The organism is Paradesulfitobacterium aromaticivorans (assembly GCF_054657415.1).
In genome coordinates this window covers 1,148,916-1,204,584 of the sequence record NZ_BAAHYT010000011.1, presented here as the reverse complement: position 1 = coordinate 1,204,584, position 55,669 = coordinate 1,148,916, and the positions used below count along the sequence as shown (strand labels likewise).

The 55,669-nt window shown below is 48.1% G+C and carries 61 protein-coding genes, 1 tRNA gene, 1 pseudogene and 1 riboswitch (2 of these 64 only partly in view); of the genes and pseudogenes, 47 read left to right on the top strand and 16 right to left on the bottom strand.

The annotated features are described in order from the left end of the window. The 15 genes from rimO to ACYQ2N_RS22610 all read left to right on the top strand — a co-directional run. Positions 1-269, top strand: partial view of a 30S ribosomal protein S12 methylthiotransferase RimO gene (rimO, locus tag ACYQ2N_RS22680; protein WP_460001707.1) — the 3' portion only. Its footprint begins 1,057 nt before the window's first position; only the last 269 of its 1,326 coding nucleotides appear in the window; the start codon falls outside the window, past its left edge; its stop codon occupies positions 267-269. Beyond that, positions 266-823 (top strand): CDP-diacylglycerol--glycerol-3-phosphate 3-phosphatidyltransferase, encoded by a 558-nt coding sequence (pgsA, locus tag ACYQ2N_RS22675; RefSeq protein ID WP_460001706.1) that lies wholly within the window; start codon positions 266-268, stop codon positions 821-823. Before rimO ends, pgsA begins: the two co-directional genes overlap by 4 nt. Positions 824-1,047: 224 nt before the next feature. Continuing rightward, positions 1,048-1,566: a hypothetical protein gene (locus ACYQ2N_RS22670; protein ID WP_460001705.1), complete on the top strand. Its 519-nt coding sequence runs from the start codon at positions 1,048-1,050 to the stop codon at positions 1,564-1,566. Positions 1,567-1,643: 77 nt separating this feature from the next. Next, positions 1,644-3,059: an AAA family ATPase gene (locus ACYQ2N_RS22665; RefSeq protein ID WP_460001786.1), complete on the top strand. Its 1,416-nt coding sequence runs from the start codon at positions 1,644-1,646 to the stop codon at positions 3,057-3,059. 197 nt (positions 3,060-3,256) lie between these two features. Continuing rightward, positions 3,257-4,516 (top strand): competence/damage-inducible protein A, encoded by a 1,260-nt coding sequence (locus tag ACYQ2N_RS22660; protein ID WP_460001704.1) that lies wholly within the window; start codon positions 3,257-3,259, stop codon positions 4,514-4,516. Continuing rightward, positions 4,513-6,108, top strand: a complete 1,596-nt coding sequence (locus ACYQ2N_RS22655; RefSeq protein ID WP_460001703.1) for a DEAD/DEAH box helicase — start codon at positions 4,513-4,515, stop codon at positions 6,106-6,108. Before ACYQ2N_RS22660 ends, ACYQ2N_RS22655 begins: the two co-directional genes overlap by 4 nt. A 99-nt stretch (positions 6,109-6,207) precedes the next feature. Then, entirely contained in the window at positions 6,208-7,251 is a 1,044-nt protein-coding gene (gene recA / locus ACYQ2N_RS22650; RefSeq protein WP_460001702.1) for a recombinase RecA, read from the top strand. 55 nt (positions 7,252-7,306) lie between these two features. Next, on the top strand, positions 7,307-7,834 hold the full coding sequence (locus ACYQ2N_RS22645) for a regulatory protein RecX (protein ID WP_460001701.1): 528 nt from the start codon (positions 7,307-7,309) through the stop codon (positions 7,832-7,834). Positions 7,835-8,218: 384 nt separating this feature from the next. After that, a complete protein-coding gene (gene rny / locus ACYQ2N_RS22640; protein WP_460001785.1) occupies positions 8,219-9,760 on the top strand; it encodes a ribonuclease Y in 1,542 nt (513 codons plus the stop codon). 224 nt (positions 9,761-9,984) lie between these two features. Continuing rightward, positions 9,985-10,497: a hypothetical protein gene (locus ACYQ2N_RS22635; RefSeq protein ID WP_460001700.1), complete on the top strand. Its 513-nt coding sequence runs from the start codon at positions 9,985-9,987 to the stop codon at positions 10,495-10,497. Between the two features lie 127 nt (positions 10,498-10,624). Further along, positions 10,625-11,404, top strand: a complete 780-nt coding sequence (locus ACYQ2N_RS22630) for a TIGR00282 family metallophosphoesterase (RefSeq protein WP_460001699.1) — start codon at positions 10,625-10,627, stop codon at positions 11,402-11,404. Positions 11,405-11,571: 167 nt separating this feature from the next. Next, complete coding sequence (locus ACYQ2N_RS22625) at positions 11,572-11,832, top strand: stage V sporulation protein S (protein WP_206811872.1); 261 nt, start codon at positions 11,572-11,574, stop codon at positions 11,830-11,832. A gap of 226 nt (positions 11,833-12,058) precedes the next feature. After that, positions 12,059-13,012, top strand: a complete 954-nt coding sequence (locus tag ACYQ2N_RS22620) for a dipeptidase (protein ID WP_460001698.1) — start codon at positions 12,059-12,061, stop codon at positions 13,010-13,012. A gap of 81 nt (positions 13,013-13,093) precedes the next feature. Beyond that, positions 13,094-13,954: a PHP domain-containing protein gene (locus ACYQ2N_RS22615; RefSeq protein WP_460001697.1), complete on the top strand. Its 861-nt coding sequence runs from the start codon at positions 13,094-13,096 to the stop codon at positions 13,952-13,954. Positions 13,955-14,001: 47 nt separating this feature from the next. Continuing rightward, positions 14,002-14,268, top strand: a complete 267-nt coding sequence (locus tag ACYQ2N_RS22610; protein WP_460001696.1) for a translation initiation factor 2 — start codon at positions 14,002-14,004, stop codon at positions 14,266-14,268. An 85-nt stretch (positions 14,269-14,353) separates the two neighbouring features. Here the strand turns inward: ACYQ2N_RS22610 and ACYQ2N_RS22605 are convergent, their stop codons facing one another. Further along, on the bottom strand, positions 14,354-14,920 hold the full coding sequence (locus ACYQ2N_RS22605) for an HD domain-containing protein (protein ID WP_460001695.1): 567 nt from the start codon (positions 14,918-14,920) through the stop codon (positions 14,354-14,356). Positions 14,921-15,050: 130 nt separating this feature from the next. On the opposite strand from ACYQ2N_RS22605, the gene ACYQ2N_RS22600 reads away from it, so the two are divergent. The 9 genes from ACYQ2N_RS22600 (at position 15,051) to ACYQ2N_RS22560 (ending at position 22,221) form a co-directional block, all read left to right on the top strand. Next, a complete protein-coding gene (locus ACYQ2N_RS22600) occupies positions 15,051-15,296 on the top strand; it encodes a helix-turn-helix domain-containing protein (protein ID WP_460001694.1) in 246 nt (81 codons plus the stop codon). Between the two features lie 278 nt (positions 15,297-15,574). Beyond that, positions 15,575-17,029: an IMP dehydrogenase gene (guaB, locus tag ACYQ2N_RS22595; protein WP_460001693.1), complete on the top strand. Its 1,455-nt coding sequence runs from the start codon at positions 15,575-15,577 to the stop codon at positions 17,027-17,029. Positions 17,030-17,283: 254 nt separating this feature from the next. After that, positions 17,284-17,865 (top strand): TetR/AcrR family transcriptional regulator, encoded by a 582-nt coding sequence (locus ACYQ2N_RS22590; RefSeq protein WP_460001692.1) that lies wholly within the window; start codon positions 17,284-17,286, stop codon positions 17,863-17,865. Between the two features lie 113 nt (positions 17,866-17,978). Further along, entirely contained in the window at positions 17,979-18,761 is a 783-nt protein-coding gene (gene uppP / locus ACYQ2N_RS22585) for an undecaprenyl-diphosphatase UppP (RefSeq protein WP_460001691.1), read from the top strand. A gap of 104 nt (positions 18,762-18,865) precedes the next feature. Next, on the top strand, positions 18,866-19,612 hold the full coding sequence (locus ACYQ2N_RS22580; protein ID WP_460001690.1) for a hypothetical protein: 747 nt from the start codon (positions 18,866-18,868) through the stop codon (positions 19,610-19,612). Positions 19,613-19,705: 93 nt separating this feature from the next. Next, on the top strand, positions 19,706-20,779 hold the full coding sequence (locus ACYQ2N_RS22575; RefSeq protein WP_460001689.1) for a DmpA family aminopeptidase: 1,074 nt from the start codon (positions 19,706-19,708) through the stop codon (positions 20,777-20,779). A 77-nt stretch (positions 20,780-20,856) separates the two neighbouring features. Continuing rightward, the gene (locus ACYQ2N_RS22570) at positions 20,857-21,471 is read left to right on the top strand and encodes a YeeE/YedE thiosulfate transporter family protein (RefSeq protein WP_460001688.1); all 615 of its coding nucleotides are present in this window, start codon (positions 20,857-20,859) and stop codon (positions 21,469-21,471) included. Positions 21,472-21,484: 13 nt separating this feature from the next. Then, a complete protein-coding gene (locus tag ACYQ2N_RS22565) occupies positions 21,485-21,715 on the top strand; it encodes a sulfurtransferase TusA family protein (RefSeq protein ID WP_460001687.1) in 231 nt (76 codons plus the stop codon). A 14-nt stretch (positions 21,716-21,729) separates the two neighbouring features. Continuing rightward, complete coding sequence (locus ACYQ2N_RS22560) at positions 21,730-22,221, top strand: YeeE/YedE thiosulfate transporter family protein (protein ID WP_460001686.1); 492 nt, start codon at positions 21,730-21,732, stop codon at positions 22,219-22,221. Between the two features lie 152 nt (positions 22,222-22,373). Here the strand turns inward: ACYQ2N_RS22560 and ACYQ2N_RS22555 are convergent, their stop codons facing one another. Then, positions 22,374-23,276, bottom strand: a complete 903-nt coding sequence (locus ACYQ2N_RS22555) for a selenium metabolism-associated LysR family transcriptional regulator (protein ID WP_460001685.1) — start codon at positions 23,274-23,276, stop codon at positions 22,374-22,376. A 302-nt stretch (positions 23,277-23,578) separates the two neighbouring features. Between ACYQ2N_RS22555 and ACYQ2N_RS22550 the strand changes: the two genes are divergently transcribed. From ACYQ2N_RS22550 to ACYQ2N_RS22530, 5 genes are all read left to right on the top strand, one after another. Next, positions 23,579-25,828, top strand: coding sequence for a molybdopterin-dependent oxidoreductase (locus ACYQ2N_RS22550; RefSeq protein WP_460001684.1), 2,250 nt, complete (start codon positions 23,579-23,581; stop codon positions 25,826-25,828). Between the two features lie 53 nt (positions 25,829-25,881). Beyond that, complete coding sequence (locus tag ACYQ2N_RS22545) at positions 25,882-26,448, top strand: TorD/DmsD family molecular chaperone (RefSeq protein ID WP_460001683.1); 567 nt, start codon at positions 25,882-25,884, stop codon at positions 26,446-26,448. A gap of 5 nt (positions 26,449-26,453) precedes the next feature. Next, a complete protein-coding gene (locus ACYQ2N_RS22540) occupies positions 26,454-27,014 on the top strand; it encodes a 4Fe-4S dicluster domain-containing protein (RefSeq protein ID WP_460001682.1) in 561 nt (186 codons plus the stop codon). A gap of 2 nt (positions 27,015-27,016) precedes the next feature. Beyond that, positions 27,017-27,934, top strand: coding sequence for an NrfD/PsrC family molybdoenzyme membrane anchor subunit (gene nrfD, locus ACYQ2N_RS22535; protein ID WP_460001681.1), 918 nt, complete (start codon positions 27,017-27,019; stop codon positions 27,932-27,934). 139 nt (positions 27,935-28,073) lie between these two features. Continuing rightward, positions 28,074-29,318, top strand: coding sequence for a hypothetical protein (locus ACYQ2N_RS22530; RefSeq protein ID WP_460001679.1), 1,245 nt, complete (start codon positions 28,074-28,076; stop codon positions 29,316-29,318). On the opposite strand, the gene ACYQ2N_RS22525 is transcribed toward ACYQ2N_RS22530, so the two are convergent. Beyond that, positions 29,296-30,555, bottom strand: coding sequence for a two-component system sensor histidine kinase NtrB (locus ACYQ2N_RS22525; protein ID WP_460001678.1), 1,260 nt, complete (start codon positions 30,553-30,555; stop codon positions 29,296-29,298). The genes ACYQ2N_RS22530 and ACYQ2N_RS22525 overlap by 23 nt on opposite strands. Before the next feature lie 233 nt (positions 30,556-30,788). On the opposite strand from ACYQ2N_RS22525, the gene ACYQ2N_RS22520 reads away from it, so the two are divergent. From ACYQ2N_RS22520 to ACYQ2N_RS22510, 3 genes are all read left to right on the top strand, one after another. Then, positions 30,789-31,244 (top strand): N-acetyltransferase, encoded by a 456-nt coding sequence (locus ACYQ2N_RS22520; protein WP_460001677.1) that lies wholly within the window; start codon positions 30,789-30,791, stop codon positions 31,242-31,244. 68 nt (positions 31,245-31,312) lie between these two features. Then, the gene (gene rnhA / locus ACYQ2N_RS22515; protein WP_460001784.1) at positions 31,313-31,768 is read left to right on the top strand and encodes a ribonuclease HI; all 456 of its coding nucleotides are present in this window, start codon (positions 31,313-31,315) and stop codon (positions 31,766-31,768) included. 73 nt (positions 31,769-31,841) lie between these two features. Beyond that, entirely contained in the window at positions 31,842-33,413 is a 1,572-nt protein-coding gene (locus ACYQ2N_RS22510) for a prenyltransferase/squalene oxidase repeat-containing protein (protein ID WP_460001676.1), read from the top strand. A 267-nt stretch (positions 33,414-33,680) separates the two neighbouring features. On the opposite strand, the gene ACYQ2N_RS22505 is transcribed toward ACYQ2N_RS22510, so the two are convergent. Both ACYQ2N_RS22505 and ACYQ2N_RS22500 read right to left on the bottom strand, forming a co-directional pair. Continuing rightward, positions 33,681-33,881, bottom strand: coding sequence for a hypothetical protein (locus tag ACYQ2N_RS22505; RefSeq protein WP_460001675.1), 201 nt, complete (start codon positions 33,879-33,881; stop codon positions 33,681-33,683). Between the two features lie 146 nt (positions 33,882-34,027). Next, entirely contained in the window at positions 34,028-34,807 is a 780-nt protein-coding gene (locus ACYQ2N_RS22500; protein ID WP_460001674.1) for a tetratricopeptide repeat protein, read from the bottom strand. A 151-nt stretch (positions 34,808-34,958) separates the two neighbouring features. Here ACYQ2N_RS22500 and ACYQ2N_RS22495 point away from each other — a divergent pair, with 151 nt between their 5' ends. Then, entirely contained in the window at positions 34,959-35,345 is a 387-nt protein-coding gene (locus ACYQ2N_RS22495; protein ID WP_460001673.1) for a hypothetical protein, read from the top strand. Positions 35,346-35,444: 99 nt separating this feature from the next. Here ACYQ2N_RS22495 and ACYQ2N_RS22490 read toward each other — a convergent pair. Beyond that, positions 35,445-35,520, bottom strand: a tRNA-Ala gene (locus tag ACYQ2N_RS22490). 187 nt (positions 35,521-35,707) lie between these two features. Here ACYQ2N_RS22490 and ACYQ2N_RS22485 point away from each other — a divergent pair. After that, positions 35,708-35,947, top strand: a complete 240-nt coding sequence (locus tag ACYQ2N_RS22485) for a zinc ribbon domain-containing protein (protein WP_460001672.1) — start codon at positions 35,708-35,710, stop codon at positions 35,945-35,947. A 5-nt stretch (positions 35,948-35,952) separates the two neighbouring features. Here the strand turns inward: ACYQ2N_RS22485 and ACYQ2N_RS22480 are convergent, their stop codons facing one another. From ACYQ2N_RS22480 to ACYQ2N_RS22470, 3 genes are all read right to left on the bottom strand, one after another. After that, positions 35,953-37,326: a sensor histidine kinase gene (locus ACYQ2N_RS22480; protein ID WP_460001671.1), complete on the bottom strand. Its 1,374-nt coding sequence runs from the start codon at positions 37,324-37,326 to the stop codon at positions 35,953-35,955. Beyond that, the gene (locus ACYQ2N_RS22475) at positions 37,319-38,029 is read right to left on the bottom strand and encodes a response regulator (protein ID WP_460001670.1); all 711 of its coding nucleotides are present in this window, start codon (positions 38,027-38,029) and stop codon (positions 37,319-37,321) included. Before ACYQ2N_RS22475 ends, ACYQ2N_RS22480 begins: the two co-directional genes overlap by 8 nt. Before the next feature lie 181 nt (positions 38,030-38,210). Further along, a complete protein-coding gene (locus ACYQ2N_RS22470) occupies positions 38,211-38,435 on the bottom strand; it encodes a hypothetical protein (protein ID WP_460001669.1) in 225 nt (74 codons plus the stop codon). A 724-nt stretch (positions 38,436-39,159) separates the two neighbouring features. Here ACYQ2N_RS22470 and ACYQ2N_RS22465 point away from each other — a divergent pair. Genes ACYQ2N_RS22465 through ACYQ2N_RS22455 form a run of 3 tightly spaced genes read left to right on the top strand, consistent with a single transcriptional unit; the run spans position 39,160 to position 40,680 of the window. Then, positions 39,160-39,858 (top strand): HAD family hydrolase, encoded by a 699-nt coding sequence (locus ACYQ2N_RS22465; RefSeq protein ID WP_460001668.1) that lies wholly within the window; start codon positions 39,160-39,162, stop codon positions 39,856-39,858. A gap of 2 nt (positions 39,859-39,860) precedes the next feature. Then, the gene (locus tag ACYQ2N_RS22460; RefSeq protein WP_460001667.1) at positions 39,861-40,271 is read left to right on the top strand and encodes a hypothetical protein; all 411 of its coding nucleotides are present in this window, start codon (positions 39,861-39,863) and stop codon (positions 40,269-40,271) included. Between the two features lie 28 nt (positions 40,272-40,299). Continuing rightward, complete coding sequence (locus tag ACYQ2N_RS22455; RefSeq protein ID WP_460001666.1) at positions 40,300-40,680, top strand: RidA family protein; 381 nt, start codon at positions 40,300-40,302, stop codon at positions 40,678-40,680. Positions 40,681-40,763: 83 nt separating this feature from the next. Here the strand turns inward: ACYQ2N_RS22455 and ACYQ2N_RS22450 are convergent, their stop codons facing one another. Beyond that, positions 40,764-40,991: a hypothetical protein gene (locus ACYQ2N_RS22450; protein WP_460001665.1), complete on the bottom strand. Its 228-nt coding sequence runs from the start codon at positions 40,989-40,991 to the stop codon at positions 40,764-40,766. A gap of 55 nt (positions 40,992-41,046) precedes the next feature. Beyond that, on the bottom strand, positions 41,047-43,293 hold the full coding sequence (locus ACYQ2N_RS22445) for a DEAD/DEAH box helicase (RefSeq protein ID WP_460001783.1): 2,247 nt from the start codon (positions 43,291-43,293) through the stop codon (positions 41,047-41,049). A gap of 156 nt (positions 43,294-43,449) precedes the next feature. Between ACYQ2N_RS22445 and ACYQ2N_RS22440 the strand changes: the two genes are divergently transcribed. Next, positions 43,450-44,337 (top strand): hypothetical protein, encoded by an 888-nt coding sequence (locus ACYQ2N_RS22440; RefSeq protein ID WP_460001664.1) that lies wholly within the window; start codon positions 43,450-43,452, stop codon positions 44,335-44,337. On the opposite strand, the gene ACYQ2N_RS22435 is transcribed toward ACYQ2N_RS22440, so the two are convergent. After that, positions 44,296-44,970: a Crp/Fnr family transcriptional regulator gene (locus ACYQ2N_RS22435; RefSeq protein ID WP_460001663.1), complete on the bottom strand. Its 675-nt coding sequence runs from the start codon at positions 44,968-44,970 to the stop codon at positions 44,296-44,298. The two genes, ACYQ2N_RS22440 and ACYQ2N_RS22435, sit on opposite strands and share 42 nt — an antisense overlap. Before the next feature lie 37 nt (positions 44,971-45,007). On the opposite strand from ACYQ2N_RS22435, the gene ACYQ2N_RS22430 reads away from it, so the two are divergent. After that, complete coding sequence (locus tag ACYQ2N_RS22430) at positions 45,008-45,355, top strand: hypothetical protein (protein ID WP_460001662.1); 348 nt, start codon at positions 45,008-45,010, stop codon at positions 45,353-45,355. 238 nt (positions 45,356-45,593) lie between these two features. Here ACYQ2N_RS22430 and ACYQ2N_RS22425 read toward each other — a convergent pair whose 3' ends face one another. After that, entirely contained in the window at positions 45,594-45,875 is a 282-nt protein-coding gene (locus ACYQ2N_RS22425) for a late competence development ComFB family protein (RefSeq protein WP_460001661.1), read from the bottom strand. 213 nt (positions 45,876-46,088) lie between these two features. Here ACYQ2N_RS22425 and ACYQ2N_RS22420 point away from each other — a divergent pair, with 213 nt between their 5' ends. Further along, positions 46,089-46,535 carry a thioredoxin family protein gene (locus ACYQ2N_RS22420; RefSeq protein WP_460001659.1) on the top strand — a complete coding sequence of 149 codons (447 nt, stop codon included), beginning with the start codon at positions 46,089-46,091 and terminating at the stop codon, positions 46,533-46,535. Positions 46,536-46,547: 12 nt separating this feature from the next. Further along, positions 46,548-46,751 (top strand): annotated as a pseudogene (locus ACYQ2N_RS22415) (thioredoxin family protein); the annotation flags it as partial. Positions 46,752-46,809: 58 nt separating this feature from the next. On the opposite strand, the gene ACYQ2N_RS22410 reads toward ACYQ2N_RS22415, so the two are convergent. Then, complete coding sequence (locus ACYQ2N_RS22410) at positions 46,810-47,787, bottom strand: glycosyl hydrolase family 18 protein (protein WP_460001658.1); 978 nt, start codon at positions 47,785-47,787, stop codon at positions 46,810-46,812. Between the two features lie 200 nt (positions 47,788-47,987). On the opposite strand from ACYQ2N_RS22410, the gene ACYQ2N_RS22405 reads away from it, so the two are divergent. From ACYQ2N_RS22405 to thiC, 6 genes are all read left to right on the top strand, one after another. After that, a complete protein-coding gene (locus ACYQ2N_RS22405) occupies positions 47,988-48,995 on the top strand; it encodes an asparaginase (protein ID WP_460001657.1) in 1,008 nt (335 codons plus the stop codon). Positions 48,996-49,069: 74 nt separating this feature from the next. Further along, positions 49,070-49,174, top strand: a riboswitch (TPP riboswitch). Positions 49,175-49,318: 144 nt separating this feature from the next. After that, positions 49,319-49,519, top strand: a complete 201-nt coding sequence (gene thiS / locus ACYQ2N_RS22400; protein ID WP_460001656.1) for a sulfur carrier protein ThiS — start codon at positions 49,319-49,321, stop codon at positions 49,517-49,519. Between the two features lie 18 nt (positions 49,520-49,537). Beyond that, on the top strand, positions 49,538-50,338 hold the full coding sequence (locus ACYQ2N_RS22395) for a thiazole synthase (protein WP_460001782.1): 801 nt from the start codon (positions 49,538-49,540) through the stop codon (positions 50,336-50,338). Between the two features lie 13 nt (positions 50,339-50,351). Beyond that, complete coding sequence (gene thiH / locus ACYQ2N_RS22390) at positions 50,352-51,479, top strand: 2-iminoacetate synthase ThiH (RefSeq protein ID WP_460001655.1); 1,128 nt, start codon at positions 50,352-50,354, stop codon at positions 51,477-51,479. Continuing rightward, a complete protein-coding gene (locus ACYQ2N_RS22385) occupies positions 51,476-52,630 on the top strand; it encodes a thiamine phosphate synthase (RefSeq protein ID WP_460001654.1) in 1,155 nt (384 codons plus the stop codon). Before thiH ends, ACYQ2N_RS22385 begins: the two co-directional genes overlap by 4 nt. 18 nt (positions 52,631-52,648) lie before the next feature. After that, positions 52,649-53,926, top strand: a complete 1,278-nt coding sequence (gene thiC / locus ACYQ2N_RS22380; RefSeq protein ID WP_460001653.1) for a phosphomethylpyrimidine synthase ThiC — start codon at positions 52,649-52,651, stop codon at positions 53,924-53,926. 406 nt (positions 53,927-54,332) lie between these two features. On the opposite strand, the gene ACYQ2N_RS22375 is transcribed toward thiC, so the two are convergent. Beyond that, positions 54,333-55,124 (bottom strand): ABC transporter ATP-binding protein, encoded by a 792-nt coding sequence (locus tag ACYQ2N_RS22375; protein WP_460001652.1) that lies wholly within the window; start codon positions 55,122-55,124, stop codon positions 54,333-54,335. 61 nt (positions 55,125-55,185) lie between these two features. Continuing rightward, a protein-coding gene (locus ACYQ2N_RS22370) for an ABC transporter substrate-binding protein (protein WP_460001651.1) crosses the window boundary here: on the bottom strand, positions 55,186-55,669 show its 3' end. Its footprint extends 506 nt past the window's final position; the window shows 484 of its 990 coding nt (coding positions 507-990); its start codon lies beyond the right edge, outside the window; the stop codon is at positions 55,186-55,188.

Here is a 55,669-nt window from a genome sequence, read left to right as displayed (position 1 = left end):
GGGAAAACCGACGCGAACAGGTGATGGCTCTCCAGTATGAGATAGCTTTGGAGAGACAACGACGTTGGGTCGGGCAGACTCTTAAGGTGCTGGTGGAAGAGGAACTCCCGGATGGACGCTTCAGTGGCCGCACGCAAGGGGATGCCCCGGAGATTGATGGCCAGGTATATATCGAAGGCTTTGCTCGTAAGTTAGAAACGGGAGAATTTGTTCAGGTCAGGATTACCCAAGCTGATAGTTATGATTTAATAGGAGAGGTTGTTTCGTGAATCTGCCGAATCGATTAACACTGGTAAGAATAATTTTAGTCCCGGTGTTTATGGTTTTCCTACTGCTACAAGTTCCCAAAGGACATACGATTTTTCCGCATCAGGACATCGTAGCTGCCTTTATTTTCATCCTGGCTTCTACTACGGACGGTCTTGACGGATATATCGCCCGTAAGCGTGGACAAGTGACGGTATTGGGAAAATTCATGGACCCTTTGGCAGATAAACTGCTGGTCTCGGCTGCCTTAATTTCCCTGGTGGAGCTGGGGGATGTGCATGCATGGATAGCATGGGTAATCATTGGTCGGGAGTTTGCCGTAACCGGACTGAGGGCCATTGCAGCTGCCGACGGCCAAGTGATCGCAGCCAGTAAGCTCGGTAAAATTAAGACGGTTACACAAGTTGTGGCGATCTCAGCGATTTTACTTAGGGATTGGCCGTTTTCTCTGATCGGGATCCCGATTGGACAGCCTATACTCTATTTGGCGTTATTTTTTACGATCCTGTCGGGGATCGATTATGTGGCCAAGTCATGGAAACTCTTGCGTAAGTAGCGCTGGCGCATGAATTGACATTCCCTCTGCCGCTGGCGATAGACTAAACATGTTAGTATATGTGAAAGAGTTAGCATCAAGTTTGCAAACTCTTTTTCTTTATTACAACTTCTTAACATTTTCCTTAAACTGGTTTTATTAGATAAAATTATATGTAAGTAATTGATATATGATTTGCTATAATGTCAGTATGGACAAGTTGGAGTAATAGGAGGGGAGAGACGATGACCAAACAGCGGCTGACGCTGATTAGTGTCGTTGGGCTCCTTGTTTTCTCGTTATTGTTTGGCGGGCAATTCTTCTATAAGAAAAACTGGGTTGACAAGTCGATTCAGGAGCAGAGCCGGCAAATTCCCGGCGTGGTTTCGGCTGATGTAGTTCAAGACAACGGGCAGCAAGTGTTGAATGTGGTGACTGATCAAATCACGGATTTGCGCCAGGTAGGCACAGACTTAGTAAATCTTGCTGCAGGGCGCCCCATTCGTTTATTGGATAAGCGCACCCCGAAGCTCGAACAACTCTTGAACCAGATGCAGTTTGCCTTGCAGGAGGGAATTGTGCGCGGGAATTTCACGGAAATGGCACAGTCTGTGAAAGACCAGGCGGAGAAAGCTGGAGTTAAGCTTGATGTTACAATGGACAGTGACAATGTTTATTTGGTGTTGAACGATCAGGATGGGCAGTTGGTAACAGTACTCGAGCGTCGTGGGCAAGGCAATTTTCTGCCCAGCGCTAAAAACTGATCGGAGAGGAGGGGAGAGAAGTGATCAAAGACTTGGCTCTGGGAACGGTCGCGGGATTTTTCGTTTACCTTTTTGTTATGGGTTATAATGTGGTGCCTCTTCTTTTTATTGCAGGCGGGTTATATTTCATCTGGATAGTGGTGATTGAGCGGGGAATCGTCCGTCCTGCGGGGAAAGGAGTTGTCATTTCCTCGACTCCTATCACCTTTGACGACATCGGAGGTCAGGGGACAGCCAAGAAAGAACTGCAGGAAGGCCTGGATTTCTTGCGCCACAGTGAGCGCATGAAAGAGCTGGGCATCAGGCCGTTGAAAGGGATTTTGCTCTTAGGCCCTCCAGGGACCGGGAAGACTCTGCTGGCCAAAGCAGCAGCCCGTTATACGAACTCTACCTTTATGGCAGTATCTGGCAGTGAGTTTGTGCAAATGTACGCAGGTGTCGGGGCAGAGAGGGTGCGCAGTTTGTTTAAGCGCGCCCGTGAAGTGGCCCGCAAAGAGAAAAAACACAGTGCGATTATCTTCATCGATGAAATGGACATTCTGGGAGGGAAAAGAGGCAGTAACATTTCTCATCATGAATATGACCAGACTTTGAACCAACTCCTGGTAGAGATGGACGGCCTCGGAACGGATCAAACTCCGCAGATTCTAGTAGTGGGTGCCACCAACCGGGCCGAAGCTCTCGATGCTGCCTTGCTGCGGCCTGGGCGCTTTGACCGTCAGGTGAAAGTGGATCTCCCTGATAAGGAAGGACGCCTGGCTATCCTTAAAATCCATACTAAAAACAAACCCTTGGCTGAAGATGTGGACTTGGACCAGATCGCGCACGAAACTTTCGGCTTTACCGGTGCACATTTGGAGAGCCTAACGAATGAGGCCGCTATTTTTGCCCTGCGGGAAGAGTCTAAGGTTATTTTTCAAAAACACTTACGTGAGGCAGTAGAAAAGGTGATGCTCGGGGAAAAGCTGGACCGGAGGCCGATGGCGGAAGAACTCTGGCGGGTGGCTGTGCATGAAGGAGGGCATGCCCTTCTGGCTGAAACGGTTAAGCCGAATTCCGTGGCTCAAATCTCGATTCGCTCCCGTGGCAATGCCTTAGGGTATGTGCGTCATTATCCGGAGGATGACCTCTACCTTTACACCCAGGAAATGCTCGAACAGCAAATCATGGTGGCACTCGCAGGCGCGGTGGCTGAGAATATGATTCTCGGCACGCGCAGCACGGGAAATGCAGGGGATTATGAGCATGCCTTAAATATGGTTGAGCGCATGTTGGCATCGGGCATGTCCACCCTCGGAATTCTCGATCTCTCCCGTTTAAGCGATGAGCAAAGGCAAAAAATCACAAGGGAGATTTTAGCTGAGCTTGAAAGGAAAACCCAGGCTGTGCTTGACGAGAAAAAAGAGATTCTGCTCGCTGTTGCTAAGATTCTGCAAGAAGAAGAGACGGTAAATGGGGAAACTTTAAGAGAGTATTTGCAGAAGGTGGCTTAGGGGTTGCAGGCTGCACAGCCTGCCAACGAAGTAGTTGGATAATTGTTGGATTGCTTTAGTTTTAAGAAACTGAAGCAATCCTTTTTTATTTTAGCGGAAGAGCAGGATAAGTGAGGAACAGATGAGAAATAATTAAGTTAGCCCGGTCTGAGTATAGAAGTTAATTTGCATTGAGGATGGGAGAGTGATACAATCTTATGAAGGCTGAAATTATAGCTACTGGTACAGAGCTTTTGTTAGGGCAGACGTTAAACACCAGCGCGCATTATTTGACTGGCAAACTGTCCAGTTTGGGCATTGAAGTCGATTACCATATAACAGTCGGGGATAACGCTGAACGTATCGAGGTTTCCTTGCGCCAGGCCTTGGGACGTTCCGAGCTGGTGGTCACCACTGGGGGACTGGGGCCTACGGTTGATGACATCACCAAAGAACTGGTAGCCAAGGTTCTGGGGCTGGAGATGGAATTGGATCAAGCTAGCCTTAAACACGTTGAAGATTTCTTTGCCCTGCGTAAGGCTGCCATGCCTGAGAGCAATCGCAAACAAGCCTATTTTCCCAAAGGGGCCAAGATTTTGCCTAATCCAGTCGGAACTGCGCCGGGAGCCATTATTACTAAGGATGGCAAGACTGTCGTAATTCTGCCGGGACCGCCTTTTGAAATGCAACCGATGTTTGAGAATCATGTACAGCGGGAACTGGAGAGAATAGTTGGGCCCGATGCTGAGCGCATGAATGTGCGCGTGCTCAAAATATTCGGCATGGGAGAGTCCGCAATCGAGGAAGTTATTGCCGACCTTATGAATAAGCCCAACCCCACTATGGCCTTGTTGGCTAAAAGGGCGGAGATGCACGTCCGGCTGGTTGCGCGCAGTGGGGATGCGAAGGAAGCCCGGCAAATCCTTGACCGGGCTGAAGTAGAGATACGCTCCCGGCTTGGGGATAAGGTTTTTGGCCGTGATGAGGAAAGTATGATCGGGCTTGTGGGCAAAACACTGCGTGAGCGCGGCCTTACTGTGGCAACTGCGGAATCCTGCACCGGTGGGCTTGTGGGCGCGGCCCTGACCCAGGAACCCGGGAGTTCTGACTTTTATCTAGGCGGAGTTGTAAGCTATGACAATGCTGTCAAAGAGCAAATGCTTGGGGTGGGACAGCAAAGTTTAGAGGAAAAAGGAGCCGTGAGCCCGGAGGTTGCCAAGGAAATGGCTGCCGGTGCCCGCGCGCGCTTAGGAACGGATTTAGCCTTAGCCACAACAGGGATTGCCGGCCCGGACGGCGGCAGTGATGCCAAACCTGTGGGTCTTGTTTATATTGGGTTAGCAACACCGCAGGGAATAGAAGCTAAAAAATTTCAGTTTTACGGAGGGCGGGACTCTGTGCGCGCTCTCACTGTTCAGGCAGCTCTTAATTGGCTGCGCTTATATTTGCTAAATTTGAAAGGAGATTTCACTGATTGATGGTAGAACGTTTACACGCGTTTGGGGACTTGCAGTTAGGGAAGCAAGTTATCCAAGCAATTGCAGAAATGGGTTTTGAGGAACCCTCACCGATTCAGAAAGAGGCTATTCCTGTAGCTTTAGCGGGAATTGATTTAATTGGGCAAGCCCAGACCGGAACCGGGAAGACTGCGGCTTTTGGAATTCCGATTGTCGAGAGAGTTAATCCCCGTTTTCAGGCTGTGCAAGCTATTATCGTTACCCCGACCCGCGAATTGGCGGTTCAAGTATCTGAAGAAATTGGTCGTATTGGAAAATATCGGCATGTGAAGGCTTTGGCTATTTACGGGGGCCAGTCCATTGACCGCCAAATCCGCGCACTCCGCTATGGTTGCCAAGTGGTTGTAGGAACCCCTGGGCGCTTGATTGATCACCTTAATCGCGGTACCTTGAGTTTGGGGTATGTCAAGATAGCCGTGCTGGACGAAGCGGATGAAATGCTGGATATGGGTTTTATTGAGGATATAGAAAACATCCTCAAACGTGTCCCGGCTGAAGAGCGGCAAGTCATGCTTTTTTCCGCTACTATGCCCCCGGAAATCAGGCGACTCGCCAAAAATTATATGAAAGACCCGAAGTCAGTGGCGGTGAGCCGGGATGAATTAACAGTACCTCTGATTGAACAGGTTTTCTTCGAAACACGAGATAAAGTCAAAGTTGATGCTTTAGCCAGAATTATCGATATGGAAGAGATTGGGCAGGGAATTATCTTTTGCCGCACAAAACGGGGGGTAGATGAGCTGGTGGCTGCGCTCGAAGCCCGCGGATATTTGGCTGACGCCTTGCACGGGGATTTAAGCCAGCAGCAGCGCGACCGGGTTATGAAGCGCTTCCGGGACGGTAAAACCGAGCTCCTGGTAGCCACGGATGTGGCGGCGCGCGGACTTGACATTGACAATGTTACACATGTTATTAACTTTGACATTCCTCAGGATCCGGAAAGCTATGTGCATCGCATCGGGCGGACTGGGCGTGCCGGCCGCAAAGGAATAGCAATCACTCTCATTACTCCGCGAGAGTATCGGCAGTTAAGGCTGATCGAACAGCTAATTAAGGCCAGAATTCGCCGCCAGGAACTGCCGTCCCTTGAGGACATCAGTGAGCGCCAAGCGGAAAACCTAAAAAACCAGCTGATAAAACTAATTCAAAGCAATCGCCTGGCAACTTACCGCTCGATTGTTGCCAGCCTGCTTGAAGATTATGATTCTACTGATGTGGCTGCGGCCGCTCTCAAATACGCGGTCGAAGGAATAGAGAACGTAGAGCAGAGTGACGGGGATGATATCTCATTTGGGAATACCGGCGCTTCCCCAGGGATGGTACGCTTGTTTATGAATATCGGTAGGCTGCAGCAGATTAGGCCCCAGGACATTGTGCGCTGGATTGCGGACGAAAGTGGAATCCCTGGCAATATTATCGGCATGATTAACATTTATGACAAGTTTACTTTTGTTGAAGTGCCTGAAGAGCATGCGGGCCGCGTTTTAAGCTGCATGCACCAAAATATGATTAAAGGGCGCAAGGTGAATGTCGAGCCGGCCAAAGCCCGCTAATGTCTGAGCATTGACAAGCTTCCCGTCATGAGTCTATAATGGAATCGAACAAATGTTTCCCTTAGGGGAAGAATCCTTTGATTTAAGGGAGGAAGGCTCATGCCCGGAGGAGATAAGTTAAAGGCACTTGATCAGGCTTTAGGCCAAATAGAGAAACAGTTTGGCAAGGGTTCCATTATGAGGCTGGGAGAAGCTTCCGCTAGAATGGCGGTTGATGTGATTTCCACAGGTGCCTTGGCTTTGGACATAGCTCTGGGGGTTGGGGGAGTGCCGCGCGGTCGGGTTATAGAAATTTATGGTCCGGAATCCTCGGGCAAGACTACTGTAGCGCTCCATATTGTCGCCGAGGCCCAAAAAACGGGAGGAGTCGCTGCATTTATTGATGCCGAACATGCCTTAGATCCTGTGTACGCGCGGGCTCTGGGCGTTAATATTGATGATTTGCTCGTTGCCCAGCCTGATACTGGGGAGCAAGCTCTGGAAATCTGCGAGGCTTTGGTGCGCAGCGGTGCTGTCGATGTAGTGGTGGTGGATTCTGTGGCAGCCCTTGTTCCCCGTGCTGAAATTGAAGGGGAAATGGGGGATTCCCATGTTGGGCTGCATGCTCGGCTTATGTCCCAAGCTTTGCGTAAACTAACCGGGGCTATCAGCAAAAGCCATACTTGTGTAGTTTTTATTAATCAAATTCGGGAAAAAGTCGGTGTAATGTTTGGCAGCCCGGAAACAACGACCGGGGGCCGGGCTTTGAAGTTCTATGCCACGATCAGACTGGACGTGCGCCGCATCGACAGCCTTAAGCAAGGGCAGGAGGTAGTCGGTAATAAGACTAGGGTTAAAGTGGTGAAGAACAAAGTAGCCCCTCCATTTAAACAAGCGGAATTTGATATTATGTACGGGGAAGGGATTTCCCGAGAAGGAAGCATCGTTGATATTGGTACACAAACTAATATTATAAATAAATCCGGTGCCTGGTACTCTTACAATGGAGAGCGCCTGGGGCAGGGACGGGAAAATGTTAAAGATTTTTTACGTCAGCACCCTGAAATTGCGACTGAGATTGAGGGAAAAATCCGCGGCAATATAGATTCCGCTCAAGTTGCTGCTACGGAGGAATCAAGCCAGGACTACCTTGATGAGGAGTAAGGCCTAACGCTCAGAGGATGGGTGTTTCTGAAAACGATAAAAGGATTATAGGACCATGAAAAGTAAGAAAAATGCTTTAAGCCTTGCCTTATCTTTATTAAGTCGCAAGGCTCTTACTGTTTATGAAATTGAAAAGCGCCTTTTGGCGAAGGAATGCGCTAAGGAAGAAATCACCGAGGCTGTGGCGCGCCTTCAGGAATGGGGCTACCTTAATGATCGCGAATATGCGCTAGGCTTTTGTCGCTCCTACAGCCATAGAAAGTCGCGCCGTAAGATCCGCGAAGACCTGCGCTTGCGGGGGGTAAACCCGGAATTAATAGCTAAAGTGCTATCTGAGTGTTACTCTGAGGAAGAGGAATTTGAGTTTTGCCTGCTGCTTGCGGGCAAGATCAAAGAAGAATTGCTGAAACAGAACCGGCGTACGGGGATCTTTGAGCATGAGGCACAAACCCCGAATTGGGAAGTTAAGCACCTGATGTACGCTAAAATCGGGCGCAGGCTTGAGGGCAAGGGATATCCTCCAGTTATGATACATAAGGCTTTGCAGCACTTAAGAGCAGAAAATGAGGAAGAAAATACTTAAATTTTTTATTTTTGAGTTGACTAAAGATGACAAAAGTTGATTGTAGTTGAATTAAGTTTGAGCCCGCTGAGCATACTAACTTGACTTTGTTTGTGAATAATATTAAAATGTTGGCAGAGACCTGTCTCTGTTAATGTTAACCTTTAAGGTTTTCTTATAGATTTCGTCGTAGTTAGGTTAAATGGGGGTTTTGACTAGCGAGCGGGAGTTTGTAGGAAACAAAGGGAAGGGTATTCCCTGCTGCTTAAGGGGTGTACTTTAATAGAAGACTGGTCAAGGCCAGTTTTTTTTATGCCAAAAAATAATGGTTCGAAATTCAAAAAGCTTTTCAGAAATTAATTAAAATTTAAAGGCATAGGAGGTGATTTTTGAGTGGGAACTACAATGACTATCATCGTTTCGGTTATTCTCTCCGTTTTGGGGTTAGCCATAGGTGGTTTTGTTGGCTGGATTATCCGCAAAAATATTGCTGAAAAAAGCATAGGTTCTGCTGAAATAGAAGGAAAACGCATTGTAGAAAGTGCGCTGGCTGCCGGTGAGGCCAAAAAACGGGAAGCTGTGGTGGCTGCAAAAGAAGAAGTTATGCAGCTTCGCAACGAGTTAGAGAAGGAAACCAGGGAGCGGCGCAATGAACTGCAGCGCCTTGAACGAAGGCTCATGCAAAAAGAGGAAACCTTAGATAGAAAGATGGAATCCCTTGAACGAAAAGAAGAGGTTATGCATCAGAAAGAAAGTGAAGTTGAACAGCAGAAAGAGAACTTGGCTAAAGTTTTAGCCAAGGAGCATGCTGAACTGGAGCGCCTTTCCGGTTTAACCTCTGAAGAAGCTAAACAATTGCTCTTGAGCAGTGTCGAAGAAGAAGTCCGCTACGAGTCTGCGATCATGATTAAAGACATAGAGAATAAAGCTAAAGAAGAAGCGGAAAAACGGGCTAAGAATATCATTTCTTTAGCAATCCAACGTTGTGCTGCCGACCATGTTGCGGAAACAACAGTGTCAGTTGTTGCTTTGCCAAGCGATGAGATGAAAGGTCGGATTATCGGGCGTGAAGGGCGAAATATCCGCACTTTGGAAACCCTGACTGGAATTGACCTTATTATTGATGATACGCCTGAGGCTGTAATTCTCTCCGGGTTTGATCCGATTCGCCGGGAAGTGGCTCGGATTGCTTTGGAAAAGCTGATAGTTGACGGACGTATTCACCCGGCTAGAATTGAAGAAATGGTCGAGAAGGCACAAAAAGAAGTAGAGCAGAAATTACGGGAAGAAGGGGAACAGGCTACTTTTGAAACCGGAGTTCATGGCTTGCATCCTGAATTGGTGCGGCTGCTCGGCCGCCTTAAGTATCGTACCAGCTATGGGCAAAATGTGCTCAAACATTCGATCGAAGTGTCATTCCTGGCTGGCCTGATGGCTGCCGAGTTAGGAGTTGATGTACAGCTTGCCAAACGGGCAGGGCTTTTGCATGATTTAGGAAAAGCGGTTGATCACGATACTGAGGGTACTCACGTGCAGATTGGCGTAGATGTAGCCAAGAAGCATAAGGAATCTTGGGATGTGATTCATGCAATCGAGGCCCATCATGGCGACACCGAGCCCAAAACGATTGTAGCTGTGCTCGTCGCCGCTGCGGACGCGGTATCTGCGGCCCGACCTGGAGCAAGGCGCGAAACCCTTGAGTCCTATATTAAACGGCTGCAGAAGTTGGAAGAGATTGCTGAAACTTTCGATGGGGTAGAAAAATGTTTCGCTATTCAAGCGGGCCGGGAGATTAGGATCATGGTTAAACCGGAAAAGGTTGATGATGTTCTGGCACCGCGCCTGGCGCGTGAAATTAGTAAGCGCATTGAAGAGGAGCTTGAGTATCCGGGGCAAATCAAGGTAGTGGTAATCCGTGAAACCAGGGCGGTAGATTACGCCAAATAGTTATTCCCTGAGCCGGTTTATATTTGCTTTAAGCAAATCTAATTAGGTATGAAAAAGAAACAGGCGATCTTGTGAGCGCCTGTTTTTAGTTAATTAAGGCTATGTACCTAGACGGTTTACGAGAGCGTTTGTGTCCTTTTATTGTCAACAGATAGAGAGAAGGAGTTTGTCACTCTGTGCCGAATAATTATAGATGATCATCGAGGCAAAAGGGGAGACAGAATGTGGGGAACTTAAATTTACAGTATAAAGACGGCGGCTATGTCCCGGAAGGAGCCGGTTTACTTATCTCGATTTTGTTAAGATATCCTGAGGTCGGTTCAATATATTATTGGCAGGAAAAGCACGCCCTCCAATTTACATTTCTAATTAAAGATGAAGCTGACAATAGCATGGAGCAAAGTTTACGGCCAGCACTGGAAGTGTTTCATGATTTGGAAGGAATGGAAATGGAAGTGTGCGCGATTGAGATGCGCCAGGAAGAGCAGGTTGCTATTTTAACCATTACCCGGGATGTTAACAGTATGACCCGCAGCGAAGTGGGCCTGATCGTGGAATTGGTTAAACGTAAGTTTTCTAACCGCCTGGTGTATGATGAAAGCAATCTGCCGGAAGATGAGCTGATGTTTCAGGAAGAACTGATTGGACACATGTTGGCAACGATTAGCACGGATGCTATTGACAAAAATGTAGTGGCTGTAAGAGAAGAAGGCCGCGTTATCGTATTCAAGAATTAGGGAAGTTTTTGCGTGTAAGTGTACGCGCGGAAAATGGAGTTGCGCATTCATGGTTGGCATGGTCACGATCTGGGTATATATTAAGTAGGCAATATTAGCCTAATGTTTGTGCGAAAGGAGTAATAGTTTGAAAATCCTTTTTGTCGGAGATATTGTAGGAAGTCCTGGCAGGCAGGCTGTTAAAGCGTTTGTGCAAGATGTGCAAAAGGAACACGAAATCGAAGTCACGATCGCTAATGCTGAGAACGCTGCCGGTGGCAACGGGTTAACCCCTCAAGTGGCTCAGGAGTTGTTTGATTCAGGGATTCAGTTTTTGACAATGGGGAACCATGTGTGGGATCAACGTACGATTATGGATTTTATCGGGAACGAGCAGCGCTTGATCAGGCCGGCTAACTATCCGTTGGGTGCTCCTGGGAAAGGGTATGGCTTTATCCGTTCCGGCGGCAATAAGGTTGCGGTCTTAAATTTGTCCGGGCGCGTGTTTATGGCTGCACTTGAAGATCCGTTTGCCGGAGCGATCCGCTTAATAAATCAAATTCAACAGGAAACTCCCATAATCATTGTTGATTTTCACGCGGAAGCCACTTCTGAAAAAATGGCTTTAGGCTGGTTCCTCGATGGGAAAGTGAGTGCTGTGTTAGGTACGCATACTCATATTCAGACCGCGGATGCGCGTTTGCTGGCTGAAGGTACCGCTTATATTACAGATGTGGGGATGACGGGGCCGCGCGATTCTGTCCTGGGAGTTAAGAAAGAAATTATTATTAAGAGATTTTTAACGCAAATGCCTGTTAAGTTTGAATTGGCTGCAGGACCGCTGCAGTTAAATGCAGTCGTTCTGGATATCGATGAAGGCACTGGAAAAGCGAGAGGAATCCAGGCAGTTCAAAAATCAGAATCGTAAATAAAAGCCTCTGCTGCACTTTGTAAACAAACAGCGAGGCTTTGAAAAGTTACTCGGTAAAAATCTGAAAAATCTGGCATTAAAAAGAGGATTTTTTTTATCTTTCACGAATACATCTAACATAGAGTTGTGGAAATACATGTCAGCAAAACAGGAGGTAGTAATTTATGGATGTATTAAAAGTTTCAGCTAAATCAAGCCCAAATTCTGTGGCAGGGGCGCTGGCGGGCGTACTTAGAGAAAAGGGAGGCGCTGAATTACAGGCAATTGGGGCCGGGGCTCTGAACCAAGCTGTTAAGGCGGTAGCCATCGCCAGAGGATTTGTCGCGCCCAGCGGTTTAGACCTAGTCTGTATTCCTGCTTTTACGGATATCCAAATTGACGGGGAAGAGAGAACAGCAATTAAGTTGATAGTCGGACCCCGCTAACCCGAATAATTGCAACATTCATAATATCCAAAAAGATATATGCTGATTTGCGAACCATCAAGCTGCATAAAAACAGGCGTCTGTTTGCTCTGACAACAGGCGTCTTTTAATTTGACAATGCGTAAAAATATTTTTAGAGTTGGTTTTGTGCGGATAAGGTTTTGGTATATATTCTTGTAAGAAGCATGAAGACTTTTTCTGCGAGTAAGGAAGGGGAAGGATAGAATTGACGGAATTATGGGTGGTTGATGGTCACTGTGACAGCCTTGGCGATTTTTTAGCACAAAAGAGGTCACTTAGAGATGTTGACGAAGGCGGGCATTGGGACTTGGAGAGGGCTAAGCAAGGGGGAGTAGCTCTTCAATTCCTGGCGGCTTTTATTGAGAGCTCGTATAAGCCTAACTTGGCCATGAAGAGAGGGCTGGAACTGATTGACGCAGCCCACCGCTTCCTGGCTGAGAATCGGGATCGTGTTTTTCTCATCAGGGAGAACAAAGACCTTGACCGGATTCCACATCCTGATAAAACGGCAGTGCTCCTCGCGGTTGAAGGGGGAGAAGTTGTGGGCGAAAGCCTGTTTATGTTAAATATTATTTATGCCTTGGGTGTACGCTCTTTAACTTTAACCTGGAACCAGCGCAACGCTATCGGAGATGGAGCGGGTGAACACAGGACCGGCAGCAGGCTGACCCGCTTTGGGCAAGAGGTTATAAAAAAGATGAATACACTCGGTATGCTTATTGATGTTTCCCATCTTAATGAAGCAGGGTTTTGGCATGTGTTGGAGCAATCCGGACAGCCGGTAGTGGCCTCTCATTCCTGTGCCCAAGCCCTCTGTCCGCATGTACGGAACTTAGACGATGAGCAGTTGCGGGCTCTGGCACGTGCAGGCGGGGTTGTGGGGGTAAATTTTTACCCCTCTTTTTTGGTGGAAAAGGGTACAGCCAGCCGCCAGGACATAGTCAGGCATATCTCTCATATCGCTGAGGTAGCCGGGATTGAGGCAGTGGGGCTGGGTTCGGATTTTGACGGAATTGAAGATACTCCGACCGGACTTGAAGATTGTACGCGCTATCCTGCATTGGCTGAGGATTTAAGGAGCGCCGGTTTTACGGAAGCGGAGATAGGTAAGATTTTCGGGAAGAATTTTATGAGGGTCTTACGGGCAATTTTAAAGTAATATTTCTTAACGTAATTTCGACGCAGTCTCTGCACTGTATATTTAGGGCAATCATTTGTGCTGAAGAAATGGGGTTTAAGAGTGACTACATTAAAGTTTAGGGTTGAAGCAGACCTTCACTGTCATACAACTGCTTCTGATGGTTTGTTGACGCCGCAGGAATTGGTTAGGCAAGCTGCCTTAGCAGAACTTAAGGGAGTAGGAATTACGGATCATGATACGCTCTCAGGCTGGGAGGAAGCTGAGGCGACCGGACGTGAGTGCGGTTTGGAAATACTTAAAGGAATCGAACTTAACACAGAGGTCAATGGGATAGAAATTCATATCTTAGGGTATGAGCCTGAGTTTGAAGCAAAGGTACTGCAAGAGAAACTAAGCTTTTTAAGGGGGGCGCGCTACAAGCGGATGCTAGATATGATAGGGCGCTTAAATTCCCTGGATGTCCGGGTGAGAGCAGAAGATGTGGAAAAGTTTGCCCACGGGGAATCAATCGGACGCCCGCATGTAGCTCAGGCTCTCATTGAATCCGGGTATGCCCACAGTCTTAAAGACGCTTTTACCCGCTATATCGGGTACGGCGCTCCTGCTTATGTGCCGCGTTACAAGCTAACTCCGGCAGAAGCGATTAAGGTAGTCAGACAGGCGGGAGGGGTTGCGGTTTTAGCGCATCCGGGCATTCAGCGTCTCGAAGGCTCACTTAAAGAGTGGGTCGATCAAGGGTTGCAGGGTTTGGAGGTAAGCCATTCCGATCATAGTGGGGAGGATGAAGCCAGGTACCGTAAGCTCGCACTTGAGTATGGTCTTGTACCTACGGGGGGGTCGGATTTCCACGGGGAGAAGCGCAAGCCGGGAGTTAAGCTGGGGGGATGGGGCACTTCTCTCGATACGGTTTTCGTTATTAGGGATTTAGCCAGGCGCAATAGGATTAAAACAACGTCCTAAGGCATAGAATACAGGTAAAAACAATACTATGCCGGGGGGGCTCGGGCTTGGATCCCAACGAAGAAGTGAGAGAATTAAGGGCGAGAGTGGGGGAACTGGAGCAACGCGTTGAACATTTGCGCGTAAGCCGCCGCGTACTAATGAACTTGCTCGAGAAAGTAGAAAGAGAAAAAGTGGCTTTGGTACGGAGACTGGAAAAAGAGAATATTCGCCTGCACCGGGACAACACCAAATTTGCCAAATGGCTTCTACTCAAAAACCGCCAGATAATCGAGCTCCAGGAAAGAGTGGAAGACACAGAGAAAAAAGCATGAGCAGCTATATTTAATGCTTATGCTTTTCATTTTTTTAAGCAAAAAATTTACTATTTTGATTCTAACAAAATAAGTTCGAAAACGTTCAGCTTAAATCATCTGCTTGCTTAAGCATAAGCCCAAGCTTAGTTGTTGGCTGATGATGCTCGGCAATTAAACGGCAGACGTTAGAGTTTAGGCCTGCCTGACGGGCCAGAAGTTCCCCCCAGCGTGCATGGCGGGAGGAGATGCGCAAGGGCAGAGTGAGCAGGCTCCGGCTGTGTTTAAGCCGGTATTGCCAAGGGGAAGGCAGGTTCTGCACGAAGACGATAACAACCCGATGCCAGATTTTTACCTGCACGAGGGATTTACCGCAATCATGGAGGAGAGCGGCAGTGAGGAGATCCACAGCTTCCGCAGGGGACAACAGCGCGCGAGCGTGATTTTTAGCTGAAGCAAGGGCGTAAGTTTCTTGAGTCTGCCCCGGATGCAGGGAGTTAAGATCCTGAAAGAGGAGTTTTGCTACATCCAGGGCATGGCGCTGCTCTCCGCGGTCCTGTTTGAAAAAAAGCCGCTGGGCAGGGGGCGATAATTTTTGTTTCACCCAGCTGATTTCCTCTGCGTTCACTTTAGGAATAAGTGCTTTCGCAAACTGGCGCACCCGGTATAACATTTTGCTAACCACTCCCATTTAATCATACCTGTACTATATTCTATTTTTCAAGCTAGACCTCCTTCCTGGGGATGTTTTAAGGCTAAATGGGGAAATCTAAGCGCAAAAGCATTGAAGGAGGCAGAAAAATATGATTCGTGACAAGGATGGGGATAACCAAGCCTATTTTGATTTTGCACCCTGGAGCACGGATTCAAGCCTGAAAGAAAAGGCATCTGAGGTCGGAGTGGATTATGACAGCCTGATCGAAGGGTTGCGCCTTAATGAATCAGATATGGAAATAGCACGTGAATTTAATGTTCCTGAAGGAACGATTCGGCATCTACGCGACCATTTTGAATCGGAAATTGGGCTTAATTGCATAATGGGACATTAATCGGCAGCAACATTCTTTTCAATATGGGGCTGCTCTTTAGGTGAGTGCTTGTGCGGAATGCGGTTTTTAGACATCCTGATCAATCTCCACATTATAAATTATCATTATTTACTAGGCGAGTCCAGTCCTCGATTTTTTAGTATGGGTAAAAAACAGCTAGATTTATCTTGGATCTGGTTGTTCGCGTTAATTCTCTAAAAATCTTACCCAAAGACCTCTACTATCTGATAGGATAATCTGTTATACTAATTAGAAAACCATTGGGAAAGGGGTTTGTCATGAGTTCCGCACGCATAGTGAAGCAAGGATTGACCTTTGATGATGTTCTCTTGATTCCGGCAAAGTCAGAATTGTTGCCCCGGGATGTGGATGTGAGTACATATCTGACTCAAAAGATAAAGCTAAACATTCCACTGATGAGCGCCGGCATGGATACTGTTACAGATTCCCGAATGGCTATTGCCATTGCCCGCGAAGGCGGGATCGGGGTTATTCATAAGAATATGACCATTGAGCAGCAGGCCTTGGAAGTGGACAAAGTCAAGCGCTCTGAGCACGGAGTAATTACTGACCCGATCTTTCTTCACCCCGCAGATAAAGTTCAGGATGCTCTTAACTTAATGGCACGCTACCGAATTTCCGGTGTACCTATTATTGTTGAGGGCAAGCTGGTCGGAATTCTTACCAACAGGGATTTGCGTTTTGAAAAAGACTATTCCCGCCAGATTGGGGAAGTGATGACCAAGGATAACCTTGTAACTGCTCCGGTGGGAACGACTCTAGAGCATGCCAAGGAGATTCTGGCGCATCACCGGATTGAGAAACTGCCGATCGTTGATGCCCAAGGATACTTAAAAGGATTAATCACGATTAAGGATATCGAAAAAGCGCGTCAGTATCCGAATTCAGCCAAAGATGAACGCGGTCGTTTACGGGTTGCAGCGGCTGTGGGAGTAACCGCTGACACTATGGCGCGTACGGAGGCTCTGGTTAAAGCCGGAGTGGACGTGATCGTGGTCGATACAGCACATGGGCACTCTTTTGGCGTAATTAAGGCCGTGGAGGAGCTGCGTTGGCGCTTCCAGGATATCGCTTTGATTGCGGGCAACGTGGCGACAGCGCATGCTACCAGAGACTTGATTGAGGCCGGTGCGGATGCGGTTAAAGTAGGAATCGGGCCGGGATCAATTTGTACGACCAGGGTTGTAGCTGGTATCGGTGTGCCTCAAATAACCGCTATTCTGGATTGTGCCGAGGAAGCAGAGAAGCATGGCATTCCAATTATCGCGGACGGCGGGATCAAGTTTTCCGGTGATATTGTTAAAGCATTGGCTGCCGGAGCGAGGGTGGTCATGATTGGAAGCCTCTTTGCCGGTACGGAAGAAAGCCCAGGAGATATTGAGATCTACCAGGGGCGGAGTTTCAAAGTTTATCGCGGCATGGGCTCGATCGCGGCCATGAAGGAAGGAAGCAAAGACCGTTACTTCCAGGAAAATGAGCAAAAACTGGTGCCTGAGGGAATTGAAGGAAGAGTTCCGTACAAGGGTCCGCTGTCCGAGACTGTTTATCAGATGATGGGCGGGCTGCGGGCCGGAATGGGCTACTGCGGCACCCACAATATTGAGGGTCTGCGCACGGAGACTCAGTTTTTACAAATGACGGCTGCCGGACTTCGGGAAAGCCATCCTCACGATGTCACGATCACGAAAGAGTCGCCAAACTACAGTTTGTAAATTGCTTGACTACTAATTAAGAGAGCATACCCTATGTTGGGTTATGCTCTCTTTTAATTCTCTGCTAAGCAATTGCAATTGGCAGTTTTATTTCTCTGAGGGTATTGCAACGCACGCGTGTGGAGATATGGAGAGATATGGAATAGTAATATATATGAAAATATTGTAAGTTAAACCTATGACTGGAAGGAAATTACGTAAATCCGGAGAATAATACTATCTAAAGATGAGACAGAGTGAAGGGGGTTTGTGCTTTGCAGGAGTTGTCACGGCGCGAGCGTAAAAAGAAGGATACTTATGAAAAGTTGTTTGTCACTGCGATGCAACTGTTTCGGACACGTGGGTTTGACGCAACTTCAATTGAGCAGATTACACAGAAGGCAGATGTGGGCAAAGGGACCTTTTACAACTATTTCCCGTCTAAAGAAGCTGTCGTTCTGGAGTTTAGCAGACAAGCGCACCGGGAATTAATTGACAGGAGGCGTACTCACCAAGCTTACTCTACCAGGGAACGTTTGGAAGTACTTCTTAAAGACTGGGCTGACTTCATGGTAGCAGACCGGGAACTGGCCTGGGTTGCTGTGCGTAACCGGGAAATGTCTGCCCAGGATTTGAACCTTCATTACGGGCTGCAGGCGATTATCACCTTAGGGCAGAGGGAAGGGGAGATCAGTGGGGAGTATGATTCGGCTTTTTTGGCGGAAACTCTTGAAGGTATGATGCTGCAGCATTTTATCAGTTGGTATGTCTCCCACCAGGGGGATTTGCACCAAGAGATGAGGCACGTGCTTGCTGTGTTCATGGATGGACTTGGGCGCAGGCAGCGGCAAGCGTGAATCGATATTCGATATTCGTGGTTCGTGGTTCGAATGGAGTTTCCTTTCCTACGCCCATGTGATATAGTTGAGTTTGTGATACTTTGAGATTACGATACACGGAGGTGGGAGTAGTGACTGTTTTTCAAGCATTGATTTTGGGAATTGTTCAGGGACTGGGCGAGTTTTTGCCTATTTCCAGTTCCGCCCATTTAGTATTGATTCCGTGGCTGTTTGGCTGGGATGACCATGGCTTGACTTTTGATGTCGCTCTTCATATTGGAACTTTGCTGGCAGTGGTATTTTACTTCTGGCATGACTGGCTGAGATTATTTAAGGGTGCTTTATCCCCTAAACCTTCTCAAGAAAAACGCCTTTTTTGGTATTTGCTAGCGGCAACAATACCGGGAGCGTTAATTGGGCTTATGCTCGAAAACTATGCAGAAACTGTATTTCGGGCTCCTTTGCTTATAGGGACTATGCTCATTGTGATGGGCATTATTCTTTACTGGGCTGATCGCAGGCCTCAGGTGCGTGAGCTAGGGACCATGAAGCTTAGTGATGCTCTTTGGATCGGACTGTCTCAGGCTTTTGCTATTATTCCGGGGGTGTCCCGCTCTGGTAGCACGATGACTGCCGCCCGTATCCTGTCCTTAAACAGGGAAGATGCGGCCAAATTCTCTTTCCTAATGTCTACCCCGATTGTGTTTGGCGCAGGCATTCTTAAACTGAGGCACTTGACTGCGGAAGCTATCAACTTGCCGTTCATGGTGGGGGTTATTTCATCGTTTGTGGTTGGGATCCTGAGTATTTCCTTTTTACTACAGTATTTAAGACGCAGTAATTTTAAGGTTTTTGTAGGGTACCGGTTCTTGCTGGGTTTAGTGGTGATCATATTGGCTCTCGCTAGAGCATAGTAAAGTATGTGAAGAATTTTATGCTATAAAGAAGGATAAAAAGAGTGTGAGGGCGAAATCTACAATAGGAGGGCTTTTGGTTTAAGGGGGAGAAGAGAAAAAACATGGACTTTTTTTTCAATCAGACTGTGGAAAAGGTCTACCAATGGGTAGGGCAGATGCTCAGTAGTTGTCCAGTGCGGGATGGGGTTGTATTTTACCACGGTTCAGACAAAATCTTCAAGTTAGTCGAGCGCAAATCCGGGTGGCACCTACAGTTTTGTGTGCCTGTGCCTGAGAGTCCAGGCTTAACAATCTTAAGTCCGGAGGAAGCAAAGGTTAAGAAACTAGGCAAAAGCCGCTGGATTTACCGGGGAGATTCGGATCAGGACGCCGAGATTTTAGTAAGGGCTGCTCTCGATTCTTTGCCGTCGCGCCGCGTGATTGAGCCGGCTTTAGGCAGGGACTTGCCGACACTGTGCGAGGCGACTTGCCCCTGTTTTAAGAAGATGGAGAGAATCGTCAACAGCAAATCAGTACCCTCCGAGCTGGGTGAATCTGTGCAGGAAGCCTATGAACTTCTGCAGCAAGGGAAGTACGCGGAATTTGTGACTGTGCTGGAAAAAGTTATTGAGGGGGTAACTGATTACCTGCTCGGCCAGCAAGGAATTACGGCAGCAAACTGTGACCTTAAAGAAAAGATTCAAATTTTGGCCGATTTGAAAGTAGTCTCCAATAACTTAAAGGAAGAAGTAGATGTAGTCTTTTTCCGGCGCAATTACAAAGATAATTATACGGTCGAAGAGCGGGCTTACCCTATGGCTCTGATGCTTGTATCGTTGATGAGCCGTTTGATTAAAGTGTGCGCCTAAAACTAGTGAACTCATTTGTGGCAGATTTGTAAGCCATCGGATAAACATAGTTTCCTCCTGTGCTTAATAAAATGGCAACAGGGGGTTTTTTATATGCTGCGAGTGACTGGAAGGGAGCTGGGAATCTGGCTGGGGCAACTCCCGCCTGGCCCTCATAATGATCTCACTGATGTCCCTGGGGTAGCTGTGGGACATGTCTCACTTGTGCGCGGGCACGGCAGGCTCATTCCCGGCAAGGGACCGGTGCGCACAGGTGTTACAGCCATCCTGCCGCATGGAAGAAGTCTTTACCGTGAGCCCTGCCGGGCCGGAATTGAGATTTTTAACGGATACGGAAAGTCGCTAGGGTTGCAGTTCATCCAGGAAACAGGGGTTCTTAATTCTCCGGTGCTCCTGACAAACACTTTAAGCGTATATGACGTGGCTAACGGTGCGGTTACTTATTTGTTGGGGAATATCCCGGAGATTGGAAATGATGCGCGCACCCCCAATATTGTGGTTTTTGAGTGTGATGATTCATATTTGAACGATATCCGCGGCCGTCATGTGCGGTCGTCAGATGCAATCCTGGCACTGCAAAGGGCTAACACAAATCCCGTAGAGCAGGGAAATGTAGGTGCTGGGGTTGGGATGTCTTGTTTCCAGCTTAAAGGCGGAATAGGAAGCGCCTCGCGGGTGATACCCGGGAACCAGGGGTTTGTCCTGGGAGTCTTGGCCTTGGCTAATTTTGGCCTGTTGCAGGATTTGCTGATCTCAGGTGTTCCGGTGGGCAAGGAGCTTAAGCTCCTTGCCCAGGGAATTGTTCAGGGATCTTTAATCTTAGTCGGGATTACTAATGCACCTTTGTCAAGCAAACAATTGGATAAAATCGCGAAACGTACCTTTTTGGGCATGGCGAGAACTGGGAGTGTTTCCAGGACCGGGAGCGGGGACTTTTGCTTAATGGTGAGCAATAGTGATGCTGGCAAGGGGGATAATTTGTCAGACTGGGAGTTGGACGGATTTTTTCAAGCTTCAGTCGAAGCCGGGGCGGAGAGCATCTGGAACAGCCTTTTTCTGGCGCAAACTCTGGACGGTCGTGACGGACATATCCGGCATGCCCTGCCCATCCAGGAAACCCTTAAGATAATGCGCAAGCGATGTAACAGACTAGATACCTATGTCTAAAAAACCTTATTGACAGTGGCTTAAAAACTAGCTATGCTAAGTATGTGAAAATTATTATTTATAAAGGGGGACGTCGAATGCCATCGCAGCGCAGGCTTAATATTGGGTTCACCCTCTTTATGATTTTATTATTTTTATTAATAGTTCAGATAAACTTAAAATTAGCAATAGTTTTAGCTCTGGGAACAGCTTTAGGATTTACCTTGCAAAAGTCTAGGTTTTGCTTCACATCAGCTTTGCGTGATCCGCTGCTGGTAGGGATGACTCAGCTCACCCAGGCTTTGATTCTTCTGATTGCCCTCAGTCTTGCAGGCTTTGCCTTAGTCGCGTGGGTAGGGCAAGCCAGAGAAATTCCTTTAACTTTTAATGTTTTCCCGCTGGGAGTTCACACTTTGGTCGGAGGAGTTTTGTTCGGCATTGGGATGGTCTTGGCCGGGGGCTGCGCCTCAGGGATTTTGATGCGCATCGGGGAAGGCTTTGGCATGCAGATGCTGGCCTTGGGCGGTTTCTTTGTCGGCGCTCTGCTGGGAAAGCAGACTGTGAACAAGTGGCGTTCTGTGTTCGGGGAGTGGCAGGGAGTTTTTCTTCCTGATAAACTTGGATGGTTAGTGACGTTAGGACTTGAGTTCGGAGCTTTGTTTGGCTTGTGGATCTTGACCCGCTGGTGGCAAAGGAAACAGGTTGGAGGGTAGGGGAGTTGTTAGCATGGCTCGTCATCAATTGGACATTTGGGGGGAAATGTGCCCTATTCCCTTGCTTAAAGCGCAGAAAAAACTTAAAGGTATGAATATCGGGGACATCTTAGTTTTGGAGACAGAGCACAGTTGTACTTCACGGGCCATAGTAGTATGGGCAGAGGAGCATGCTTATGCTATCAGGGAGCAGGAAGTGGCAAACGGAATCTGGCACCTGGAACTAACTAAAACGCATGATTAGCGAAGGTGGGGAAAATGCCTAAAATGTTGAAGGTTTTTTGGCACGGGCCTTGGCCTTACTGGACAGGGGCAATTATGCTCGCCCTTCTTAATATCTTGGTCCTGATTGTCAGACAGCAACCCTGGGGTGTTAGCTCGAATCTCGAAGCCTGGGCTGAATGGGCTGGAGGGAAAATAGGGTTAATTAATAACCGGAGCATTAGTGCATCCCAACTTTTTCTTTCCAGTGGAACTTATCTTAATTTAGGCGTGATCCTGGGAGCTTTCTGGGCTACCTTAGCTGCTTCCCAGGCCCGGTTTCGCCCGGTCAGGCATAAGAAGTTTGTCTTCTCCGCCCTCATTGGTGGGGTGCTCATGGGCTATGGCGCGCGCATCGCTTATGGCTGCAACATCGGAGGACTTCTGAACGGAATCGCTTCAAGCTCACTGACGGGCTGGATTTTCGCGGTCGCAGTCTTTGTGGGAGCCTGGCTTGGCTCGAAGTTGTTAGTTAAGTTTTTACTTTGATGAGACTTTAATGCCACCGACACAGCAAAAGATAACGAGGCTCTTCACGTAAGAGCCTCGTTGTATACTCAAAAGGTTTTAATGCTATTTGAAACAATAATAAACAAAAGCTTGCCCAAGTGAGGATTTTTATTCTGACAGAGCTATAATGTTTAACAAAGGAAGCGTTCATCAGGGTCGGTGAGAAATTTGATAAATCGTTTGGTAGCAGTGGAGAGGGGTTTGTTGACAGGGTAGATAATATTGAAAGTGAGGGGCATTTGCAGGTCGTTAATGGTTAAGACTTTAAGAGTGCCCAGGTAAGCTTCCTTGCGTACGGCCAGACGGGGAACGACAGCCCCCCCTAAGCCTGCCTCCACCGCTGACTTAATAGCATCGATCGTAGTCATTTCTGTGATCACGTGGAGGTCGTTAACTGAGCAGCCATGGCGTTCCAAAGCGACGGATAGGATTTTGCGCGTGCCTGAACCGTCTTCGCGCAAAATTAGCGGGTGCTTAATAAATTCTTCGATGGACATCTTATCTCCGACGTGAGGGTGATTGGGTGGTAGAATTAAGACCAGTTCATCCGTAGTTACTGGAATGGCGTTGATATCTTTCGGTTCGATGTCACTCTCGATTACACCAATGTCAACTTCACCAGCCATCAGGCGCCGTAAGACTTCTTCTGAATTGGCGATATCAAGACGGATATTGACCTCTGGGTATTCTTCTTTAAATAAATAAATCGAGCATGGCAGAGAGACATTGCCGATCGTGGTACTGGCACCCACGATGATTTGATTGCTTTCCCGCAGGAGAACCTTCTCTAGTTCTTGCTCCATCTTGTCCTGAAGTTCCAAAAACTTTTGTGCATAGTTGTAGAAAACCTCGCCGGCACCGGTCAAAGTTACGCCGTGGGGAGTGCGTTCGAATAGCTGCCCCTGATAATATTCTTCGAGATTCTTAATATGTGTGCTGACCGCAGGTTGGCTCATATGAAGCATTTTAGCGGCTTTGGAAAAACTCTGTAGTTGAGTTACCATGCAAAAAATCTTAAGTTGGTAGCTATCCATCCCGGTTCACCTGCTTTACGCTCTTATTACAGAATATGCTCCTTTTTATTGTAAGGCCCGGACACCCAAAATTCAAACTTTATTGGAGGATTATAAGTACTTATTTTCACTGCATCACCTAACTTATCTCTTGTGAAAATAGATTTCATAATTTGTGCTTATGATCACATAAACATATACAATATAGTTTCAGCAGGGAAATAAGCCAGATTGTCGAATTAAGTGAATGAGATAATATTCTCAATGATTTTATTCCTATATCTTTTAGTTAAGTACTCCATGTGAAATAGGAGGGATATGAAATGAAACGAAGACAATTTTTAAAAGGAGTGCTTTATGGGACCGGGGGAACGATGGTTGCTCTAGGGGGGTTTGGCACATTCACTAAGCTTACTCCGCAGGCAATTGCTGCGGCTAAGGATGAAGCCAAAACGGTGTTTTCCACATGTGAAATGTGTACCAGTCGTTGTACGGTCGCCGTAAAGGTGAAAAATGACAAAGTAGTAAAAGTAGAAGGTAACCCTAACGATGGCGCGACAGCCGGCACGATTTGCGCCCGTGGCAATGCTGGTCCTTCCCTGCTTTACGATCCTCAGCGTATTAAAAAACCGATGATTCGCACGGGGGACAAGGGGAGCGGCAAGTTCAAAGAAGTAAGCTGGGATGAAGCTTACCAGTATATCGCGGACAAAGCGAAAACCATTCAAAAAGACTTTGGGGCAGAGTCGTTCGCTTTTGCCAGCCGGGTTAATCCCCAGGACCAGTTCTTCCGTCTGATCGCCAGAGCCATAGGGAGTCCAAACACGTTCTCGCATGAGGCAACCTGTCCCATGAGCAGGACTACCGCTCTGGAGGGCACCTTCGGCAATCCTTATATCGGTGCGGATTATGGCAATGCCAAGTATATCATTACCATGGGCCGTAATTTCTTCGAAGGAATTCATGTCCCTATGGTTAAAGGGGTAATGAAGGCTGTTGGCAACGGAGCTAAATTAGTGGTCCTGGATCCGCGTTTTAGCGTTACCGCTGCCAAAGGGGAATGGATTCCGATCAAAGGTGCTACTGATCTGGCTTTTGTGATGGCCATGGCCAATGTAATTATTAGTGAAAATCTATATGACAAAGAGTTTATAGACCAATATACTGAAGGGTTTGACAAGTGGGTTGAAGCCGTCAAAGACAAGACCCCGGAATGGGCCGAAAAGGAAACCGGCATCCCGAAGGATAAGATTGTCGAGATTGCCCGCGGGTTTGCCGCTGCCAAGCCAAATGCTTTGATTGAATACGGCTGGCGCACACCATGGACGCCAAACGATTATCAACTGCGCCGCGCCATTATGATTGTTAATATGATGATTGGGAACTGGGAGGTTCCGGGCGGGTATTATCAGAAGAAAGGCGCGGGCGTACTGGCGCGGTTCCCGGATCAGGCCGGATATGCCAAAGCGACAGGCGGGGGTTTTGGGCCTCAGCCAGTGGCTCCCAAGCCTGCTAAAGGACGGATTGACGGTGCAGGTGTGAAAGGTACTCCCGGACAGCTTGTACCCGTGGTGGACGGGGCAATCGGGCAAATCACGGAAAGCATCCTGACCGGCAAGCCATACCCGATTAAAGGATGGTTTGTGCACCGCTTTAATCCGGTTATCAGCATGCCTGAAAGCGACCGGGTAATTGAAGCGCTGAAAAAGCTTGACCTCTTGGTAGTATGTGATGTCTATATGACAGATACCGCCTATTTCGCGGATGTGGTGCTGCCTGAGTGCACCTATCTCGAACGCTACGAACCGATTATTGACCAGTCTGGACTCGTGCCGAAGCTGCAATTGCGTCAGCCTGCGGTTCCCCTAGTCTATGCCGACACTAAGCCCGGATGGCAGATTTACAAAGAATTGGGTGCCAAAATGGGTATCGGAGATTTCTTCAGTTTCAAAGACATGGAAGAATTCCTATCAAGGTCGCTTAAGCCGGCAGGGCTTACCCTCGATCAACTGAAGGAAAAAGGATTCTGGAGTCCAGCCGGTATGAAACCGTTCTATATGCGTGGTAAAGATCCCAAAGCACCGGCACCCCCGACCAACAGTCCCAACGGCAAGATTGCGATCTTTTCCCACGAGATTGATGAAGCTGTCAAGGGTCAGGGACTTCCCGTTTATACTCAGTATCCGCAGCCGGAAGAAGGGAAATTCCGCTTTGTGCAGGGAAAAGTCGCTGTCCACACGAATGCGGGCACCCACAATGTACCGGTCCTTAATGAGCTGATGCCGCAGAACTCCTTGTGGATTAATGCCCAGAGCGCTGCAAAGCTCGGGATTAAGGACGGGGATGACATTGTTATCTCCTCCGGTCAGTACGAGCACAAGGGCAAAGCCAAAGTAACAGAGGGGATTCGTCCGGACACAGTCTTTGTCTATCATGGCTTTGGCCGGATTTCACCTGAATTAAAACGCGCTTATAACAAAGGAATCAACGACAATAAGCTTATCAAAAATGAGATCGGGGAATCTGGCAATGTCGTGACTTCAACCACATTTGTAAGCGTGCGCAAAGCTTAACTTGTTAAGCATAGTGCCTGACAGTATCTAAGACAGAGGAAGGAGGCAGCAAGATGGAGGAAAGTACGAAAGCAGAACTTTACTTGGCGTTTGCAGCAGTCTTTCAGCGACCGCGCCCAGAAGTTTCTGATCACTTAGAAGAGTTACTGGAACTGTGGGCCGAGGAACTCCCTGCCTCTTTTGCACAGCTGCAAGAACTAAAGAATTTTTGCCAGAACTATGCGGCAGGTGAAGAACGGATCAATGCTTTATGGGAGCATTATATCCCCCTATTTGAGACCGGTAAGGTTGAAGCTTCACCTTATGCCTCAGTCTACCTTAACCGCGAAAAGCAGGTGCTGGGGGAAGAAAGCTTGGCCGTTAAGTCATTTTATGAAGCATGTGGCTATGTCATTGAAAGTACTGGAGAACTGCCAGACCACCTGGCTGTGGAATTGGAGTTTGCGGCTTTGTTAGCACGTGATGCTGCAGAAGAACGACTGACCGAGTTCAGGAAACATCATCTCCTTCCATTTCTGCGCGCGATTCTGCCTTTGATCCAAAAATCCGGCCGCCCTGTTTATGCTGCTGCCGCGGCAATTCTCCAAGACTGGCAAATTCATTCTGAAGAAAGAGGGTGACTTCCTTGGCTAAACAATATGTCATGGTGATACAAGCAAGCAAATGTATTGGCTGCCAAGCCTGTACAGTTGCCTGCAAGTTCCAAAACGAGGTACCGGAGGGGCAGTATCGGACGAAATCTCCAGCGATCGGCCCAACTGGGACTTACCCTAATGTTAAACTGTATTTTGAAAAAGAAGCCTGTCAAATGTGTAAAAATGCCCCTTGTGTAGGAGTGTGTCCCACAAAGGCTTCTTATTACAATGAGGATGGCGTGGTCTTGGTTGATGCTAATAAATGTATTGGCTGCAAATACTGCATGACCGCCTGCCCTTATGATGCGCGTTTTCTCAATGAAGAAACAGGAGCTGCTGATAAATGCAGTTTCTGCTATGAGCATAGAGTCTCCCAAGGGGAGAAGCCTGCCTGTGTCTCTACCTGTCTGGGCGGTGCGCTCGTATTTGGAGATTTGAACGATCCGAACAGCGAGGTCAAAAAGCTCTTGGACAAACACAAATCAGAGGTGCGGAAGCCTGAATTCGGCACTCACCCGAATGTCTATTACATTTATGAAGGGGTGAAATAAAGATGGATATTACATGGGGTGCATCTGCCTCGCATGAGTTAGCGTGGGGAGGAATTATTGCCATCTATCTGTTCCTGGCCGGAGTGGCCGGGGGTGCTTTTCTTACTTCCGCTTTAACCGATCTTTTTAGCAAGAACCGTCAGTTCAAAGTTATCCGGGCCGGAGCCTATATTGCCCCGGTAGCGATAATCATCGGCCTGGCGATGTTAGTTGTGGACTTGGGTAAGCCTCTTAGTTTCTGGAAGCTTATCCTTTATGTCAACTTCCATTCAGTCATGTCGATCGGTACGTTCATCATCTCAATCTTTACTGCTTTTACCGTGGTGTACGCTTATCTGGTATGGATGGCGGCAGCCGCGGAGAAGAGGATCAAAATCACCCTGGCTGGACAGGAAATGGCCGCGGCCAAGGCCACAGGGATTCAATCTTTGCGCAAACCGGTAGCCGTGATCGGCAGCCTGTTCGCTCTTGGGACAGCCACTTATACAGGATTTTTACTATCCGCAGTTACAACCAACGGGCTCTGGCATGTGAGTTTCCTAGGCATTCAAGGGATACCGTTCTTGCCCATTCTGTTCCTGGTCTCGGCTATCTCAGCAGGATTAGCTGCTACTCTGATCGGGGCGGTAGACTGCAGTGATTTAACTGCGTATAAGAAAGCCGATATCATCCTCTTGGCTATTGAAATTATCCTTTTAGCGATTCTCTATACTTCCGTTAAGGCAGCCTTCTTCAGTGGTGGCATGGCTACCCTGTTCTGGCTCGGAGTCGTGGTCGTAGGCCTCCTGCTCCCGCTTGTATTGGCAATATACGGGGTTTCCAGCCATAAAAACCTTGTCTTGCCTGTCTGTGGGATGGTCGTAGTTGGTGGCTTGTGCCTGAGGTATTTCGTGGTGTATTCGGGACAGCTATTCAGATAGACTAAAAATCAGAAAAGCTGCCTCTTTATGGGGCAGCTTTTTGCGTGGTGCTTAAAGTCAAGTTTGTCTGCGAAGAAAGGCATTTTATCTGACCTTGGCGCGTAAACATGTTATGTAGAAATGCTAAGGGAGGATGGCTGTGGGTACCGACTGGAACGAGATTTGGGACAATCATCCTGATGTCTTTGTGGCACGCACCTGGCAGGAGTGTCCGGAAGATAAGAGAAAAGCCTGGCGTTTACCCCACCAATTTACATATTATATGGGCGGGGAAACAGCATTACGGGTTGGTATTATTGCCAGCAACTCATTTCCTCGGGAAGAGGATTTTTTGCTCTCGGGAATTTGTTATGGGCAGCGCCTTAGCAATGGGGCCAAGACCCTTGTTTATTTCGTGGCCCCGGACTTCTCCCCTCCTTTTTTGCACGTCCTCTCAAAAATCTCTGGGATCATTGCTGTACGTGCAGTATACTGGCGCGAACGCCTTAACCCAAGCCTTTATCTGATCCCGGAAAGTAATACCCTTATGGCGACCATTCGTCAACCTGTGGGGGAAGGACGACCAGACTGGGATAAATGGGCCAGACCGCTTAATCCGGTGGCGCGCCAGCAACTCGGAGTAGTCAAAGAGTATTTTGCAAGCCTAAGCGGCAGGCGTACCCATGTTGACATCCGCTCCCAGCAAATATCTTTGGTGTGGGGAAATGTTGAAATCGCCGAAGTGCGCCGCAAAGGGAAGAAGTTTGAACTTAATACTAAGGCCCGCTGGGAACGCAGTCCGGAATTAGCTAAGAACTGGCAGAAAGCGGGCTGGGTTGATGCGGATGGAAGTCTTAACCCTGAGTTCTGTAATACGGTAGCGGGGGTGCTCGACCGCCTGGAAGAGCTGGAAAGCCAGGGAAGCTTGCGTCAGCGCGATCTGCTTGCTCTCTCTTTTTATGCCGGAGCGGGAGTGGTTAATTCTCTCTGGGGCAGCATCTGGACCTGGCCTTGGTTGGCCCGGGACCGGGGAGAGACCTGGGTCAATGAACTTGGGCAGTGGTACTATTTTGAAGGGAACGGTCAGCTCAGTGTGATTTGCCCGATATTGGAACGTCCGCTCGCAGAAGCGTGTAAAAGTGTAATACTCACGAGCGTTTTGGAAAGGAGCCGCCTTTTGCGCGATGCCAAAGGGATAAGAGGGGAAAAACTCTTGTGGGACGGAAGAGTGCATTGGGTTACTCTGCCCTCTCTGGAAGAGGAATTACGGCGCTGGCACTGTTGGCTGAAACAGCCCGAACAGTTTCCGGTTTGGAGTTTGCCGGCAAATTGGGAGATTGAAGGACTGAAAGAGCTTTCCAGCCGCGGTGGCCAGACGGGGATTATGCCGTCTGTTTTTCTCTGAGCTTCTTAATTACCGGCAAAGTAAGGGTTACGAGTGTACCTTGGCCGTCCGGCGGCTGGCTGAGAGTAAGCTCGCCGTGATGAGCTAAGACGATTTGCTGGGCGATGGTGAGGCCCAGACCGGTCTTTCCTTTGCGGGTAGTAAAGAAAGGGTCGAAAACCTTTTTCATTACTGCTTCAGAGATGCCATTGCCGGAGTCTTCCACACTGAGTTTGATTTTGTCCATGTCAGCAGCAAGTTTTAGGATAATGCTTTGCCCAGGTTGCGAGGATTCGATGGCATTCTGAATGATGGACAGTATGGTCTGAGTCAACTGCTTTTCATCCCCCATAACGGCAGGAGACTCGGGTGGCAGGTTAAGAATTAGTGAAACTTCCTGCATTAAGCAAGTTGGCTGCAGGATCTGAGCAGCTGAGTAGACAAGTTGGTCTACGTTAAGAGGGTTTAGCTGGGGTGCGGAGGGATTGGTTAAAAGCACAAATTGCGTAAGCAACCGGTCGGTTGTATCGATCTCATCCAGTACTAATTGGTGATAGGGACGCAGAGGTTCCGGCCACTGGTCAGGCCCGGCCAGTTGGATGAATCCTTTAATTGTGGTGAGGGGATTGCGCAGTTCATGGGCCAGCCCGCCAGCCACCTGGGCGATCACCGAGAACTTGGCCGCTTGTAAATAGGATTCGAACTGTTTTTTCTCCTCAGTCACATCGCACAGTACCAGTAAAGTTCCTGACGGAACATCACGATCAAGGAGAGGGTGCTTAACGTATTGGATAAAGCGCTCCTCTCCTTTGTTAAGTTTTAGTACAAATTCTCCGTTGGCAGATTCTTTGTCAGCGGGATAATCTTCAATAATGTTATAAATGGGCATACCACTGAGTGAAAACTCGCTAAAGGGCAAAAGATCAATGGCCTTGGGGCTGGCTTCAACAATGTTCCCTATGCGGTTGATCATAAGAATAGCTTCTTTGGAGTAATCCACTGTTTGATGTGAGTCTTGCTGGAGCAGGATGCGTAAGGTTCGAATGTGCTTTTGGTGAAGAAGACGTTCATCTGAAACCAGGCGGAAAATTATCCCCAGCCAGGCAATGGCAAGTACAATGTCGAGGCTGAGCAGAATCCTTAGCAGGAGCAGGGAAGGGCACATAAAACTGCAAACGAAGGTAAGAACCAGGGTAAAGAAAAATAGAAAAGCCAACAGTTTTTGCGTGCGCGATTGTTGAAGCCAAAAGGAAAACACAGAAAATCCAATCCTTTCTCATGTAACAACTCTAATTAATAATAATCAGGACGTCCTAGTGCAAATCCATTGTTTAGTGTAACATAAAGAACAGGTAGAAAAATGTAAAAAAACCGTGTATGCTTTGTTGAATTTTTTTAGGTTGGAATAGACAAATGTCTTATGAAGACTAGGGTTTCAAGTTTATACGATATAGTGTATAATTATGCAAAACGGTGGAGAAGGGGAAAGAGATGAAAGTACGCAAGGCTAAACTGACTGATGCTGAACCAATGCTAGCTCTTATTAACGGATATGCGGAACAGGGATTGATGCTGCCCCGGTCGCGCAACATGCTGTATGAGAGCATCCGCGAATTTTTGCTCGCCGAAGAAAAAGGAGAAATTATTGGTGTTGCCTCTCTGCATATTCTCTGGAGCGATTTGGCAGAAATTCGGGCTTTGGCTGTTGCTTCCGCTGCCCAGGGGCAAGGACTGGGCCAGCTCTTGGTGCAAACCTTGATTGAGGAAGCATTGGACCTGGGATGCGAGCGGGTGTTTGCGCTCACTTATCAGCCTGGTTTTTTTGAGCGCTGCGGCTTTCAGCTTGCAGAGAAAGAGGAAATGCCGCACAAAGTATGGAAAGAGTGTATTAATTGCGTCAAGTTTCCGAACTGTGACGAGATTGCAGTGATAAAAAATATTAAATAGCGCCATAGGTGTACTTTCAATATGCAATATAATGTCAGGTATACCTTCGCTAAGGAGAATCAGTGATGCTGAAAGAAGTCAAAATCTATACGGATGGCGCATGTTCCGGTAATCCGGGACCGGGTGGCTGGGGCGCTCTCCTTATATATGGGGATGTAGAAAAAGAACTCTCCGGTTTTGTGGCCCATACTACGAATCAGAGAATGGAGCTTATGGCCGCGATCGAGGGGCTCAAAGCACTTAAAGCCAGCTGCCGGGTAAGCCTTTTTAGTGACAGTGCTTATCTGATCAACGCTTTTTGTCAGGGCTGGCTGGAGCGCTGGCAGAAAAACGGCTGGATAAACTCCCAGAAAAAACCTGTGGAGAACCAAGACTTGTGGCGGGAATTACTTAACACGGCTGGGAAACACAGGATCGAGTGGATTAAAGTTAAAGGCCATGCAGACAACCCTTACAACAACCGATGCGATGCGCTGGCCCGACAGGCTATAGCTGTACAGAACGGGAGTAAACTTAACTTATAACCAAATAATGGAACCATGGCACCGTCTTTTACATACACAGTTAGTAACTATCTTTTGCATGGGAGACGGTGCCATGAACTTGCAAACTGAGGCTAGAGAAAGCTTGCTCAAGGCAAAACATTTTGTTTTGGACGGCGGAGAGCAAATCCTGGCCGGGCGCGTGGATGAAGAGCATGGGGTATCAGCCAGCCCGGGAGCAACTGCTTTAGCTTCTCTTTCTCTGCTAGCTCTCGGACGGAGTTATGAATCAGCATACAGGCGTGGGGCACACTGGCTGTGGCAGCACCGTCAGCCTGACGGCTGGGGTAAGTATGAAGGAGATAAGCCTGACGAGGAGATTACCAAACTCGCGCGCACAGTTCTTCAGGGGAGCCTAGGAGGACTCTTGGCAAAACTGGTTCTGCTGGCGCAAGCACGGCAGTTTTCTGGAATGATACTTTCTTTGGGGCAAAGGGTAGTGCCTGGCCTGAAGGGGCCAACTCCAGAGGAAATAGTTCTTCCGCGGATATTAGAGGAACGGGTGCTGGCAAAGCTTCCCGTATATGGCAGGCCGGTAGTAGTGGCTGCATCATTGTTGGCTGCCCAGGATAACCAAAAGGGGATCACAGAGGGGCTTAATTACTTGAGTCTGCAGCAGATGGCTGACGGTTCTTGGGCCGAGGATATAGTCGCAACCGGTATGGGTATTCTAGCTTTACTGCGCTTTCAGACGCACCGAGAGAAAGCGGACCAGGCTGGGCGCTGGCTGGTGCAGAAACAATATTCTAACGGCAGTTGGCCCGCTTTCGACCAGCTTTATACTTGGGCCGTGGGCTGGGCTGTAAACATTTTTGCCGAAACTACGCTCTTAGCAGATGAGGAAGCATGGTTAAAGAGAGGCTTGACCTGGCTTAAGCAAGGACAAAACCTGGACGGGAGTTATGGTACTAATCCCCCTTTTACCCATCCAGATATTGATGACACAGCCGTAGCTTTGAGCCAGGTACAGGAAAACCAACTTACCGTTCAATTGCTGCGCTCACTGCAAAATGAGGATGGGAGTTGGGGAACATTTCCCAGTTTTAAGGGTGTGCCCCCTAATATTCAATGTGAATTTCCTGTTTATATTCCCAGCGCAGATGTGACTGTGCACGTTTTGGAAGCGCTCTGGCACCAGGATTCGCGTGCGCAGGAACAGGCTATTTGGCGCGGACTGAATTGGCTTTTAGTACAACAGGGGGAGCAGGGGGATTTTCCCGCAGCCTGGTTCGAAGGGCAGGTTTATTCTACTGCTCAGGTGCTTGAGCTCTTGAGCAAATGGAAGTTCAGCTGGGAACAGTGGAGATCAGCACGTCAAATCTATCTCGCCCGTAGGAAAAGCCTTGATTTTTTACTCGCTGCTCAAAGGGAGGACGGAGGGTGGGGCTGCCCTGTCGAGAGTGCTCTCACTTTAGCGGCTCTTTGGCGTTACCAGAAACGGGTGCAGCCTGAGGTTTTTGAGCGGGGAATTAAGTACTTGCTGGAACAGCAGTGGGAAAACGGTTCGTTTAAGCCTGCTTATCGCGGTGTTTACGCCAAAGGGTGGAATTATGAAGAACCCATAAGCACCGCTCTCACTGCGATCAGGGCACTAGATCGGTATCTGAGGTTAAACTCTTCTTCGTGATAGATAACTAATCAAGAGAAAGGCGCAATCATGCCTTAGGATTTCATTCTCAAGGTGAACTATCTTTAGGATCCTTTAGATTAATGCCAAAAAACAGAAAGCCAGGAGCTTTACTCCCGGCTGATATTGCACCAAATCACTATAAACAGTGGGAAGCTCCAAATGTGGATTCCCACTGTCATTTATTTTTATTTATTCTTCTACGAGTGGGCGTTTCATTTAACTTCAAGTCGAGTAGAGTCTCAACCTGAAGCCCCGATGCTTTGCTTAGTTAAACGAGTTCACTTGATGAGCTTGAGCACTGTTATATGATTTATTAAGAATAATGTGGAGGAATTGCCATTGTAATTCGAGATAGGCATTTGCTATTTCATGTTGGCTTATACCCTTTTCTAACAGGTAATTGCGCGAGAAACTTTCAAAATCGCGAATAAACCCCAACACTTCTTCTTCCCGAGTTGACAGCATTTTACGACCCCTCCATTCTTAATTTCTCTTTTAGCCAGGTATCTTGGCACATGGACTAGCTTTATCTTAATTATATGTAACTTAGTATGTGAAAACTGTTGGAATTAGTAAGTCAAACAGGGCAAAGAAGGGAAAAGATTGAAGAACTACCGGGATTTCGTGTAGGTTTTTGCCGTATGGCCGTGACTTTGGCTAGGAAAACGCCAAAAAGTCAGATCGAGAAAACGTATATTTCCGGCACGGTAATGTTGTTTGGCTGCTTCTGAATCTTTAAGTGAGAGGTAACAATCTGCTAAAGCATGGTGAATACTCCCTGTATAAGCTAAACTAAGCAAACGCTGGGTGAACCAATGTGCTCCGTTATGCGGAAATCCCGCTTCTTTCGCAAGGCGCAGGCTGCGTTCGTACATGCGCACAGCATCGGGAATCTTGCCGAGTTGTCTCAGAATATGCCCTTGGGTTGCGAGCAGCAGAGGATCAATCAGTGCATAGGGGTTGTCCCTTACAATAGAGAGCGCTTGTTTGGAACGGCCCTCTTTAAACAGTATGTCCGCAAAGGTGGCACAGAGCAGGGGGTCGTGGCTGGACAGGAATTTCTCCAGTAAAGAAATGGCTTGACTCGGTTCATGTAAATAGTAATAGAGCTGACTGGCAAAACGGGCGATGGCAAGCGGACTTGAGTCCTGAGAAATCTCGCGCGCCATTCTTTGAACTGTAATTTTCTTTTGGGGTGCATTAAAAGTTTTCTTTTTTAGCATAACGACATAGGAAAGTATTAACCCGATGCCAAAAGCAAAGAAACCTCCTTGTACCCCAAAGCGCCAGCTAATGAGTATTGCAGTCAGCAAGGAAAAGGTGGCCAAAAATAGGAAGAAATAGAGTTTTTGTACGTAAAGGATTTCTGGATCATACTTTACTTGCTGCATTTCTATCCCCTCCCTCAAATATTTACGAGTCTTAGAAGAGAATTAGAACCGCTTCTTGGATGATTATGGGAAAATTACGATTAAACCATTGGGTTTAGGTAAGGGTAGTGGTATACTTAACTTAATCACTTTGAGTAAGAGAGGTGCTGGGATGGAAAATGAGAAATTTCAAAACTTAATGCTTGAGCATTTTGGGAAAGTTCTTACTAAGTTAGACGGTATGGAGTCTCGTTTGACGGGCGTTGAATCTGAACTCTCAGGAGTAAAATCCGAGGTAACAACGATTAAATCTGAACTCTCAGGAGTAAAATCCGAGGTAACAACGATTAAATCTGAACTCTCAGAAGTAAAATCTGAACTGATCGGGGTAAAAGAATCGCAAATACGTATGGAAACGGATTTCGGCAAGAAGCTAGATGTTCTTTATTATGATTGGCGTGGGACTCAACAGCAATTTAACGAGGAAATTAAAACTCGGATTAAAAGTTTAGAAACAAAGGTTGAAGCTTTGCAAATGGAAAACATGATCAAGAGATAAAGGATATTTATCTGGTGAAAGCACCTAACGAATAGGCGAAAGAAAAAAGAAAAAAGAAAAAAAACCCTTGATTTTCAAGGGTTTTAGGAATTATATTTTTGGTGGAGGTAAGCGGGATCGAACCGCTGGCCTCTAGAGTGCGATTCTAGCGCTCTCCCAGCTGAGCTATACCCCCATACAAGTAAATTATAAACGATGTTAGAGAATTTTCAAGCCTGTACGAGTATTTGTGCGAGATAATTTATTTAATACCTAAATATTGAGGAATAACAATGTCTGAGTCTGGGAATTGTTTCAGTACTGCAGGAATCTTATAGTAAATGCCGAATGTTATCGTAAAGAATCTGGTAGGAGGTGTTACTATGGATTTAGATGAACAATTAGCTCAAAGATTCGTCTGTGTAAAGTGTGGGAATCACGGGGCGTTGGCGAAGAGATTTGCCGCTACGGGAACAGGCCTTTCCAAAATGTTTGACATCCAGCACAATGAGTTTATCGCCGTATCTTGCCAGTCTTGCGGGTTCACCGAAATTTACAATCCGGAAATTCTTGAGGGTAAAGATAACTTGGGTAGTATCCTTGACGTATTCTTCGGTGGTTAATGTAACTACCGATTCTTCTGAGTTCTTGGTAGTTTTACACAAAACACACTGCCTACGTCCGGTGTGCTGGAGGCTTCGACTGAGCCTTGGTGCAGGCGGGCAATTTGACTGACCAGAGCTAGTCCGATGCCACTGCCTCCGCTGGCGCGTGAACGGGATTTATCTGCACGGTAAAAACGTTCGAAGATAAATGGCAAATCCTCGGGGGCTATTCCTGGTCCATTGTCTTTAATACGCACTTCTATGCTATCAGGTGCTTGATCGAGTATTATCGTAATTCTCCCATGCTCAGAGTTATACTTATAAGCATTGTGAATGATATTATAAAACAGCCTGGTAAGAAGGCGTTCGTCTCCTTCTAATTCAACAGGAGCGGGCGGTAGGTTCCATACGACATCTAAATCCTTTTCTTTGATCAAAGGGCTAAGGTTATAGGCCACTTTTTTTAGGAGATCTTTGAGGTTGATTAGACTAAGGTGCAGTTGAAGAGCGCCCATCTCCGAGATGTTCAGATCTTTAAGGTCGGTGGCTAAACCTACTAATCTATCGATCTCTTCATTTAAGACAGAGAGGTTTTGCTCGTTAGGAGGGAGAACTCCGTCCTGAAATGCTTCAATATAGCTCCGGATGGACGTTAGGGGTGTACGCAGTTCATGAGCAATATCCGCTGTGAATTGTTGGCGCAGTTTTTCCTGATGTGTCAGACGGTCAGCCATAGAATTAAATGCCTGTGCCAGCGTGCCGACTTCGTCTTTAGCAGAGATAACAACCCGCTCATCAAAACGTCCCTGACCAATGCGATGGGCGGCTTCGGTTAAGCGTTTGAGTGGTCGCACCAGGTGCCTGGTAATCAGAAAGTTCAGCAAAATCCCCAAGATGAGTGCAAGAACTCCTGCCAGGACAAGAGAGCGCAGGACTGCGGACTGAAATGAAAGATCCTGGGGATTGAGCACCCTGGGGGCGGCAGGATACACGATGCGCGCTGTTCCAACAATTCCCTGAGGAGTAACAATTTCGATCGTCTTACTCTTCCATTCTGCAAAAGAATGTCCCATTCCCATCATGGTACTATGTTGAGACATCATGTCGGTGTCAGGGTTGCTCAAAACAGCGACAGTGCTTTCCTGAGAGTCCAGGAGCGTTACTTCCGTACCCAGCGGCAAGGACTTGCTCAGTTCATTCAAGGCGGAGCGATCCCAGCCTCCTTTGTTTTGATAGAGGGTGCTGAGCCTAGCGGGCAAATCAGTTAAAACTGACTCAACAGTCTGAGACAAGTACTTACTGAATTCTTGATTAAATACCAGGTTTACAGATAGAACGCTTAACAGCAAGGCAAGCAGAACAACTGCCGTAGTGGCGAGGAAAAGCTTTTTAAGCATTATCTTCCCCCGCGTCCTCCACGTTGGGATTAAATTTATATCCGATGCCGAAAACGGTCAGAATGATCTGTGGTTTTCCCGGTACTTTCTCAATCTTTTGCCGCAATTTTTTAACATGAGCGTCAATAACCCGTTCATCCCCCCCGTAATCATAACCTTGTACTATTTCCAAAAGCTGACTGCGGGAATATACTCGACCGGGGAATTTGGACAGAGCCCCAAGAAGCTTGAATTCAGTAGGAGTAAGGGCTATGTCCTTCTCAGCTATTTTGACCTCATGGCGGATATTGTCAATGGTTACACCGTTGTCAAAGGTGACAACATCAGCCAGAGGGGCTGAAGTACCAGTGCTTCTTCTTAGAACAGCTCTCACCCTGGCAACAACCTCCCTGGGGCTAAAAGGCTTGGAAATATAGTCATCCGCGCCCAGACCTAGCCCTCTGATCCGGTCTTCTTCCTCCACTTTGGCTGTAAGCATGATTACCGGGGTAGCGGACGTTCTTCTGATCTCACGGCAAAGTTCTTCTCCGGAAAGGCCGGGAAGCATGAGATCGAGAACAACTAGGTTGTAGTCGTTTTCTTTTAAGAGCGCCTGGGCGATGAGGCCATTGCCGGCGGTAGTTACCTGAAAGCCTTCCTGTTGCAGGTAGGCTTTGAGAACATTGGCAATATTTTTTTCATCCTCCACCACTAAAATTTTCATAGAAATCCCTTCCTAAAAGTTAATACTCAACGATTACTAATTCTCACTGATGAGTGGCTTACTATATAGTATCTATTGTGAAATAAAATAGCAAGTCAATGTGAAATGGATAGCAAGCATTCCTATTCGTGAAAGTCTATTATAAAAAACCACCCCGGCCCTGACTTGGACCGGGGAAGAGTTAGTTTATGCGCGGGGTATCCTCTGTAGACTCTCCGTATTTTTCGCGCAAGAAAATATCACAGTAACCGTTGTCCCATCTTTGGCACATATCACAGCTAATAGTGGGTGAGCCCATTAAGTCATGCACCCGTTCCTCTGGATAAGCTGATGTAAAATAACTGCACTCCCCGCCAATGGCTCTTAATTCTTTAGGTGCATCCCTGTCAGGCATGTAATCAGGCATAAAAATTCCCCCTCAATGGAAAATTCTAAATGGTGCTCTTAACATAAATTACCCGATTATAGGTCAAAGCATGCAAATGAGGTGTTAAAAGCATTGAGAGGGTAAAAACGACAAAACTTGTGCCAATTAGTCATTATATACTCAAGGAGTTTTGATCTCAGCGGAGAAATAAATGATAGTAAAGCGGACAACCTTTTATCCAGATTAATAATAAGGCAATGAGTTGCCACGAAAGCGAGCGCAATCGCAGGAGGAGGAAGGGGTTCGCGCCAGAGTTTGCCAGGAGGGAGGGATGTTGGCTTCCCGGATGAAGACCGCTTGTTTGGATAAGCCGATAGGGGAGCGAGGATACTCGTACCAATTTTTAGGCGATTGGCCGCAAGAATGATTCGTTGTTCAGATCTTTGTCTCTGCTTAGAATTATCCATTACCTACGGTTAACTTTGGGAAGGACTCTGTCCTAGGCAAAAAAAAGAGCACGTTTCAACCCCTGTGACTGCAGCCCAGGGGGGAGACGCCCCGGCGGTCGCCACTCTGTTATTGGAGCGGTCGTAGGCAGACTGCGGGAGATTATTAAGCCCAGGGAAGGGCTTTTTTTTTGTTTGTTGCCAACCACGTGCTAAAAAATTGAGGAAGGAGGAGGAAACAAGCGGCTAATAGAGAATAATATATTAGGTATGCATATAAATTGTAAGTCTTACCTCTGATGAAGGGGGAACATGTCATGATTCGAGCGATTCTTTTTGATTTGGACGGAACTTTGTCCCTGATGGACCAAGATGAGTTTATGCGCAATTATGTGGGACTTCTGGTACCCCGTTTTGCCCACCTGCTTTCGCCTGACCGTTTTGGAAAACAGCTGCTGCGTTCCACGGAAGTAATGGTTAGGGAACCAAAGCCTGGACGCACCAACCTACAGACGTTTTTTGACGATTTTGGCAAGGCAACGGGGCAGCCCTTTAATGCTCTATGGCCCATATTCGAAAAGTTTTATGAAACAGACTTTCCCGCTTTACGTTGTTTGGCCAAAACTAATCCTGAAGGGAAAAAAGCGGTTTTAAGTGCGGTTAAGCAAGGCTTTGTGACGGCAGTGGCTTCAAACCCGGTTATGCCCTTAAGTGCTATCAAAGAACGTATCCGTTGGGCAGAGCTAACTCCTGAAGATTTTTCTCTGATTCCGTCAATTGAGGATTTCCACTCGTGTAAGCCTCACCCCAGCTTTTTCGAAGAATTGGCGGAGAGACTTGGAATGGTGCCCGAGGAGTGCCTTATGGTCGGGAACCACCCTGTGGAAGATTTAGCCGCCCGCCAGACCGGGATGAAGACATTCTTGGTCGGAATCCCTGCAACTGGGATCGAGACTGACTATTACGGGGAATTAGCCGACTTAGTAAAATTAATCTTACAGGGAAATTTCGCATAGAGATGCAGGCGGTCTTTGCACCAAACATAGAGCTTTTATTTCAGGAATTCATGCGTCGATATCGGGAATTACAGGCGGCAAAGAGGCTGGAAACTATATGGTTTGTGAGCGCAGTTCTGCTGGGCGTTGCGGTAGTTTGCCTACCGTGGGTTTTCCCTGACAAGGGACTGATTTCAGCCGGAGCAATCCTCATTTTTCTTTATATAACTGTACGTAAATACATGCGCCAGACTGAACTTGTTAACCACTTGAGTGTCAATGTCCATATTCTGCATCATCATCTCTTAGGTAAGCTTGAGGTGGGTTTCTGCACTCACACTTCAACCTGCAATTGTGCTGAGGAATTTCGCCTATATGTATGGCATAATTATCGGATTTCATTGTATGGCGGAAGTCTTGAGGAGAGATACTAAGACTGGATTTACAAAGGAGTGTTAGTTAATGCAAGCAAAAACAATCTCTACAACCGCAGCGCCTGCTGCTATCGGACCGTATGCCCAGGCTATTGTGCTAGACAAGCTCGTATTCACGTCCGGGCAGATACCCCTTACTCCGGAAGGACAGCTTATCGGGGACAGTATAGTTGAGCAGGCTGAACAGGCCTTGAGGAATTTAGAAGCGGTACTTAAAGCAGCTGGTTCATCCTTGACGCAAGTGGTTAAAACCACGGTTTTCCTTCAGGATATGAATGATTTTGCCACGGTCAATGAAATATACGGTCGTTTCTTCACTGAGCACAAACCGGCTCGTTCAGCAGTACAGGTAGCCCGTCTACCGAAAGATGTGAAGATTGAGATTGAAGCTATCGCATACTTACAGTGAGGATGAGTATGCATTAAAAGACTGCTCTCTATGAAAGGGCAGTCTTTTCAAGTTATGCGGTAACTGGAGCCATAATCTAAACTTTAAGTAGGGTTGACAGTCATAGGCTGACGTGGAGTATGCTCTTCACCGTAATTTGGGTATAGGGGATTAACTGTTCCGATGTCGACATTAACCTGCACCTGAACCGGTGCTGCCATCACGATGTCATCTTCATGATAGCCCATCGTTAGCAATTCCAGATACCTGCGTTCGGCTTGTTCTTGGCTGAGCAGCTCTATGTCGTTTTTCAGGCCGACGATGTAGTCCATTTAAATCACCTCAGTAGGGATTATGAGACAATCGGAAGAAAAATATACAGAGATATTATAGTTCGAGCACGGCAGCTTCATCCCGGTCGAGCTTGTCCATGCACGTTTTCAAGCGGGTGCGCAAAACGGGGTCACTTACGGCGTCCCGCATCTGCCGCAGAAGGTCAATCGTGCGCCGAAACACGCTAATGATATCTCCTTCATCGAGATTGCAGAATTTCTGCACTTCGGTCAAGGACAGCCCACGGCTCCATTGATAAGTAATTATTGCCACCCTTGGGTCATAGCGCACAGCATCCTGTCCGCACACACTTTGAAGGTAACGGCCAAGATTTTTGACATCAGTCCAATCAAGGATTTCAACTTTGTGAAAGAAGTCATTCTTGCGGGATTCGAAGTCTACCGCGGAGAGTAAGGCATTTAATTGGTCATCATCAAGATCTGCGAAAATTCCGGAGAAGATGAGTTCCGTTACTAAAAGCTCCTGCACGTAAATCCGGCCCGCGCATTCCCCGCGGGGAAGCACTTCATTCTCTCGTAGGTAACCAAGTTGACGTAAATGACCTTTTTTAATCTCAAATTCATCCAGGAAGGAGTTCTCTCCGGGAAGGACTGCCAGCGTCTGCTCCAACTCCTGATATTCTTGCTTCAGGGCTTGATAGGAGTGGGTTTCATCCCGGCAGACGGTTTGGCGGGAGGCAGGACATTGTTGGGGAGGGTTGGCCAGAAGCTTTTCCCAGGACTGGATTTTACGGGCCATCGCCTTACCGTAAGCGCGATGTTGTTTGCGTGGGCCTAAGGAACGGTAGACGCGCTGTAAGCGCTCAAACTCTTTGAGCTTTGGATAGTGTTTAAGGGGGCAGTGCCAGGTGCTTACATGCTCGCAGCCGTTTACGCTCGTATTACTCAGTTTCTCAGACAGGAGGGCTAATTGCTCATTGATGTGAGCAATTGCCAGCACAGAACTGTAAGCCGCAAAGCTTTTCTGAAAAAAGATCCGGATTTGCTCATAGTTAAGGGTAGAGGTTAAGTTTAAGACCGTGTTGTATGTGAGCTTAAATTGGCTTGCAAGCGGTTCGAGACGGTCGATTTGAAAACGTGGAGGAGGATTTTTCTCAAACCAAGTAAAATCAATGAGGGCGAAAGAATATCCTTTTTCATCAATCCCGCGCCTTCCTGCACGCCCGGACATTTGAAAAAATTCATGGTTGGCCAGGGGCCGGAAATTGCGACCGTCAAATTTGTTAAGCGATTCAAAACATACGGCTTTCACCGGGTAGTTTATCCCTACGCTAAACGTCTCGGTACAGTAGAGGACTTGAATCAGCCGCTCTTGGAACAGTTCTTCCACGATTGCTTTTTGCACAGGGAGGAGCCCGGCATGATGGAAGGCTATCCCTTTAGCACACAGGCGCTTGAGCTGGCTTGTTGACAGGGACCAATTTTCCTCAGGCCCGAAATGGTTAAGAAAAGCTTCTTCCACCTGGCGGCGCTGGTGCGGCCTCAAATAGTTGGCGGTGCGCGCAAGTTCTTTGGCATTCCCGGCGCACTGCTTGCGGCTGAACACGAAGAAAAGAAGGGGGAGATATTTCCCTTCGATGGTCTTAATTAAATCCAAGTGCGTCGTCTTGGCAAAAGGGTTCTCTGTGAGCGCATGCTTGCGCTGCTGGCGGTAAAACTTCCAGAGCTTATCATAGGTAACGATGCCGGTATCTTTGCTGTAATAGAAATATTCCAGAGGAACAGCGCGCTCTTTTTCCTCGATTAAGGCTACTTCTTCCTTCCTGATCGAAGATATCCATTCCACCAATTGACGGGCATTGGCGATGGTGGCGCTTAAGCCTAAGACTTTCATATGGGGTGGGGCCAGAATAATTGACTCTTCCCAGACTGTGCCCCGTTCTTCATCATTAAGCCAATGGATTTCATCAAAGATGATATGTGAGACGACAGCAAGGTTAGGATCTTCCGTTATCACCTGATTGCGGAAGATTTCCGTAGTCATAATCAAAAGGGGAGCCGCTGGATTGAGTACAACGTCTCCCGTCATTATACCTACGGCCTCAGGCCCAAATTCATTTTTAAAATCTTTGAATTTCTGGTTGCTCAGAGCCTTAATCGGAGCAGTATAAATAACCCGCTGCTTGTTTTGCATGGCTTGTTCTACTAAATAATCAGCCACCAAAGTTTTGCCGGTTCCGGTAGGTGCTGCCACAATCACAGATTTCCCAGCATCGATTGCGGCTAAGGCTTCAGTCTGGAAAGGATCTAAAACCAGACCGTGGTAGGTGCGTCCTAACATTTGCTTCAACCCGTTTCTCCAAGAGTCCCCCTTATTTTAGCAAACCTTGGTAATATGGTCAAATTTACGTATATTCGAGGATGATAGATGGTCTGAACTAAAAATATCTCCCATATGATGAAAACAAGAGGCAGGGCCTAAAGGGAGGAATGAGGGGTGTCGCTGCGGACGGAGATCGAACAAGCTATGGGGCTAAAATTCCCGGAGCAGGGCGGAGAGCCGGTTATTCGCTTTGAAGAGTCAATGGAGGTTCCGCGCTCTGCCGAAAACTTAATGCGTGGCTTCTACCGCGACCCGGAAAAGGTCCAAAGTGCTTTTAACCGTTTACTGGCCGAGACGGGTTCGCTCCTCGATGTGCTGCTGCCACGGCGGTCACGGCTGCGCGAATGGACGGAAGAACTGCCGGAACGTCCGCATGACGCCGAGTCTTTCCTGCGCACCAGCTCTGAGCAATTGGTCACAAAAGAACAGCGCATGCTGCAAGCGGAAAAAGACTTGCTCCAAAATTTAAAAGAGAATGCCATTGAGGATCTCTTTCCAGTCCAACTTAATGCGTTTGGGGTGTGTTCGGTACGGGAAAGTTCTGTTAAAATATTTCTCAAGTCTCTCAGTCAACTGGCAGAAATTCTAGAGTTAAATCCGGAAAAGTTAAGGTTTACGGTGCGGATTCATTTTCTATTTCTGCTGCTCTTGGTTTCCGGTTTAGACCTGGACGGAAAGAGTTTCGCCCGCAGCGGGGATGAACCCATGCTGCACGCGCTGGCCGGTGCTTATGCCTATAAATATTTAGGCACTCAAGCACCTGAATACGTGCACTGCTATAAGCAGTGGTTTCAGGCGTGGGGCGGAAGCAATCCGTCCGCTTTGCTGCTAGCTGAAGAAAGCGCAGAAAAACTGCGCGCCGCCATGATTTTCTGGCGGCGGCAGGATCTTAGCTGGGAAGCGTGTTGGCGCATCGTGGGAGAGTTTGAGAGTTTAAGACCGGGCGCAGAGAGCCAGAGCTTAAGGCCAGTCAGCAAGTTCATACGGCCTGAGGATTTCTAAACGATCCTGGCGCAGAGAAATGATTCCTGCTTTTTTCCAACTGCTGAGCGTACGATTCACAACTTCCCGTGAAGTTCCAATCATACTGGCCAAGTCGCGGTGGGTAAGTGTGGCATCAACATATATTGGCTGGCCGGGTTGGCTTCCCGGACGGGCCAGGCGCAAGAGCAATGCTGCCAGGATCCCTGCAGTGGAGCGGCTGGTTAAAATCCTGATGAATTCTTGGGCAAGGCGCAGCCTTTTGCTTAAGGTGCGGATTAAAGCAAGGGCGATGGCGGGGTGGCTCCTGACTATTTCCGGCATGGCTTTGTTGTTCAGAACTAAGAGCGTGCTTTCTGCTACAGCTTCGGCAGAGGCGGGATATGACCCGCCTTCTAGCAGCAATTCTTCCGCAATACTGGTGTTCGGTCCATACCAGTCGAGTATTTGTTCATCTCCGTCAACCAGGGTTTTACTGAGTTTTATTTGACCGGACAGCACAAAATAGACGTTAGAGCCCATTTCTCCTTCCGTAAAGAGGATTTGCCCTTTGCGGACATGGCGCTGCTTGAGGTGCGGAAGCAGTGGAATTAAATCCTCCGGCTGCAAAGAAGATAAGAGGGGGAACCGCAAAAGTTCGTCAACTGGAATCACGACTTGACCTCATTTCATTAAACATAGGAGGGTTCATATGGGAGAGAGTTTTTTGGCGGGAACGGAATACAAAGATTATAACCTGAAAGAGAAGAACCTAGAGGACATTTTACAGGAATTAATAAATTCTAAGTGGCAGGTTTCTCTGAAAAACGATGAGATAACTGTTTTAGTGGAAGCAGAAATTACGGTAACTGCAGTTATCAGACGGGAAAACAGAATTGAAGCAGGGCATCTGACTCTTGATGATATCTATTTTGAGCTCGCTAATGACGGAGGGTTCAAAATCTTTTTTTCCTTAGTTCAGTATCGGAAGATAGAAAAGTATAGCGGGAGCTTTAATTTCCGCTTTGACAGTTATTGGTGGAGCTTCCGCCGGGTTTAAGATTAGCAGTGTAGCGTGAGGGGCTTGCACTCGCATAAACTGAATTGAGTTTCCTGAAAAAGTCTCTCATACGCATTAAAATATCGAACGCAGGGGCAATCTAAGCAGGGGGGGAATGGAGTGGAACTGGAACTCGTCCCTATACGCTTGCAGTGGGTGATTAAGACCCCGTTTCAGGTCTTATTCCTGTTGGTTGTAGCCGTTTTCACTGTTATTATTCTCATTAATGCTGACTGATTCATTCGATTTCTTGATCGTGTGAAGGAGTAGCATCGACCTGCTGACAGGCCCGCACTACTTCGGCCATGACGCGGGCTTGATCAGGCAAGGCCTGGGATTCCCACTGTGTCAGAATTTCCCCGCGCAGAGAGACATAATAGCGGGCAGGCAAGCGGTTAAGGGCCATAGCCATGATGTCGGACTGGCAGCGCTCACAGCCGCAACGAAGCTTGCTCCGCTTTAAATAATCCTGGAGTGCCTGCCGGACAACTGCTTCGGTATGGTTTTTTAACTCGTACATGGTAATGCCTCCTTTGTTTTTATTCCTTAATGTTATCTTAATGGTTTGTTAACGCCAGAACAAGCAAAATTTTCCCGTAATATACCCATAAGGGGTATACAAATGTTTGTTAGTCCGTTATAATAAAGGACATAAAATTCCCACGTTCGGCTAAGGCTAAGACAGAGTAAAAGAACGTGGTTTTTTATCAATTCAACTTAAGGAGGGGTAAGGTTGGCTAAGTTGTTGTCCGAGAAGGATGCTACCGCAATCAAGGACTATTTTTCCCAGCAACTGGTTAATCCGGTAACTCTCCGTCTCTTCTTGCAAGATCCCAGTGAGCCGGGAGAGTGCATGTATTGTTCAGAGACGGAGCAGATTGCTCAGGAAGTCGTGGGTCTAAGCGATAAGTTGAACTTAGTTGTCCACAAGGCTACTACTGAAGACAAGGCTAAGGAATATAATGTTCAGTATTTTCCTGCTCTGGTACTGGAGAAGGAAGAAGGAACTGATACCGGGGTAAGGTTTTATGGTATTCCTTCCGGGTATGAGTTCGGGGTACTTATTGAAGACTTAGCGGATCTTTCCAGCGGTAAGATTAAGCTTACTGCAGATGTAATCCAACAGGTTGAATCTGTCCAGAAAGATGTGACAATTAAAGTCTTTGTCACACCTACCTGACCGCATTGTCCCCGTGCCGTGCGCACGGCTCACCAGTTTGCCATGCTTAATTCACATATTAAGGCTGAATCGATTGAAGCAACTGAGTATCCGGATCTGTCCCAAAAATATAATGTATATGGCGTTCCCAAGTCAGTTATTAATGAAGATGTTCAGTTTGAGGGAGCAGTTCCGGAAGCTGTGTTTGTCAAGAATTTGATGAAAGCTGTACAGTAAGTAAGATAAGTAATTTGCCGATAAGAAAAACCTCCCGCGGGAGGTTTTTCTTATTACGCTAGCGTTTAAGTTTGTTGGCTAGTCCCTGCCAGAAACGGTTGTTTTCATACCCGAGCCGCCAAATGGCGATGCCGCGCAGGCGGTAGGATTTGACAAATCCGAAACGCACTTTAGCGGAAATTTCATTTTCGAACCAGACTGTATGCTTCTGACGCTCCTGCCAATAATAGAAATACGGCTCGACCGCTGGGTCAGACCAGAGGACGCGTGCTTGAGTCTTAGCAACCACCTCCGGAATATCTCGCATTGGGATCATGCGCGTAGACTCATTAGACCAATCATAACCATAAACAGGGATGCCGACAAGGATTTTCGTGCGCGGAATGTGTTTAATGGCATAATCGAGTGCCTGGGTCATCCAGGGCAGGCTGGCAACCGGTCCGGCATCTCCGCCACTATAGTGCTCGTCATAGGTCATGATCGTGATTGCATCACAAATGCGGCCAATGGCGGCAAAATCATACCCCGGGCCTTCCCATTCCGAGCGTTTGGCAGGAACGGCAAGAGTTAGAAGAAGCCCACGCTTGTGTAGAGCAGCTGCCATAGATTCGAGAAATGAGACATATAAAACTCTGTGCTCCTTTAAGATAGCCTCAAAATCTAAATGTACGCCGGCTGCTGACAGGGGAGTTAGTTCCAAAATGTTGTTAATCATGGAGCGCTGAAGAGTAGGCGAGGACAGAACACCCCCAATTAACTGGGAGTCAAAACGGGAGCCGCTAAAGTTATGGAAGAGAATCAGAGGCGCGATGCCTCGTGCTCTAGCTTCAGACCACAAACTAGTGCTCAGGTTGCCCCTAAAACTGGCATCAGGCTGGACTAAATAAGCGAAATCTGCATAAACATCGATACTGCTGCCTAACTGTCTTAGAGTTTGTAATGAGCGTGTATCTCCCGGAAAATCCTCGGCAGCATACCCGAGAACCCATAACCGTTTTTCGGTCAGGTTTTTAGCTTGTTCGCTCCAGTTAGCCAAGTTTGTATTCCCCCTTAGATATTTATTAAAAAAAATTATAAAAAATGGGTTTTTGAGCCTCCTTTTAAGATAAGAATATGTAGGACGTAGGTAGAAATTTTCTTGTACAACGAGAAAATTAATTCAGTTAGTGCATGCCCTTAGAATCGAACTACGAACATCGAATATCGAACCGCGAATTTCGGGGAGGTGAATAAATCATGGGAAAGGTTCTGCTTATTGCTACCGGCGGCACCATTGCCATGCGCAAAGATCAGTTCGGCAAGGCGGTCCCGGCGGTGAGCGGTCGAGATTTGCTTACGAGCTTGCCAACTCTGGCTACAGAAGCAGAATGGGAAGTTTTTGATTTTAGCAATTTGGCCAGCTGCAACATGTCGCCGACACGCATGCTTGATTTGGCAGGGGAAGTAGAGCGGAGGCTTAGCGCAGACGCAAACCTCCAGGGAGTAATTATTACGCATGGAACTGACACTTTGGAGGAGACAGCCTACTTTTTGGATGTAACGATTAGAGATCCCCGACCGATCATTCTAACCGCTTCGCAACGCGATGCATCTGAACGGGATTCTGACGGGCCGCGTAACCTGCGGGGAGCAATGTTGATTGCTCTTGACAGACACGCCCGGGGGCGGGGAGTAGTGATTGAGCTTAATGAGGAGATTCACGCCGCCCGCGATGTGCGCAAGCTGCACACCAGCAGCGTAGACGCCTTCAGTTCCGGAGAAATAGGATCCTTGGGGAATATTGATAACGGGGAAGTGATCTGGCACCGGCGGCCGGAACCAACGGTCAAGCTGGGACTGCCTCTGCACTTGGCTGAGGTCGGGATCATCAAGGCCTATACTGGCATGCCGCCTGAGCTGATAAGGCTAGCGGTTAAACACGAACTTTCCGGGCTTGTGATCGAAGCGTTTGGCAGGGGCAACCTCCCCCCTCAACTAGTGCCGGAGATTAAAAATACCGTAAGTTTAGGTGTGCCGGTAGTCATAAGCTCACGCTGCTTATTTGGCCGCACTGCTCCAGTTTACGGCTATCCCGGCGGGGGCGCGGATTTGGAACAAGCCGGTGCTTGGTTTGCGTCTGATCTTTCAACGGAGAAAGTAAGGCTTTTAATGGGGATTGCCTTAGCTTGGGGAACTACACCTGAACGGCTGAAATCTATCCTGATCAGTGGGGGAGTCGCGGAAGGGCATATTAAGGGAAAATAACTAAATAAAGGTTTACACCTTAAGCAATGTGTACTATACTAAATTCAAGGGTCTCACTGAGATCTTAACAACTAAATTTCTGCTAGGGGTGCCCCGTTCGGGGCTGAGAAAGAGGGAACTCTTAACCCTTTGAACCTGATCTGGTTAGAACCAGCGTAGGAAAGCCTGAAGTCCGATTTTTTTGTGATATCGGAATTCCAAGAACAGCTTGCCCACGGGCAGCTGTTCTTTTTTTGCGATAGCAAGATCAGGCCAGCGGACTTGGCGCTAAGGATTTATGTTATCCGGGGCTACTAGCAGAGATAAGTACGAGGGGGGGAAATATGAACATTACCGTGAACGGCAAGGAAGTCGAGATTCAGGATGGCCTCGCTTTGCGCGCGTGGCTGGAGGGCCAGAAAAACTTCAAAGCATGGACAGTCGTGGAGTATAACGGGGAAATTCTCGAACGCGAGTTGTGGCCCAGCACTCTCTTGCATGAAGGGGATAAGCTGGAAGTTCTTGTATTATTGGGAGGTGGGTAAAAAGTGACACAGGTAAACATGCCGATTGTGTCGGTTGAAGATTGGTTGGAAATAGGCGGGGTTAAGCTCACCAGCCGTTTATTCGTCGGTACCGGGAAATTTCCGGCGCACGCGGTAGTTCCCTCGGTTATAGAGGCTGCCGCTTCCCAAGTGGTCACGATGGCCTTGAGACGGGTGGATTGGCAGAATCCGCAAGAAAATATTCTCAATTATCTAACGGACGGTCTGGTACTCTTGCCCAACACTTCGGGTGCCCGCACGGCCGAAGAAGCGGTGCGTATTGCCCGTCTGGCGCGGGCGGCAGGCTGCGGGGACTGGGTCAAGATTGAAGTGATCCGTGACCAGCACTACTTACTGCCGGATAATTTTGAAACGGTTATAGCTACAGAAATCCTGGTGAAGGAGGGTTTTACTGTTCTGCCCTATGTTAGCCCTGACTTAAGCACGGCCCGGAGGCTGCTTGAAGCTGGGGCGGCAGCAGTGATGCCCTTGGGAGCGCCGATAGGGAGCAACCGTGGGCTTAAGACGCGGGAGTTAATTAAAATTTTAATTGAGGAAATACCGTTACCCGTGATCATAGACGCTGGAATTGGTCGTCCGTCTGAGGCGGCGGAGGCAATGGAGATGGGGGCTGCGGCTGTACTCGTTAATACGGCTATCGCCACTGCTGAAAACCCCGTGGCAATGGCCAGGGCTTTCCGGCTGGCGGTGGAGGCGGGGCGTCTGGCACATCTTTCCGGCCCGGGAGCGCGCACAGAGCAAGCCCAGGCTTCGTCCCCCCTAACGGGCTTTTTGCATGAAGCATTAACGGTTGACTGAGGATGGTGCAGTGATGTTTTACGACTATCTTAAAGCGCAGCGTCAGAAACTGGCTTTTCTCGAAGATCATATTTTCCAGGAGAGTGATGTCAAGCGGGCTCTGGCTTGTGAACGGTTAGATCCTCATGATTTAATGGCCTTGTTGTCCCCGTCAGCTCTTCCCTTGCTGGAAGAGATGGCGCACAAGGCCCGTCAGTTAACCGTCCGGAATTTCGGCAGGACAATATCCCTGTTTGCGCCTTTGTATCTAGCTAACTACTGTGCTAACAGCTGTCTCTATTGTAGCTTCAATTGCAGGAATTCAATCGAAAGGCGTAAGCTTACCCTCGGGGAAGTAGAGTTAGAAGGGCAGGCCTTGGCGGCTACTGGGATCGAGCACCTTCTGCTCTTAACCGGGGAGTCGCGTCAGCATAGCGGCCCCGCGTACATTCAGGCTTGTGTAAAACGCCTTCGTCCTTACTTTGCATCTCTGGGAATTGAGGTTTATCCCTTGGCAGAAGAGGAATATAGAGATCTCTATGAAGGTGGAGTGGATTCCTTGACTTTATTTCAGGAGACTTATGATGAAGAGGTCTATGCTTCAGTTCACCCTGCCGGGCCCAAACGCGACTACCGCTGGCGTTTGGATGCACCTGAAAGAGCCTGCCGGGCCGGAATTCCCGGTGTTAATATCGGTGCCTTGCTCGGGTTGGGAGAGTGGCGGGAAGATGCCTGGGCAACCGCACTGCATGCGGAATATTTGTACAAGGCCTACCCGGATGTAGAAATCGCTCTCTCTGTGCCCAGGCTCAGGCCGCATGTGGGTGGTTTTCAGCCCCAGTCAAGCCCGGTAACGGACGTTGCCCTGGTGCAGATCATACTGGCGTACCGGCTTTATCTGCCGCGCGCCGGTATCACAGTATCTACCCGCGAAAGCCCCCGTTTGCGGGAATCCTTGCTTCCTCTGGGGGTAACCAGAATGTCCGCAGGTTCTTTAACATCTGTCGGCGGGTATGCATCCACGGCCGGGAGCACACAGTTTGAAATAGCGGATGAGCGCTCTGTACCAGAGATCGCTTCTATGCTTAGTCGGAGCGGTTACCAGCCGGTATATCGCGACTGGATCAACTTGAAGGGCATCGAGGGGAGTGCAGGCAGGTGAATACAGTTCAAGGAGCTTCACCCGTTCAAAACGCTTCTGAGACTGCGAGAAGTTCAAGAGTTCAAAAACCTTCCGTGCTCGTACTGCGTCTGATGGATGCGAATCTGAACCGGGTGGCTGAGGGGCTTAGGGTTGTAGAAGATGTTTTGCGCTTCGGCCTGGAAGACGGGGAACAGTGCCTTAAGGTAAGAGGAATGCGCCACGCAGTGCGCGAGGCTTTCCGAGACTTACAGCACAGGCTTCTGAGTGAACGAGATGTTGCGCGTGATCCGGGGCTGTTCATTAGCCAGCAACAGGGTTTAGACTGCAAGGTAGGTTTCGAGGGTCTGTTGCTTGCTAACCTCAAACGGGTTCAGGAAGGACTACGCGTGCTGGAAGAATCAGCCCATCTGTTGGGGGAACGGCCCCTGGCTAAAGAAACGGAAAAGCTGCGCTTTGCCTCATATAATTTAGAGCTTGAGCTCGCTCCTTATCTCTACCCGCTAAGTCCCAGAGAAGACAAGGCCGCAAGGAAAAGCCTCCCGTCAGGTTTGTACGCTCTAACCGCGGAGAGGCATTCCCTGGGCCGGAGCAACCTAGAGGTTGCCAAAGAAATCCTGGAGGCAGGGGTAAAAATTCTGCAGTACCGGGAAAAAGAGAAAACACAGCACCAAATGTATCGGGAATGCCTGGAACTTCGCCGTCTGACGGACGCAGCTGGGGCAGTGTTCATTGTTAACGATCATGTCGAGTTAGCTCTGGCAGTAGCTGCCGATGGGGTTCATATCGGGCAGGACGACCTGCCGCTGTCAGTGGTAAGGGAACTGGTCGGACCTGAGTTAATGATCGGGATTTCTACGCATTCCCCGGAGCAGGCCCAGGCTGCTGTGGCAGAGGGAGCGGATTATATCGGTGTCGGGCCTCTCTATCAGACGCATACGAAAACAGATGTCTGTGCTCCGGTTGGCCTTGATTATTTGCGCTATGTGGCTGCGCATATAGAAATTCCGTTCGTAGCTATCGGGGGCATCAAAGAACACAATCTGGCTGAGGTGGTGCGGACAGGCGCCAGGACAGTGGCCTTGGTGACAGAGATAGTGGGCAGTCCCGACATCACAGGGAAAATAAGATCCCTGCAGGAAATGATGCTAAGCCCTGAGTCAAGGGTGTAGCAGAGAGAGGGTGAAAGGATGGCAACACAAATGACTGCTGCCAGGCGCGGGGAGATCACCCCGGAAATGCGGATTGTGGCAGCAAAAGAGAATATGGAAGCGGAAGAACTGCGGCGCAAAGTAGCGCAGGGCAGAGTGGTAATTCCGGCAAATCATTATCACCACAGTCTTGAGGCTGAAGGTATCGGAGAAGGACTGAGGACGAAAATAAATGTCAATTTGGGAATTTCCAAAGACTGTGCCAACATCGAAAATGAGCTGGCAAAAGTGGAAAAAGCCCTGGCTCTGAAAGCGGAAGGGATTATGGACTTAAGTAATTACGGGCAAACGGAAGAATTCCGCCGACGATTGATTTCCGAATCTACTGCTATGATCGGAACTGTGCCTGTATATGATGCGGTGGGGTATTTGCAGAAAAAACTTGAGGATATCACACCGGCAGAGTTTTTGGCTGTGATCGAGAAGCACGCTCAAGAGGGAGTAGATTTTGTCACTGTTCATGCCGGGCTTAACAGGCAAACCGTGGAGCACTTCAAGCGTACGCAGCGCCTTACTAACATTGTATCCCGCGGCGGCTCCCTGCTCTACGCCTGGATGGAACTTAACCACGCGGAAAACCCCTTCTATGAGTATTTCGATGAAGTGCTTAAGATCTGCGCCGAGTATGATGTCACTCTTAGTCTGGGAGATGCCTGTAGGCCTGGAAGCTTAGCTGATGCCACGGATGCGGCCCAGATCGAGGAATTGATCGTTTTGGGGGAACTTACTCTGAGAGCGTGGGCTAAAGATGTGCAAGTTATGATTGAAGGGCCGGGGCATGTCCCTCTCCATGAAGTGGAGGCTAACGTCCAACTGGCTAAGAAGTTGTGCCATGGCGCGCCTTTTTACGTCTTAGGGCCATTAGTTACGGATATCGCACCAGGATATGACCACATTACGAGTGCCATCGGGGGAGCACTGGCCGGGAAGGCCGGGGCAGATTTCCTCTGCTATGTGACCCCAGCTGAACATTTAAGATTACCGACCCTTGAAGACATGCATGAAGGGATTATCGCCTCGAAAATCGCCGCTCATGCAGCCGATATTGCCAAAGGGATTCCGGGAGCGGCAGAGTGGGATCGGGAGATGAGTACAGCGCGCCAGGCGTTGGATTGGGATAAGATGTTTACGCTGGCGCTCGACCCGGAAAAGGCTCAGCGCTACCGGAAGGAATCAGCACCTGAGCATGAAGACAGTTGTACCATGTGCGGGGAGATGTGCTCGATGAGGCTGATGAACAGATTAGCAACTCTTTAGCTTAATCAACGAAAAGTGCTGCAGACGTTACTGATCTTTAGAGTAAGCACACCACGGACCGCACCTTTGCTCGCATGTCCAGGCTATTTCTGAGAAGGAGGATTTACACCCCTGTCGTCCGGGGTGCGGGGCTTCTCCCCACGCTGTGACATGGTAAGATAACAGAGAGCATAGCCTAAAAACGAGAAAGAAACTGCTGTTGCGAAAAAGTCTAAGCTATTCATTAACCCACTCCCCTTATAATACTTCTTCTATTTTATAGACGTATTAAACCCTCTATTTGGTTACACAAAAATTGCGTAGATGGCAAAAAAAATTCAGGAGCGGTCTAACCGCTCCTGAATTTTGCTAAAGAATATCTTTTTATTAGGGGACTATTACGGTGCAATCCAGGTAGACGTTTAAGCTATAGTACTTGTTTCTTTAGTAAAGATAACTCGCGTATATCCTCTGTCTGTTCGGCAGAGAGGACGTCAAGCAGCTCTTTTTTTAGTTTAATGGCTTCTTTACGCAATAGCATGTCAGGGTGGCGTGGACGGGGAAAAGGCACGGGTAGGTCTATAACTATTGCAGCAGGCCTCTGGCTTAAGACAATGACCCGGTCCGACAGGAGAATCGCTTCTTCGATATCATGCGTGATAAAAAGAACGGTATGCCGAGTTTCATGCCAGAGAGAGAGCAGCCATTCCTGCATGTGGCGGCGGGTGAGAGCGTCAAGTGCTCCGAATGGTTCATCAAGCAGCAGGGTGTCCTGCCCGAAAAGTATGGTTCGGACTAAAGCCGCGCGCTGGCGCATCCCTCCGGAAAGTTGGTGCGGGTAATTATGGGCAAATCCCTCGAGACCAAGGCGTTTGAGCCAGATAAGAGCCTCCTCACGGGCTTTCCCTTTATCCTGACGCCGGACTTCACTGCCTAAAATCAAATTATCTAAGAGGTTGCGCCAAGGAAAGAGTAAGTCTTTTTGTGGCATGTAGCCGACATTCCCAGCGCTGCCTTGGATCGGACGCCCATTCAGCATGATTCTGCCCCCGTCCGGCAGTTCCAGCCCGGATATGAGGTTACAGAGTGTGCTCTTGCCGCAGCCGGAGGGGCCGATCAGGGAAACAAACTGGCTCGATTCAATTTCAAGGTTAAGCGAGTCAAGCACTGTCAGGCGACCGCCTGCGTAAGATTTGGACACATTTTCAAGAGCAAGCATCGATACTTCACCTCGGCTTCGTTCATGCAATCCGACACCATAAAGCTATTTAGACCAGATATTATTTCGCTGGCAGATACTCATTGCTGAAGGCTTTGGCCGGGTCGATCATTTTCTGCAGGAGGTTGCGCTCGACCAGCCATTTGGCGTAGTTTTCCCAGACAGCGGCTTTTTGTTCTCCCCAGCGGGGTGCATCTCCTTGGTATTTGGGGCTGAGCCAAGCCTGGCTCTTTCTGATGAGATCCGGATTAGCTTCGGGAGCGTTCTTGATCAGGATCTCCGCTGCGTCAGCCGGATTCGCGATGGCATACTTATAGCCATCGCTGGTAGCCTTCATAAAGCGGCGCACGAGGTCAGGATTAGTTTTGATGTTGTTGGCACCGGTGGTTATGACCGGCGTGTAATAGTCCAAGGACGGGTCGACATCTTTAAGCCAGATCATGTTTAGGGGCTGGTTGCGCAACTCTGCTTCAATTCCGGTCCAGCCGTAGAAAATCCAGGTGGTGTCAATATCTTTGGACAGGAGCGTGAGCTGATCTGCCTCT

What these genes read in the sequence shown, in the direction of transcription:
- ACYQ2N_RS22670 (WP_460001705.1), top strand. Translation starts at nt 1,048, where the DNA reads ATGACCAAACAGCGGCTGACGCTGATTAGTGTCGTTGGGCTCCTTGTT.
- ACYQ2N_RS22665 (WP_460001786.1), top strand. Translation starts at nt 1,644, where the DNA reads ATGGGTTATAATGTGGTGCCTCTTCTTTTTATTGCAGGCGGGTTATAT.
- ACYQ2N_RS22660 (WP_460001704.1), top strand. Translation starts at nt 3,257, where the DNA reads ATGAAGGCTGAAATTATAGCTACTGGTACAGAGCTTTTGTTAGGGCAG.
- recA (WP_460001702.1), top strand. Translation starts at nt 6,208, where the DNA reads ATGCCCGGAGGAGATAAGTTAAAGGCACTTGATCAGGCTTTAGGCCAA.
- ACYQ2N_RS22645 (WP_460001701.1), top strand. Translation starts at nt 7,307, where the DNA reads ATGAAAAGTAAGAAAAATGCTTTAAGCCTTGCCTTATCTTTATTAAGT.
- rny (WP_460001785.1), top strand. Translation starts at nt 8,219, where the DNA reads ATGACTATCATCGTTTCGGTTATTCTCTCCGTTTTGGGGTTAGCCATA.
- ACYQ2N_RS22625 (WP_206811872.1), top strand. Translation starts at nt 11,572, where the DNA reads ATGGATGTATTAAAAGTTTCAGCTAAATCAAGCCCAAATTCTGTGGCA.
- ACYQ2N_RS22605 (WP_460001695.1), bottom strand. Translation starts at nt 14,920, where the DNA reads ATGTTATACCGGGTGCGCCAGTTTGCGAAAGCACTTATTCCTAAAGTG.
- ACYQ2N_RS22600 (WP_460001694.1), top strand. Translation starts at nt 15,051, where the DNA reads ATGATTCGTGACAAGGATGGGGATAACCAAGCCTATTTTGATTTTGCA.
- guaB (WP_460001693.1), top strand. Translation starts at nt 15,575, where the DNA reads ATGAGTTCCGCACGCATAGTGAAGCAAGGATTGACCTTTGATGATGTT.
- ACYQ2N_RS22580 (WP_460001690.1), top strand. Translation starts at nt 18,866, where the DNA reads ATGGACTTTTTTTTCAATCAGACTGTGGAAAAGGTCTACCAATGGGTA.
- ACYQ2N_RS22575 (WP_460001689.1), top strand. Translation starts at nt 19,706, where the DNA reads ATGCTGCGAGTGACTGGAAGGGAGCTGGGAATCTGGCTGGGGCAACTC.
- ACYQ2N_RS22570 (WP_460001688.1), top strand. Translation starts at nt 20,857, where the DNA reads ATGCCATCGCAGCGCAGGCTTAATATTGGGTTCACCCTCTTTATGATT.
- ACYQ2N_RS22565 (WP_460001687.1), top strand. Translation starts at nt 21,485, where the DNA reads ATGGCTCGTCATCAATTGGACATTTGGGGGGAAATGTGCCCTATTCCC.
- ACYQ2N_RS22560 (WP_460001686.1), top strand. Translation starts at nt 21,730, where the DNA reads ATGCCTAAAATGTTGAAGGTTTTTTGGCACGGGCCTTGGCCTTACTGG.
- ACYQ2N_RS22555 (WP_460001685.1), bottom strand. Translation starts at nt 23,276, where the DNA reads ATGGATAGCTACCAACTTAAGATTTTTTGCATGGTAACTCAACTACAG.
- ACYQ2N_RS22550 (WP_460001684.1), top strand. Translation starts at nt 23,579, where the DNA reads ATGAAACGAAGACAATTTTTAAAAGGAGTGCTTTATGGGACCGGGGGA.
- ACYQ2N_RS22545 (WP_460001683.1), top strand. Translation starts at nt 25,882, where the DNA reads ATGGAGGAAAGTACGAAAGCAGAACTTTACTTGGCGTTTGCAGCAGTC.
- nrfD (WP_460001681.1), top strand. Translation starts at nt 27,017, where the DNA reads ATGGATATTACATGGGGTGCATCTGCCTCGCATGAGTTAGCGTGGGGA.
- ACYQ2N_RS22520 (WP_460001677.1), top strand. Translation starts at nt 30,789, where the DNA reads ATGAAAGTACGCAAGGCTAAACTGACTGATGCTGAACCAATGCTAGCT.
- ACYQ2N_RS22510 (WP_460001676.1), top strand. Translation starts at nt 31,842, where the DNA reads ATGAACTTGCAAACTGAGGCTAGAGAAAGCTTGCTCAAGGCAAAACAT.
- ACYQ2N_RS22505 (WP_460001675.1), bottom strand. Translation starts at nt 33,881, where the DNA reads ATGCTGTCAACTCGGGAAGAAGAAGTGTTGGGGTTTATTCGCGATTTT.
- ACYQ2N_RS22500 (WP_460001674.1), bottom strand. Translation starts at nt 34,807, where the DNA reads ATGCAGCAAGTAAAGTATGATCCAGAAATCCTTTACGTACAAAAACTC.
- ACYQ2N_RS22495 (WP_460001673.1), top strand. Translation starts at nt 34,959, where the DNA reads ATGGAAAATGAGAAATTTCAAAACTTAATGCTTGAGCATTTTGGGAAA.
- ACYQ2N_RS22485 (WP_460001672.1), top strand. Translation starts at nt 35,708, where the DNA reads ATGGATTTAGATGAACAATTAGCTCAAAGATTCGTCTGTGTAAAGTGT.
- ACYQ2N_RS22480 (WP_460001671.1), bottom strand. Translation starts at nt 37,326, where the DNA reads ATGCTTAAAAAGCTTTTCCTCGCCACTACGGCAGTTGTTCTGCTTGCC.
- ACYQ2N_RS22475 (WP_460001670.1), bottom strand. Translation starts at nt 38,029, where the DNA reads ATGAAAATTTTAGTGGTGGAGGATGAAAAAAATATTGCCAATGTTCTC.
- ACYQ2N_RS22470 (WP_460001669.1), bottom strand. Translation starts at nt 38,435, where the DNA reads ATGCCTGATTACATGCCTGACAGGGATGCACCTAAAGAATTAAGAGCC.
- ACYQ2N_RS22465 (WP_460001668.1), top strand. Translation starts at nt 39,160, where the DNA reads ATGATTCGAGCGATTCTTTTTGATTTGGACGGAACTTTGTCCCTGATG.
- ACYQ2N_RS22460 (WP_460001667.1), top strand. Translation starts at nt 39,861, where the DNA reads ATGCAGGCGGTCTTTGCACCAAACATAGAGCTTTTATTTCAGGAATTC.
- ACYQ2N_RS22455 (WP_460001666.1), top strand. Translation starts at nt 40,300, where the DNA reads ATGCAAGCAAAAACAATCTCTACAACCGCAGCGCCTGCTGCTATCGGA.
- ACYQ2N_RS22450 (WP_460001665.1), bottom strand. Translation starts at nt 40,991, where the DNA reads ATGGACTACATCGTCGGCCTGAAAAACGACATAGAGCTGCTCAGCCAA.
- ACYQ2N_RS22445 (WP_460001783.1), bottom strand. Translation starts at nt 43,293, where the DNA reads ATGTTAGGACGCACCTACCACGGTCTGGTTTTAGATCCTTTCCAGACT.
- ACYQ2N_RS22430 (WP_460001662.1), top strand. Translation starts at nt 45,008, where the DNA reads ATGGGAGAGAGTTTTTTGGCGGGAACGGAATACAAAGATTATAACCTG.
- ACYQ2N_RS22425 (WP_460001661.1), bottom strand. Translation starts at nt 45,875, where the DNA reads ATGTACGAGTTAAAAAACCATACCGAAGCAGTTGTCCGGCAGGCACTC.
- ACYQ2N_RS22405 (WP_460001657.1), top strand. Translation starts at nt 47,988, where the DNA reads ATGGGAAAGGTTCTGCTTATTGCTACCGGCGGCACCATTGCCATGCGC.
- thiS (WP_460001656.1), top strand. Translation starts at nt 49,319, where the DNA reads ATGAACATTACCGTGAACGGCAAGGAAGTCGAGATTCAGGATGGCCTC.
- ACYQ2N_RS22395 (WP_460001782.1), top strand. Translation starts at nt 49,538, where the DNA reads ATGCCGATTGTGTCGGTTGAAGATTGGTTGGAAATAGGCGGGGTTAAG.
- thiH (WP_460001655.1), top strand. Translation starts at nt 50,352, where the DNA reads ATGTTTTACGACTATCTTAAAGCGCAGCGTCAGAAACTGGCTTTTCTC.
- thiC (WP_460001653.1), top strand. Translation starts at nt 52,649, where the DNA reads ATGGCAACACAAATGACTGCTGCCAGGCGCGGGGAGATCACCCCGGAA.
- ACYQ2N_RS22375 (WP_460001652.1), bottom strand. Translation starts at nt 55,124, where the DNA reads ATGCTTGCTCTTGAAAATGTGTCCAAATCTTACGCAGGCGGTCGCCTG.